Here is a 57,671-nt window from a genome sequence, read left to right as displayed (position 1 = left end):
GGCGGCGTAATCACTCCGCAGCCTGCGTTTATGCAGATGGTGCGTAACGAGTTGCAGAGCAAACTTGGCGATAAGGTGAAGGATCTCTCCGGGGTGAAAATTTTCACCACGTTAGATTCGGTATCGCAGGATGCCGCTGAGAAATCAGTAGAAGAGGGGATCCCGGCGCTGCGTAAACAGCGTGGGGTCAACGATCTGGAAACGGCGATGGTGGTGGTAGACCGCTTCAGCGGTGAAGTTCGCGCGATGGTCGGCGGTGCCGATCCCCAGTTCGCGGGCTATAACCGTGCCTTGCAGGCGCGTCGTTCGATTGGTTCACTGGCAAAACCGGCAACCTATCTGACCGCGCTGAGCCAGCCGGATACTTACCGTCTGAATACCTGGCTCGCGGATAATCCGATTGCGCTGAAACAGCCTAACGGCCAGGTGTGGAAACCGCAGAACGATGACCGTCGTTACAGCGGGCAGGTGATGCTGGTGGATGCGTTGACCAACTCCATGAACGTTCCAACGGTGAACCTGGGGATGACGCTGGGCCTGCCGCAGGTGGTGGATACCTGGACCAAACTGGGTGTACCGAAAGAGCAGCTGAATCCTGTTCCGTCGATGCTGCTGGGGGCGCTGAACCTGACGCCGATCGAAGTGGCGCAGGCCTTCCAGACCATTGCCAGCGGCGGTAGCCGCGCGCCGCTTTCCGCCGTGCGTTCCGTGATTGCTGAAGATGGCAGCGTGCTGTATCAGAGTTTCCCGCAGGCAGAACGTGCCGTTCCGGCGCAGGGTGCTTACCTGACGCTCTACAGCATGCAGCAGGTGGTGGATCATGGTACGGCGCGTGCGCTTGGGGCTAAGTATCCGAAAGCGACGCTGGCAGGCAAAACCGGTACCACTAACAATCAGGTGGATACCTGGTTTGCCGGGATCGATGGCAAAGAAGTCGCCATCACCTGGGTGGGGCGTGATAATAACCAGCCGACGAAACTGTACGGTTCCAGCGGGGCGATGCAGCTGTATCGTCGTTATCTGGAAATACAGGCACCGATGCCGTTAATGCTCACGCCACCGGAAGATATTGCACCGATGAACGTGGACTCTGCCGGTAACTTTGTCTGCGGCAGTGCCAGCAGCAGCTGGCGTAGCCTGCCAGTCTGGACCACGGATGCGAATGCACTGTGCCAGCAGCAACAGCAGCAGGTTCAGCAGCAGCAACAGATGTTGCAGCAGCAAAATCAGCCACAAGGGCAGCAACAGGGTCAGCAGCCGCAAAATCAGCAGAAGGATGGTGATGGCGTGGCAGGTTGGATTAAAGATATGTTTGGTCAGTAACTGACAGCATTTTCTGAATAAAAAAAGCCGGGAAACCGGCTTTTTTTTCGCCTTTTTTTCACGCATTTGATAACAGATCCCTCTTACTTTTATGCGTTAGCGTTTTTGATTTTACATGCCAGGTTTCCACCAAATTCCAGATAACGCTATAAATTTAGACCCAGATCCCATTTTTACCGGGTGGTCTCAGCAAGGATAGTTGCGCTGGTTAATTTAAAAGGATCTTAAAAGATGAAACATCACTTTTTGTACTCCGGCCTGCTGCTGAGCGGAGCATTGTTTGCCCACACCCAGGCTCAGGCCAACACAACGGACGGTATCGCGCCGTTTCACACCGCTGCTGACGTGGTCAACAGCCAGTTCTACCTGCCACCGCCACCCAAAGACGACAGTCCTGCATTTACCCTCGACAAAGCAGCCTATCTGGCAGGCTACGCGATGAAAGGTTCGCCACGCTGGCAACAGGCAACACAGGATGCCAGGCTGGATACCGCCAGTATGGCAAAAACCTTTTCACCCGCGCTGGGCGTGACGCTGAGTGAGACACAAACGCCAGCCACCTGGAAAATGATCAACGATTTGAAGTTGCCTGGATCGGACTATGCGCCTGGTGGTGCGAAAAAATACTATATGCGTACCCGCCCCTTTGTCGTTTTTAATCATCACACCTGCCTGCCTGAGGATGAAGCTGAGTTGCGCAAAGACGGCTCTTATCCTTCCGGGCATACCAGTTACGGCACGTTGCTGGGGTTGGTGCTGGCAGAAGCAAAACCCGACCGTGCGCAGGAACTGGCGAAACGCGCTTATGAGTTTGGTCAGAGCCGGGTCATTTGTGGTGCGCACTGGCAAAGCGATGTGGATGCCGGGCGCTATGTCGGTGCCGCTGAGTTTGCGCACCTGCACACCATCCCGGCCTTTATGACGGCTTTAAAACAGGTAAAACAGGAGCTTAACCATTAACTCACTGTGACGTGTTCATCCTGCCTCACTATATCACCGGGGAAACCTTTCCCCGGTCGTCAAAAAAACACCCGCTTTTAACATCTAAGCCAATGCCCATGCCGCTTGTGTGGCAGATCATATGGACCATTTTCCCTTGCAGAACTTACTTTGTTTCGCATATTATCCGGGCGTTATAATAATAATTATCGTTTCGTTTCACATTCAACATTCCTTGTTCAGAGAAAAGCCAAATGGCCAACGCGCGCGATTTATTCACCAAGTTTCCCCTTCTGAAGACAGCAAAGTGTCAACTGGCGGTCCTGATTGCCGTCTCCCTGACCAGCGGATCGGCCTTTGCTGCCGCAGAGCAGACAATTAATGTCACGGCAACGGCCGGCAGTGAACCACAGGAAAGTGCCTGGGGTCCGGCACCGACCATTGCGGCCAAACACAGCGCCACAGGGACGAAAACCGATACCCCAATCGAAAAGAACCCACAGTCTGTTTCGATTGTGACGCGCCAGGAAATGGAGATGCGCCAGCCGCAATCGGTGAAAGAAGCATTTGGCTACACCGCTGGTGTGATGGTGGGTAACCGTGGTTCGTCTAATGTGATTGATGCCTTGGCCATTCGTGGTTTCAGTGAAACGAATACCAATCAGTACTTCAACGGTATGAAGTTGCAGGGCGATAATTATTCCGAATTTAATATCGATCCTTACTTCCTGGAACGTGCCGAATTGTTACGTGGGCCGGCATCGGTCCTGTATGGAAAAAGCAATCCTGGTGGTGTCGTTGCCCTTGTCAGCAAGCGCCCGACGACTGAGACCCTGCGTGAAGTACAGTTCCAGATGGGCACGGACAATTTATACTCCACCGGTTTTGACTTTGGTGGTGCGCTGGATGATAACGGCGAGTTTTCCTACCGCCTGACCGGTCTGGCGCGTAGCGCAGATGCACAGCAGGATATGAACAAAGAGAAGCGCTATACCATTGCGCCTTCTTTCAGCTGGCAGCCTGATGCAAACACCCATTTCACCTTCCTGAGCTATTTCCAGAATGAACCGGAAACCGGTTATTACGGCTGGCTGCCGCGCCAGGGGACAGTGGTGCCGATTACGGGCGCTGACGGCACTCAACATAAACTGCCAACTAACTTCGATGAAGGTGAAGACAGTAACAAGATCTCTCGTAAACAGCAGATGGTCGGCTACAGCTTTGACCATGCGTTTAACGATACCTGGTCTGTGCGGCAGAATCTGCGTTACGCAAAAGTGACCACGGATTATCGTAGTATTTATGGTAATGGTTTCGATACCACGACTAACGCTATTACTCGTGGTGTCGCACTGTCCCAGGAAGAACTTGATACTTTCACCGTGGATACTCAGGCGCAGGCTAAGTTTGCAACTGGCGCAGTGGATCACACTCTGCTCATGGGCGTGGACTATCTGCGTATGCGTAACGATATCAATGCGGACTTCGGTACGGCTAATTCGATTAGCGCGCTTAACCCTCAGCATGGCGATGACAGTTATGTCCTTAACTTCCCCTACAAGTATCTGAATAAGCAGGAACAGACGGGCCTGTACACTCAGGATCAGATGGAATGGAACCGTTGGGTGCTGACGCTGGGTGGACGCTATGATTTCGCGAAAACCTCGGCGTTTAGCCGTAGCGACGCGACGAAGGCTGAGAAGAACGACCAGCAGTTTACCTGGCGTGGTGGCCTGAACTACGTATTCGATAATGGTATTGCACCTTACTTCAGTTATAGCGAATCGTTCCTGCCAACATCCGGCACCAGCGCGGCTGGTCAGCCATTTGACCCGTCCCGTGCGAAACAGTACGAAGCCGGTGTTAAGTATGTGCCGAAGGATCGCCCTATTGTCGTGACGGCTGCGGTTTACCAGCTGACCAAAAACAAGAACCTGACTGCCGATCCGGAACATAACTTCTTCAGTGTTCAGAGTGGCGAAATCCGCTCACGCGGCATTGAACTGGAAGCGAAAGCGGCGGTGAATGCCAATATCAACGTGCTGGCGTCTTATACCTTTACCGATGCTGAATACACGAAAGATACTGAATTGCAGGGCCAGCGTCCGGTGCTGGTGCCAAGAAATATGGCGTCCTTGTGGGCGGATTACACCTTCAATGAAACCGCACTGAGCGGCCTGACCCTCGGCAGCGGCGTGCGTTATGTGGGTAACACGGTGGGTCAGTACACTACCGAAACGCAGAATAACAAGAACTTCAGCGTAGCCAGCTACAGTGTGATTGATGCCGCCATCAAATATGATCTGGGCCGTTTTGGCTTACCCGGATCTTCTGTTGGGGTAAACATCAACAACCTGTTCGATCGTGAATACGTCGCCAGTTGCTACCGCGACTACGCCTGCTACTGGGGCGCAGAGCGTCAGGTTGTTGGTACTGCCACCTTCCGTTTCTAAATGTCTCACCGGGTGCGGTTCGCCGCACCCGCCAATCAGAAGATCACCATGCAACAACAGCACACGTCAGAAACGACCTTTACCCTGGACCGTGTCAGTTTTAGCGTTCCAGGCCGTACCCTGCTACAGCCGCTGTCGCTGGCCTTTCCTGCGGGAAAAGTCTGTGGGTTGATCGGCCATAATGGCTCTGGAAAATCCACGCTGCTGAAAATGCTGGGCCGCCATCATGCGGCGTCAGCAGGGCAGGTGCTGCTGAATCAGCAACCGGTGTCCCGCTGGCAGAGTAAAGCCTTTGCCCGTGAAGTCGCCTATCTGCCTCAGCAACTTCCTGCGGCAGAGGGAATGACGGTACGTGAACTGGTCGCCATTGGCCGCTATCCGTGGCACGGTGCGCTGGGGCGTTATGGTGTGGAAGACCGCGAGCGTGTTGATGAAGCCATCAATCTTGTCGGGTTAAAACCTTTTGCCCATCGCCTGGTGGACAGCCTGTCCGGCGGTGAGCGTCAGCGTGCATGGATTGCCATGCTGGTGGCGCAGAACAGCCGCTGCCTGCTGCTGGATGAGCCGACGTCCGCGTTGGATATCGCCCACCAGGTGGATGTACTGGCGCTGATCCAGCGGCTCAGCCGCGAACGTGGCCTGACGGTGATTGCCGTACTGCACGATATTAATATGGCTGCGCGCTATTGTGACCATCTGGTCGCGCTGCGCGGTGGCGAAATGATTGCTCAGGGCGATCCCGCTGAGATAATGAACGGGGACGTGCTGGAACAGATTTATGGCATTCCGATGGGGATTTTACCGCACCCACAAGGTGGCGCGCCGGTGAGTTTTGTTTTCTAAGTGATTGTTTTCTAAGAATGGGATGTCGTGATGCCGGATATTTTGCGTCGCCGTTTACTGACGGCACTGGCTTTTTCCCCGCTGCTGGCCCAGTTTCCCTTCCCGGCGCATGCTGCGACAGAACCGCGCATTATCGCACTGGAGTGGTATCCACTTGAGCTGCTGATTGCCCTGGGCGTGATGCCGATCGGTGCCGCCGAACTTTACGGTTATGGTCAGTGGGTCGGTGAACCGAAGCTGCCTGCCTCCGTGGTCGATGTCGGGCTGCGTACCGAACCCAATCTTGAACTGATTACGCAGATGAAGCCTTCTCTGATCCTGTTTTCACAGGGTTATGGTCCCGATCCGGCTCGCTTTATGCGCATTGCGCCGGGCATGGGATTTGCCTTTAACGAAGGCGGGAAGGGGAAACCGCTGACCAGTGCGCGTCACGCGCTGATGGCGCTGGCAACGCGAATCGATCGTGTCCCGCAGGCCGTGGCGAATCTGGCCGAGCTGGATAGCCAGACTGAGCGCCTGAAAACCAAACTGGCAAACCGGCCGAAGCGCCCGCTATTACTGCTGTCGATTGTTGACCCGCGCCATGTGATTGTTTTCACTGAAAACGGCCTGTTCCAGGAAGTGCTGGACAACCTTGGGCTGGAAAACGCCTGGAAAGCAGAAAGTACCTTCTGGGGGAGCGTGATCATCGGTATTGAACGCCTGGCGGATCTGGGTGATGTCGATGCTATTGGCTTCGAACATGACAATCAGGCGATTGTTGATCAGGTAACCGGAACCGCGCTCTGGCAGTCTCTGCCGTTTGTGCGTGCCGGGCGCTTCAGACAGATGCCGCGCGTGTGGTTCTATGGCGCCACATTGTCGGCGATGCAGCTGATACACAGCCTTGACCATGCGCTGGAGGTGAAATGATGCGCCACTATCGTTTAGCCATCCTGCTGTTGACGGCGTTGTTTATGGGCGCATTGGCCCTGACGCTGATCAACCTGCAACAGCGCCTGCCGAGTGCGCTGTGGCTGACGGCGTTGCTGACCCCGGATACCAACCGTATTGAGCAGATGGTGTTTCATTACAGCCTGATGCCGCGTCTGTCGCTGTCATTGCTGGCGGGCGCAGGTTTGGGGCTGGTCGGTCTGCTGTTTCAGCAGGTGCTGCGTAATCCCCTGGCCGAACCGGCGACGCTGGGCGTTGCCAGCGGTGCGCAACTGGGGCTGACCGTTGTCACGTTGTGGAGCGTGCCGGGCGGTATGGTCACGCAGCAGCTGGCCGCGATGATGGGCGCGGTGCTGGTGGGGCTGATTGTGTTTGGCGTCGCCTGGGGCAAACGCATGTCGCCGGTGACGCTGATCCTCGCCGGGCTGGTGGTGTCACTTTACTGCGGCGCGGTGAACCAGATTTTTGCCATCTTCAATCACGACCAGTTGCAGAATATGTTTCTGTGGAGCACCGGTTCACTGAATCAGATGGACTGGAGCAACGTGGAGTTCCTCTGGCCGCGCCTGCTTGGCGGGCTGTTGCTCACGCTGCTGATGCTGCGCCCGATGACCCTGATGGGGCTTGATGATGGTGTAGCAAAGAACCTGGGTCTGGCTATTTCGCTGGCCCGTTTTGGCCTGCTGGCACTGGCGATTCTCATCAGCGCCTCGCTGGTCAATGCCGTGGGTATTATCGGTTTTATTGGGCTGTTCTCTCCGCTGCTGGCGCGGATGCTGGGCTTCCGGCGCTTGATAAGCCGTCTGCTGGTGGCACCGGTTATTGGGGCGCTGCTGCTGTGGCTGGCGGATCAGACGGTACTCTGGCTGACCAGTCGTCTGGGGGAGATTTCCACGGGCACGATCACGGCGGTGATCGGTGCGCCGCTGCTGCTGTGGCTGCTGCCGCGCCTGCGTACGGGTTCTGTGCCTCCGGCGATGAACCAGGGCGATAATGTGCCGACAGAGCGCCATCGCGTGCTGTGGTGGGCGCTGTTCGGTGGCGGTGCGCTGTTGTTGCTGATGGCGGTGGCATTAAGCTTTGGCCGTGATGCTAACGGTTGGGTGTGGGCCAGCGGTGAGCTGTGGCAGCAATTGCTGCCGTGGCGCTGGCCGCGTCTGGTGGCGGCGATGGCAACCGGAATGATGCTGGGCGTGGCGGGCTGTGTGGTGCAGCGTCTGACCGGCAACCCGATGGCCAGCCCTGAAGTGCTGGGGATCAGCTCCGGTGCGGCATTTGGCGTGGTGGTGATGCTGTTTATCGTGCCGGGTGATGCGTTTGGCTGGCTGCTGCCTGCCGGGAGCATTGGCGCTGCCCTGACGCTGCTGGTGATCTCGATTGCTGCCGGGCGGGGTGGGTTCTCGCCGGAGCGGATGCTGCTGGCCGGGATGGCGCTGAGTACGGCCTTTACCACATTGATGATGCTGCTGCTGGCCAGCGGTGACCCGCGTATGGCGAATCTGCTGACGTGGATCTCCGGCTCGACCTATAACATTGATGTTTTGCAGGCGAAGCGCACGCTGATCATGATGGTGGTGCTGTTGGCGCTGGTGCCGCTGTGCCGCCGCTGGCTGACGATTCTGCCGCTGGGCGGCGCGACCGCCCGCGCGGTAGGCATGGCGCTGGCGCCATCACGTCTGACGCTGCTGCTGCTGGCTGCGGTGCTGACTGCCGCTGCAACGCTGACCATCGGGCCGTTAAGCTTTGTCGGGCTGATGGCGCCACATATTGCGCGGATGCTTGGTTTCCGTCGGGCATGGCCGCAGCAGGTGATGGCGGCACTGTTGGGCGGCGGGTTGATGGTGGCGGCGGACTGGTGCGGGAGAATGCTGTCGTTCCCGGATCAGATCCCGGCAGGGCTGCTGGCGACCTTTATCGGTGCGCCGTACTTTATCTATCTGCTGCGTAAGGTATAAAAAAGGGCTGACCGGACAAAATGGTCAGCCTCTACAGGTGATGCAGGGCGGTAAGATATTTTGATTAAATCTGGCTATTTTTTTGTTTCAGGTAGGCAGAGAGCCAGGAAAGGAAGTCGATCAAGCTGGGCGGATAATCAGCGCAGTCACCGTGTCGTTTCTCCGTGATGATATTCAATGCCGCTACGGCGAGATCATTTGTTGGGTATTCTGTTAAGAACTGATCAATTTCACTGATCAGAGCTTGATCCACGCCGCCAAAATATTCTATAGAGGAATTCACTACGTCTGGGTAGTTATTTCCATAAGCATCAGCATCATCGCCCAGAAAAACAGAAAAGTAAGTTTTTATGTTTTTGTAATCACTCATGTTATCTGATTCTCGGGTATGCGGTGATAATGTAATAAGGCTTCCCATTGTGCGATTTTTTTAGAAGTACGATGGTAAGTTTATTCGTTTCGGTAGCCATTTTGGTCGATGCCGGAATGACCATGCCTACTTTAGATGAATGCAAATAATTGAACTCAAAATATAAAGAGTTATGATCTGTTGGTGTGCTTTTTGCCCATCGTCTAATCTGCCATCGATTGGCTTTTATCGCGTGGCTAATCGCTTTTTCGGCAATATTTAGTGAGATAAACGAACTGGCGGAGCTACTCTGTTTCAGAGTGCCTGATTGCATCCCCCGACCGATCTTATCCATTAATTCTATTTCAGACTTCCCGACATGCTTTTTGATTGTATGACCACCTCCCTTTTGTCCCTTTATGGCCTCATGCCGCATCAGATTGACCTGCCCCATTCTGACCGACGCGACCCGAGCTGCGCCAGCAACAGAAAACGGGATAACCACATCAACAGCGATACCGATCTGGTCAGCAGTGGAGGTATCCGCGCCCAGTTCTGTTGCGATACCCGCCGTGGCACGTGCTGTCATTGAGGCGGTCGGTTTACCTGTATAGACCTGATATGCAGAAGAACTGATTCCGTCCAGGCTGTGCGCACCGACAATGATGCACCCTGCTTTCGTCACCCCGGTAGGCTCAGGGACCAGGCAAAGGGCGGTGGCACTGGCCAGCTCCAGCACGCTTCCGAGAAAACTGATGCTGCCCCAGATTCGCTCAGTGAGAACAGATTCATCCGACATCACAGCGGCCAGTTGGACCGGTGTCATAGCAATACTTAAACCGTTTTCCATAACGTTTCCTTGTTATTAAATTATCCAGAATTGATGGTAATGGAATATATGTGATCAGGTAAATATTAACCTGTCCGTTGCGGGGTATTTTCAGAGAACAACTGAATGTCGAAAAGTCTGGGGGCGGTATTTCAGTAAATTACAGGGATATCGTTTATGTATATTAACGATATCCCTGATTTAAGAGTAACAGCGGATCGGTCTCTGCGGATTACAGCTTCGCGAAACTACGGCGTGCGGCATCAATCGTGTGCTGAATATCATCCGGGCTGTGCGCCAGCGACATAAAGCCTGCCTCGAATGCTGACGGTGCCAGATAGACACCCTCTTCCAGCATCAGATGGAAGAAACGCTTAAAGCGCTCAACATCGCACCTGGTTACATCCGCATAGCAGGTCACGCTTGCGGCATCCGTGAAGAAAATCCCGAACATACCGCCGACATGGTTGATCACCAGCGGGATGTTTTCGGCTTTGGCTGCGGCCAGCAGGCCATCGGCCAGTTGCGTGGTCAGGCGGGTCAGCGTCTCATGCGTGCCCGGACGAGAGACCTCCGTCAGACAGGCAAAGCCGGCGGCCATCGCAATCGGGTTACCGGACAGCGTACCCGCCTGGTATACCGGGCCGGTCGGTGCCAGCGCATCCATGACTTCGCGACGGCCACCAAAGGCACCCACTGGCATGCCGCCACCGATGATTTTACCCAGGCAGGTCAGATCCGGTTTCACGCCGTAATGGGCCTGTGCACCCGCCAGGGCAACGCGGAAACCGGTCATCACTTCGTCGATGATCAGCAGCGCACCAAACTCGTCGCACAGTGCGCGCAGGCCGGGCAGGAAGTCCGGCTGCGGTGGAATGCAGTTCATGTTGCCCGCAACCGGTTCAACGATGATGCAGGCGATCTCTTCCGGGTACTGCTCAAAGGCAGCGCGTACGGTGGTGAGATCGTTGAAGGTGCAGGTCAGGGTATGTTTGGCAAAGTCAGCGGGCACGCCCGGTGAGTTCGGCTGCCCCAGCGTCAGCGCGCCGGAACCCGCTTTAACCAGCAGGCAGTCGGCGTGGCCGTGGTAGCAACCTTCAAACTTGATGATTTTGTCACGGTGGGTGAAGCCGCGTGCCAGACGAATGGCACTCATGGTGGCTTCCGTACCGGAGTTGACCATGCGAACGGTATCCATGGTTGGCACCAGTTGGGTGACCAGTTCGGCCATTTTGACTTCCATCTCGGTCGGTGCGCCGAAGCTCAGGCCGCGGCCGGCAGCTTCGATAACGGCATGACGGATGGCGGGATGGTTATGACCCAGCACCATTGGGCCCCAGGAGCCAACATAATCGATGTAGGCTTTGCCATCCACATCGTACAGCAGGGCACCGTCAGCACGTTCGATAAACAGCGGCACGCCGCCCACGCCGTTAAAGGCCCGCACCGGTGAATTTACGCCACCGGGAATTAACTGCTGCGCCTGGGCGTACAGGTTTTCAGACTTACTCATGGAACCACTCCTGATCATTCATTTAAAAACCCATCTATTCTAAGGGAACTTAACGGATGGTTAAAAGGCTACGCGCGTTTCAGACACGTTTTACCATCAATTATTTACGCCAATCTAAAAGTAACATGGCGTGCTATCGTATCCTGATGCATTGCTCCACTTAAGAGCAGGGCTTGATTGCTATACCAGGCTATAAGATAATAACAACAATTATGGTCGATTTGTGACCTGTCAGGCACCCGGCCTGTACGTATACTGGAGTTACCTATGAGCGACGATGTAGCAGTACTGCCCCTGCAATTTACTGAAGCAGCGGCCAGTAAAGTCAAAAACCTGATTTCCGATGAAAATAACCCGGATCTGAAACTGCGCGTCTACATCACCGGCGGCGGTTGCAGTGGTTTCCAGTACGGTTTTACCTTTGACGATAAGATTAACGATGGTGATATGACCATTGAGAAAGCGGGCGTGGCGCTGGTTGTAGACCCGATGAGCCTGCAATATCTGGTGGGTGGCGCGGTGGATTATACCGAAGGGCTGGAAGGATCTCGCTTTATCGTGACCAACCCGAATGCCAAGACTACCTGTGGCTGCGGATCGTCCTTCAGTATCTGATTTACCCTTCATACTTGACGCCGCAGCTGTGTTGGCTGCGTCCCCTCACCCCGGTCACTTACTGATGTAAGCTCCCGGGGATTCAAGCACTTGCCGCCTTGCTGCACTGCCAATTATTTTGGGTAAACAGATACTGTTTATTGTAGAACTTACCATTCGACGGTTACTAACCTTGTGTCCTGCTTTGTTTTCGCATCAACAGTGATCCTACTTTGCGTCACTTTTGGCTGCGCTTCAGGTCTTCCTCCACACACAACACCGGGTAAACGGACAGCAGACAAGCTGCTACCTTCTACACTGCACTGTGAGTAGATGGTTAATTTCACCCCAATGCTGCCGGTTATCGAAGCGGCAAAGGCGTGACCCGTCATCATCAGCCCGAGGGCCAGATAAACGGTTTTCATGTTGCAATTTCCTGGTCAAAATCAGGGAAAAAACCCCTGAATAAAAAACGAGCATAAAATCGCCCGTATCCTTAGTTAACGGCAATTTTTGTCAGAACTTTACTCACCTTTAGCGGTGATTATTGCGGTTCTGATTTGCCGACTGACTGTAATTCACTGCACATTTTTTGTGCGGCAAGAATCATACGCGGTCCGGCACGGCTTAGCCAGTCATCATTGATGGCAATCACCGGGAGGGTGAGCTGGGGTTGCCAGAACTGCGCGATCTGCTGCGCATAAGCACTATCGCCGGGTGCTACGATAGCGGCAGGATGGCGTAACAATACCTGCTCGCGGCTCACCTGTGGCCAGGGCACGTGGACATCGGCAAAGATGTTCTCTCCGCCACATAAGCGCAGAACCTCATCCTGCAAGGTGTTGCCTGATGCGGTAAACAGCGGTTTGAGGCCAAACTGGAGAAAGACGCGCTTTACGGGGGTGTGCTGGTAGCGCTGGCGCAGGTCAGTAAACTGCTGTTGTAGCGTGGCGGCTGCCTGCTCCGCCTGCTGCGGTTGCGGGCTCCAGGCCGCCAGTTGACGCAGACTGGCAATCAGCTGCTCAATGGAGTCCGGCGCCAGCCAAACCACCTTGATGCCCAAAGCCTGAAGTTGGTCGGCCTGACGTTGCGGCGTTCCCCCTTTCCAGGCGAGCACGACATCCGGCTTTAGCCTGAGTAGTTTTTCGCTGTTGATCCCCTGCCAGTTAGCAACCTGTTCGATCTGCTGTGCAGCGGCAGGGTAATCAGAGTAAGCACTGACGCCCACCGGAGTAATACCGGCAGCAAAGGCCAGTTCGGTAATATTGGGTGCTAGTGTGACCACGCGGGGTGCGGCCTGGGCTGTGGCGGCGCAGGCCAGCCACAGCAGCAGGTAAACAAGGCGTTTAGCCACGGGACAGATGAGTCAGCAGGGTTTCCACCATCAGTGATGACTGTTGCGCTGCCACCACCAGGAACTCATCAAAGCTGAGGTGTGATTCTTGATCCGCTACGTCGGAAATCGCACGGACGACCACAAACGGCGTGCTGAACTGATGGCAAACGTGGCCGATCGCGGTGGCTTCCATCTCAACTGCAATGGCCTGCGGGAAGGTGCTGCGAATGCGCGCCAGCGGAGCCGAACCATTGATAAAGGCGTCGCCGCTGACCACCAGACCACGTACCGCGTTCAGATTCAGCTCGCCAATGCACTGTTCGGCAGCGGCAATCAGCGTGTCATCCGCCTTGAAGGCCGCCGGGCAGCCTGCCATCTGGCCGGGTTCATAGCCAAAGGCCGTCACGTCGGCATCGTGATAACGCACTTCATCAGATACCACGATATCGCCCACTTTCAGCGTTGGAGCCAGTCCACCGGCGGAACCGGTGTTGATCACGACATCGGGTTTGCACAGTTGCAACAGCAGGGTGGTGCCCAGCGCCGCAGACACTTTACCGATGCCCGACTTCAGCAGAGCAACCTCTACGCCATTCAGTGTACCGGTGTAAATTTCACAGCCCGCCAGGGTCAGGGTCTGACGGTTTTCAATTTTGTCACGCAGCAGCGTCACTTCCTGTTCCATTGCGCCAATAATGCCTGCTTTCATAGGGATACTCTCTGAAGTTGTGGAATTTGTCATTCATTGCGGCGACTAGTCTATCATGACAAACTGCGAGAATGGTGCGCCACTTATCAGAGGGAATCAGGTATGACTGGGATCGATTTTCGCAAAAAAATTAACTGGCAGCGGCGTTATCGCCCCTATCAGGGACCGAAGGATGAGCATGAAATCCTGCGCATATTTGAAAGCGATCGTGGTCGTATTATTAATTCAGCAGCGATCCGCCGACTGCAGCAGAAAACCCAGGTTTTCCCGCTGGAGCGTAATGCCGCTGTTCGCACCCGGCTGACTCATTCACTGGAAGTGCAGCAGGTGGGGCGCTATATCGCCAAAGAGGTACTGACGCGCTTGCAGGAAGCCGACCGTTTAGTCCCTTTAGGGCTGGCGCAGTTGACCGGGCCGTTTGAGAGCATCGTCGAGATGGCCTGCCTGATGCACGATATTGGCAATCCGCCGTTCGGCCACTTTGGTGAGGCGGCGATTAATGACTGGTTCCGTCAGCAGTTTGATGCGGCCTGGCAGCCGGATATCGGCCGGGAAGATCGCTGTATCCCTGCGGTATTACGCCATCAGGACGATGGTCTGAATGAACTGCGGGCTAAAGTCCGTCAGGACCTGTCTCATTTTGAAGGCAATGCTCAGGCAATCCGCACGGTGCATACGCTGATGAAGATGAACCTGACCTGGGCACAGGTCGGCTGTATTTTAAAATACACGCGTCCTGCCTGGCATAGCGGAGCCATTCCTGCCAGCCATGACTATTTAATGAAAAAACCGGGATATTACCTGGCAGAAGAAGAATATATCGCGCGGTTGCGTGAGCAATTAGATCTTCAGCCGCATTGTCGTTTTCCGCTGACTTATATTATGGAGGCTGCTGACGATATCTCTTACTGTGTGGCCGATTTAGAAGATGCTGTAGAAAAAAACATTTTCACCGTTGAGCAGCTTTATCAGTATCTATTCCAACTCTGGCCTGAGCACCAGGCAGGGGATCTTTTTGCCACTGTGGTCACCACCGCGCTGGATAAATCACGTAGTCGCCGCACAAATCGCAGCAGTGAAGATCAATTCTTTATGTATTTACGTGTCAATACCGTGGCGGAACTGGTGCCCCATGCGGCCAGCCGTTTTATCGACCATCTGCCCGCGGTTTACCACGGCGAGTTTAATGAAGCGCTGCTGGAAGATGGCAGTCCGCACAGTCAGCTATTAGATATTTTCAAAAAAGTCGCTTTTCGTCATGTGTTTAACCACCCTGAAGTTGAACAGCTGGAGTTGCAAGGGTATCGGGTGATTAGCGGTTTACTGGATATCTACCGTCCATTATTACTGCTGACGCGTGAAGAGTTCAGCGAATTGACGGAAAAGGATTATTTAAAAGGTTATCCCATTGAAACGCGGCTGTTCCATAAACTTTCGACGCGTTTCCGTCTTGCCTACAGCGAAGCGGTAGAGTCTCTGGATAAAAATCCAGATGAAGAGAATATCTGGGAATACTATTATCGCGTTCGTTTGTTGCAGGACTACATTAGCGGGATGACCGATTTGTATGCCTGGGATGAGTATCGACGGCTAATGGCGGTGGAATAAGTTAGCCAGTCGTGAGGATTTGTAAAGAAGAACAATATTTTTTTACTTTTCCTTGATGGTTAAATATGAACTTAGGGATAAAAAGTTAATCTGATATTCACAACCACAGCAATGGTTATCCCATAGAATCACTTGAGAATCCGACGAATGAAAAAAACCACGTTAGTATTGAGCGCACTGGCCCTGAGCCTTGGACTGGCGTTAAACCCTTTAGCTGCCGTTGCCGCTGAAACCGCCTCTTCGTCTTCCAGCCAGCCATTACCCAGTCTGGCACCTATGCTGGAAACGGTGATGCCTTCTGTTGTCAGCATCAATGTTGAGGGCAGCACGACGGTACGTACGCCGCGTATGCCTCAGCAGTTCCAGCAGTTCTTTGGCGATAATTCGCCGTTCTGTCAGGACGGTTCGCCATTCCAGGGATCGCCGATGTGTCAGGAAGGCGGCGGCCCGGAAGGGAAGGACAATGGCGGCGCAGACAGCCAGCAGCAGAAATTCCGCGCACTGGGTTCCGGTGTGGTGATTGATGCCGCTAAAGGCTATGTGGTGACCAACAACCACGTGGTTGATAATGCTACGAAAATTCAGGTTCAGCTGAGTGATGGTCGTAAATACGATGCAAAAGTGATCGGTAAAGATCCGCGTTCTGATATTGCGCTGATCCAGTTGAAAGAGGCGAAAAACCTGACCGCGATTAAGCTTGCTGACTCCGATAATCTGCGCGTGGGTGACTACACGGTGGCGATTGGTAACCCGTATGGTCTGGGTGAAACGGTCACCTCTGGTATTGTCTCTGCTCTGGGACGTAGTGGGTTGAACGTGGAAAACTACGAAAACTTTATCCAGACCGATGCTGCGATTAACCGGGGTAACTCCGGTGGTGCGCTGGTGAACCTGAACGGTGAACTGATCGGTATTAACACGGCGATCCTCGCGCCAGACGGCGGCAATATCGGTATCGGCTTTGCCATCCCAAGTAACATGGTGAAAAACCTGACGTCACAGATGGTTGAATTCGGTCAGGTGAAGCGCGGTGAGCTGGGTATCATGGGCACCGAACTGAACTCTGAACTGGCTAAAGCGATGAACGTCGATGCCCAGCGTGGTGCGTTCGTCAGCCAGGTACTGCCGAAGTCTTCAGCGGCCGAGGCGGGCATTAAAGCAGGTGACGTGATTGTGTCGATCAATAACAAGCCGATCTCCAGTTTCGCTGCGTTGCGTGCAGAAGTGGGATCGTTGCCGGTAGGCACTAAAATGGAGCTGGGTCTGATCCGTGATGGTAAGCCAATGAAAGTGAATGTGGCGTTGCAGCAAAGCGCCGCCGCGAAAGTGGATTCGGGCACCATTTATAACGGTATCGAAGGGGCTGATCTGAGCAACTTTGATGCGAAAGGCGTTAAGGGTGTGAAAGTGGATAACGTGAAAGCGGGTTCTGCGGCAGCGCGTATTGGCCTGAAGAAAGAGGATGTGATTTTAGGCGTTAACCAACAGCCGATCGCGAATCTGGGCGAATTGCGCAAAATCCTTGATACCAAACCGTCAGTGTTGGCACTCAATATCCAGCGCGGTGACGCCAGTATTTATTTGCTGATGCAGTAAGTTATGCTGAAAAGTGCCGATTGAAAATAAGATCGGCACCAGAACAAAAAAGGGGTGACCAGTATTCTGGCCACCCCTTTTAATATCAGAGCAGGAATTAACGACCGCCGCGGGTCAGTTTGTCCAGGTCTGATTCAATTTCAGCGATCTTGTTAGAGACCACACTCTCCAGATGACGCAGGTCATCAAGAATTTTGCGTTTCAGATCAACTTCCACCTGGTCGCGCTGGCAAATCTGGTCAAGCTCATCAATCACATAGCGCAGGTTCGGGCTGATTTCCTGAACTTCTTTGTAACCCTGGCTGGCGTTGTCAGCGACCACGGTTTTGCGCTGGCGCGGATATTTAAATTTCACGCTTTTGGCAAAGAACTCGCCTTTATCTTTGCGGAAATAGATTTTCAGGATGTCGTTGTTGGCTTCCTGACGCAGGCTGTAACGGTCGATATCTTCCGGCGTAGCAATTCCAAGACCTTTCAAGTTGTCGTACATAGCATTTTCCTTTAAGGAGACTATCGATCCAGATGCGATCAGAGTAGTCGCTATCCAAGAAATGGAAAAGGATCGGTTAATTTAAATACAGGATTTTTCTGGCGCGGATTATGGCGCAGATTGTGCGCAATAGCACCACTTGTTTCGAGACGTGAAAGAGGTAGTTCAGGGTGGGAGTGTAAATTTGACGTTACAGTAAGGTGCGGACCACTGGCGTGGCCCGCGCGAGGATCAATCAATGGTGCGCAGCAGTTCGTTAATGCCGGTTTTGCTCAGCGTTTTCGCATCGACTTTTTTCACGATAACGGCGCAGTACAGGCTGTAAGTACCGTCTTTCGATGGCAGGTTTCCTGAAACCACCACGGAACCGGCAGGGACACGGCCGTAATGCACTTCACCGGTTTCGCGGTCGAAGATCTTGGTGCTCTGGCCGATATATACGCCCATTGAGATCACGGAACCTTCTTCTACGATCACGCCTTCAACGATTTCTGAACGTGCGCCGATGAAGCAGTTGTCTTCAATGATGGTTGGGTTAGCCTGCAACGGCTCCAGCACGCCACCAATGCCAACGCCGCCAGACAGGTGAACGTTTTTACCGATCTGTGCACAGGAACCCACGGTGACCCAGGTATCAACCATCGTGCCTTCATCAACGTAAGCGCCGATGTTAACGTAAGAAGGCATCAGGACGGTGTTACGCGCAATGAAAGCACCCTGGCGTACTGCTGCTGGTGGAACAACGCGGAAGCCTTCTTTTTTGAAGCGCGCTTCGTCGTAGTCAGCAAATTTCATTGGAACTTTGTCGTAGTAACGGCTTTCTGCGCCATCAATTACCTGATTGTCATTGATGCGGAAAGAGAGCAGAACCGCTTTCTTCAGCCACTGATGCGTAACCCATTCGCCGTCGATCTTCTCAGATACGCGCAGGGCACCGCTGTCCAGCTGGGCGATAACCTGGTTGACGGCTTCGCGGGTGGCGGCGTCAGCGTTTGCTGGGGTAATGTCCGCACGGCGCTCGAAAGCCGCTTCAATAACACTCTGTAAATCTTGCATAGAATAGTCTCTTCCTGGTTTTGCTCTGCGCCTTTAAAAAGAAAACGATTCCGTTGCAGCAGAATCAGGCGCTGGCACTGTTAAAAAGTAAATCTGGGTCACACTTTATCGTTTGGAACAAGGGCCTCTGTCAACCGTTGTTGCAGCCGTTCGCGCAAATCGGCGTCTAATGCCCGGCGATCGCTGTTGGCGAGAATAAACAAATCCTCTACGCGTTCACCGATGGTACTGATGCGCGCACCGTGCAGCGACACGTTCAGGTCAGCAAAAACCTCCCCCACGCGCGCCAGCAATCCCGGCTGATCCAGCGCCACCAATTCCAGATAAGTTCGCCTGTCCGTGTGTGTGGGTAAGAAGTTGACCGCAGTATCCACGTTAAAATGCTTCAGACGGGCCGACTGACGACGCGTGCGAGGAGGGTGCCAGCTGGTCTGGCAGATCGCCTGTTCCAGCGCCTGACGTGTCATCTCATGACGGTCCGCTGACAGCGGGCTTCCGTCCGGCTCCAGCACGATAAAGGTATCCATTGCCATGCCGTCACGGCTGGTGAAGATCTGTGCATCGTGGACGCTTAGATTACGGCGATCCAGCTCGCCCGCGACAGCGGCAAACAGATACGGACGATCCGGGCTCCAGATAAAGATCTCGGTACCGCCGCGTGTCGCTTGCGGGCTGACGAGGATCAGGGGCAGGTTGAGATCGTGGTTCATCAGATGACGCGCATGCCACGCCAGCTGGTTTGGCGTGTGGCGCAGGAAATAGTCAGCGCGGCAGCGGCCCCAAATGCTGTGCAGTGCTTCCTCGTCGATATTGTCCATACGCAGTAGCGCCAGCGCCTGGAGCCGATGATGGCGCACGCGTTCGCGCAGGTCCGGGCTGTTCTCCATTCCTCTGCGTAGCTGTTTCTCGGTAGCGAAGAACAGTTCGCGTAACAGACTCTGCTTCCAGCTGTTCCATAAGGTTTCATTGGTGGCGCAGATATCGGCAACGGTCAGGCACACCAGATAACGCAGGCGGTTCTCATTCTGCATCACTTCGGCAAATTGCTGGATCTCCGTCGGGTCTTGAATATCGCGGCGCTGGGCGGTGACAGACATCAGCAAGTGATGACGCACCAGCCAGGCAACCAGTTGCGTTTCGCGTGAGTTAAGGCCGTGCATCTCAGCAAACTCCAGCGCATCCTGGGCGCCGAGAATCGAGTGGTCGCCGCCTCGCCCTTTGGCGATATCGTGAAACAGCGCCGCCATGAGCAGTAATTCCAGCTGCGGCAGGCGTGGCCAGAGTTCAACACATAGCGGATGACGCTGACGCGTACGTTCGTCGGCAAAGCTTTCCAGCTTTTGCAATACGCGAATGGTGTGTTCATCAACCGTGTAGGCGTGGAACAGATCAAACTGCATCTGACCGACAATGTTGCTCCACTGTGGCATATAAGCCCACAGCACACTGTGGCGGTGCATCGGCACCAGCGCCCGGCTGACCGCCCCCGGATGGCGCAGAATAGACAGGAACAGCTCCCGGGCCTCAGGGATGGTACACAGTGGCTGCTTCAGATTACGGCGCGCGTGGCGCAGATGACGCAACGTATTGGAGTAGATACCGGTAATTTTTGGTGTGCGCGCCATGGTGTAGAACATGCGCATAATCGATTCTGGCTGGCGGGCAAACAGCGTGTCATCGCGCAGGTCAATCAGCGTGCCGCGCAGCTGGAATTCATCATCTAGCGGTCGGGGTTTTTCATCGGTTGGCAGCGCCAATATTGCTTCATCGAAGAGCTGCAACAGCATTTGGTTCAATTCGCCAACGCGGCGTGTAACGCGGAAGAAATCCTTCATCATGCGTTCAACCGGCTCATTGCCTTCGCCCTTATAATTCAGACGTTGGGCAACATTGAGCTGACGATCAAACAGCAGGCGGTTGTCGTAGCGCGTCAGTGTCAGGTGCAGTGCAAAACGAATGCGCCACAGGAAGCTCTGGCACTCGTTCAGCTCGTTACGCTCGGCTTCTGTCAGGAAGCCAAAACCGACCATTTCATCGAGTGAGGTCGCGCCAAAGTGGCGACGTGCTACCCACAAAATGGTGTGAATATCTCGCAGGCCACCGGGGCTGCTTTTGATGTCCGGTTCCAGATTGTAGCTTGTGCCGTGATAGCGCTGATGACGTACCTGCTGTTCGTCAATTTTGGCCGCGAAGAAACGGTCTGACGGCCAAAAACCATCGCTGAAGACGTTTTTCTGCATCTCCAGAAACAGCGTGAGATCGCCGGTCAACATGCGTGATTCGATCAGGTTGGTTGAGACGGTAAGGTCGGACAAACCTTCGAGCAGACACTCTTCCAGAGTCCTTACACTGTGACCGACTTCCAGCTTGAGGTCCCACATCAGGGTCAGTAGCTCGCTGGTACGGCGGGCATCTTCCTCAGACAGGGGTTTGCGGCTGAGGATCAATACATCAATATCCGACAGCGGATGCAGTTCGCCACGACCGTAGCCGCCAACGGCAACCAGCGCAATGCCATCTTTTTCCGGGAAGCCGAAGAAGCGCCACAGGCGGCGGAGCAGACGATCAATAAACAGTGTGCGGGCGTCGATCAGGCTTTCCGCATCTTGCCCGGCGTCAAAGGCGGCGGCGAGATGCTGCTGGAAAACATCCAGATGATGCCTGAGTGTATCGCGGTTCAGTTCGGCATCTTCCCAGCGGCGCGGGGCCTTGGTGAGTTTTTTCAGGATGCTGGCTTCAGGTATGTCTTTATTCATTTCACCGCTCCCAGGACATAAAAAAACCGGCTTACGCCGGCTGGGTATGTTGATCGCGGGCTGACCGAAAAAGAAGGTCAGCTCCTACAGCATCACTCCGGGTTGCTCCGAATGTAGAGGGCGACCTTCTTTTCCGGTCGCCCCTTGATGCCAGTGCAGAATCAACCTTCGTGCGTCAAAATCGCCGGAATGGTGTCATCTTTGCGCAGCGTCATAATTTCGCAGCCGTTTTCTGTCACCACAATAGTGTGTTCGTACTGAGCGGACAAGCTGCGATCTTTCGTTTTTACCGTCCAGCCATCTTTCATGACGCGAATGCGGTAATCACCGGCGTTGACCATCGGCTCGATGGTGAAAGCCATACCGGCCTGCAAGACCACGCCGCCGTCATCGGCATCGTAGTGCAATACCTGTGGCTCTTCGTGGAAGCCTTTACCGATGCCGTGACCACAATATTCGCGCACGACAGAGAAATCCTGTGCTTCTACAAATTTCTGGATTTCGCGGCCCAGGGTGCGCAGGCGAATGCCGGGTTTAACCATGCGCAGAGCCAGATACAGGCTTTCCTGAGTCACACGGCACAGACGCTCGCCCTGGATGGTCGGTTTGCCGACGATAAACATGGTGGAGGTATCACCGTGGTATTCATCTTTAATGACGGTGACATCGATATTGACGATATCGCCATCTTTAAGGATTTTATCCTCGCTCGGAATACCGTGGCACACCACTTCATTCACCGAGATGCATACAGATTTAGGGAAACCGTGGTACCCCAGGCTGGCAGAAACCGCATGCTGCTTGTTCACGATATGATCGTTACACAGGCGATCAAGCTCACCGGTGCTGACGCCAGGCTTAACGTGCGCTTCAATCATTTCAAGAACTTCGGCGGCCAGACGGCCTGCCACGCGCATTTTTTGGATTTCTTCTGGGGTTTTAATTGAAATAGCCATTCATCAGGTCCGCATTTGTCGTCATTTTCGACAATAATAAAGAAAGTGCTGCAATGGTAGCAGTCCCCCCGGACGCTGCCAATTGGTGTTTGTGGCGTAAACTGCGGCGCAGGCGTGAGTCAGTCAATTTCGGCGAGTAAGGCAACTACCAGTTGGCTTCAATACCTCATTTATGGTATAAAGCGCGCCGACGATTCTCTGTTCGGTGATTCTCACCGTGACGCGAGAAACGCATAAATCTCACTATGTGTAAATAACACACACGTATCGACACCTACGCCGGGGTGCCTTGCTGGTTCGAAAGAGCCGATGGGTCGGTTGTATGGGATACGTGGAGGCTTAACCCCAAACTATATCTATAGAGGTAATCATGGCAACTGTTTCCATGCGCGACATGCTCAAGGCCGGTGTACACTTCGGTCACCAGACCCGTTACTGGAACCCGAAAATGAAGCCATTCATCTTCGGCGCTCGTAACAAAGTTCACATCATCAACCTTGAGAAAACTGTACCAATGTTCAACGAAGCTCTGGCTGAGTTGAGCAAGATCTCTTCCCGTAAAGGTAAGATCCTGTTCGTTGGTACTAAGCGCGCTGCAAGCGAAGCGGTAAAAGAGCACGCTCTGAGCTGCGACCAGTTCTTCGTTAATCACCGCTGGTTGGGTGGTATGCTGACTAACTGGAAAACTGTTCGTCAGTCAATCAAACGTCTGAAAGATCTGGAAATTCAGTCTCAGGACGGCACTTTCGACAAACTGACCAAGAAAGAAGCGTTGATGCGCGATCGCGAACTGGCCAAGCTGGAAAACAGCCTGGGCGGTATCAAAGATATGGGCGGCCTGCCAGACGCACTGTTTGTTGTTGATGCAGATCACGAACACATCGCTATCAAAGAAGCAAACAACCTGGGTATCCCAGTATTTGCTATCGTTGATACCAACTCTGATCCAGACGGCGTTGACTTCATTATCCCTGGTAATGACGATGCAATCCGTGCTGTGAGCCTGTACCTGACTGCAGTGGCTACCACTGTACGTGAAGGTCGCTCTCAGGACCTGGCTCAGCAAGCTGAAGAAACCTTCGCTGAAGCTGAGTAATAAGGCTTGCTCTTTAGAGAGCCCTTGTACATCAGATGTGAATCTGTAAGGAAGGGGCCTTGATTGGCCCCTTTATTTTTTCGACTTCGCTTTGCCGAATGTCATATTTATCCGATAGATTTCACGTTGCAGTAAGGCGGCAACTGAGGGCAGTCCAGAAGCTTACATCGGTAAGTGACTGGAGGGACCGAAGGCAGCCAACGCAGCTGCGACTGGAAAGATGAAGGAAAATTCGGCGGGGCAGAATGTTTCTCCCGAGACCAGGCATCTCAAGCTAACGCCGTAAGGCGAGCTGGCAGATGCAAGCTAACCGAGGATTAGAGAATGGCTGATATTACCGCTGCTCTGGTAAAAGAACTGCGCGAGCGCACTGGCGCTGGCATGATGGATTGTAAAAAAGCACTGACCGAAGCCGACGGCGACATTGAGCTGGCGATCGAGAACATGCGTAAATCTGGCGCGATCAAAGCCGCTAAGAAAGCAGGCAACGTTGCTGCTGACGGCGTGATCAAAACTAAGATCGACGGCAACTACGCAGTGATTCTGGAAGTGAACTGCCAGACTGACTTCGTTGCTAAAGACTCTGGTTTCCAGGCTTTCGCTGACAAAGTGTTGGATGCTGCTGTTGCAGGCAAAATCACTGACGTTGAAGTGCTGAAAGCACAGTTCGAAGAAGAGCGCGTTGCACTGGTTGCTAAAATCGGTGAAAACATCAACATTCGTCGCGTATCTACTCTGGAAGGCGAAGTGCTGGGTAGCTACCTGCACGGTGCTCGCATCGGCGTTCTGATCGCGGCTAAAAGCGCTGACGAAGAGCTGGTTAAGCAGCTGGCAATGCATGTTGCAGCAAGCAAACCAGAATTCGTTAAGCCTGAAGATGTGTCTGCTGAAGTGGTAGATAAAGAGTACCAGGTTCAGCTGGACATCGCCATGCAGTCTGGCAAGCCAAAAGAAATTGCAGAGAAAATGGTTGAAGGCCGTATGAAGAAATTCACCGGCGAAGTTTCTCTGACTGGCCAGCCTTTCGTCATTGACCCAAGCAAAACTGTGGGTCAGCTGTTGAAAGAGAAAAACGCAGACGTGACCAACTTCATCCGCTTTGAAGTGGGCGAAGGCATTGAGAAAGCTGAGACAGATTTTGCAGCAGAAGTTGCTGCGATGTCCAAACAGTCTTAATGATCCGAAAAGAACCGCCAAATGGCGGTTCTTTTTTGCCTGCATTTGGCAGCGCATTTTCAGTCTCATCCCAATAGCATTTCTCTGATGCTTTTAGGATGATACCGCACACAGTTAACACCCCTTTTCGACGATATCTTCCAGGAAAAAAACCATGGCGACCAATGCAAAACCCGTATATCAACGTATCCTGCTAAAACTGAGTGGCGAAGCCCTGCAAGGTGCTGAAGGCTTCGGTATCGATGCCAGCGTGCTGGATCGTATGGCTCAGGAAGTAAAAGAACTGGTAGAGCTGGGCATTCAGGTAGGTGTGGTTATCGGTGGTGGTAATCTGTTCCGCGGTGCTGGCCTGGCGCAGGCTGGTATGAACCGTGTTGTTGGCGACCATATGGGGATGCTGGCAACCGTGATGAATGGCCTGGCAATGCGTGATGCGTTGCACCGTGCCTATGTTAACGCCCGCCTGATGTCGGCTATCCCGCTGAACGGCGTGTGTGACAACTACAGCTGGGCAGAAGCGATCAGCCTGCTGCGTAATAACCGCGTAGTGATTTTCTCCGCAGGTACCGGTAACCCGTTCTTTACCACAGATTCCGCAGCCTGCCTGCGTGGCATCGAAATCGAAGCCGATGTGGTGCTGAAGGCCACCAAAGTGGATGGCGTGTACTCCTCCGACCCGGTGAAGAACCCGGATGCTGTCCTGCACGATCAGTTGACCTATACTGAAGTGCTGGATAAAGAACTGAAAGTGATGGATCTGGCGGCCTTTACCCTGGCGCGTGACCATTCACTGCCAATCCGCGTGTTCAATATGAACAAGCCGGGCGCACTGCGTCGCGTCGTGATGGGTGAAAAAGAAGGCACACTGATTACGCATTAATATCAGTCTGCGGTTAAAAGGGTTAAAATAAGGTATATTCTGCATGTCAGGATTATCTTTAAATGTATTTGAACGGCTTCTGGCGATGCCAGAGGCTGGTGGATCAAACAGAATCCAAGGGTTCCCACGTGATTAACGACATCAAGAAAGATGCAGAAACGCGCATGGATAAATGCGTCGAGGCCTTCAAAGGCCATATCAGCAAAATCCGTACCGGCCGCGCATCGCCGAGTATTCTCGACGGTATCATGGTCGATTATTACGGTTCTTCAACCCCGCTGCGTCAGTTGGCCAGCGTGACGGTAGAAGATTCACGTACGCTGAAAGTCAACGTCTTCGACCGCTCTATCAGCGCTGCCGTTGAAAAAGCGATCATGTCTTCCGACCTGGGTCTGAACCCAATGTCAGCCGGCACCGACATTCGTGTTCCATTGCCAGCACTGACTGAAGAGCGTCGTAAAGACCTGATCAAGATCGTGCGCGGTGAAGCTGAGCAGGGTCGTGTGTCTGTGCGTAACGTACGCCGTGATGCAAATGACAAGGTTAAAGCACTGCTGAAAGACAAAGAGATCAGTGAAGACGATGATCGTCGTTCACAGGAAGACGTACAGAAAATGACTGACGTATTTATCAAGAAGATTGATACTGCGCTGGCCGAAAAAGAAGCGGAGCTGATGGACTTCTGAGTTCGTCATCACCCAATGAAACGCCGTACAGATTGCCGTTCACACGAAGGGTCGGTCTGGCGGCGTTTTGCGTTTGTTAACTTCCCCGGCAGGTCTCTCTTCCTTATCCTGATTGCTGCCTGCGCCGGGTCATTACACAGAGCAGCCTCATGAAACACTTGACGATCCTCGGTTCGACCGGTTCTATCGGTACCAGCACACTGGCCGTGGTACGTGCTAACCCGCACTTGTTTGCCGTGAAGGCACTGGTTGCCGGACGCAATGTGGAACTGATGGTCGAACAATGTCTGGAATTTCGCCCGGATTATGCCGCAATGTCAGACGTCAAAGCGGCTGAAGCACTGCGTCTTCGTCTGAAAGATCTCAATGTGGCCACTGAAGTATTAAGCGGGGAGCAGGCTGCCTGCGATCTGGCTGCGTTGGATGGCGTGGACCAGGTGATGGCCGCTATTGTCGGTGCAGCAGGATTATTACCTACCCTGGCTGCAATTCATGCTGGAAAACAGGTGCTGCTGGCGAATAAAGAGTCGCTCGTAACCTGCGGCCGCCTATTCCTGGAGGCGGTAAGCACCTCTAAAGCGCAGTTATTACCTATCGACAGCGAGCACAACGCCATTTTTCAGAGTTTGCCTGCTTCCCTCCAGCAGCAGTTAGGGTACGCTTCTTTAGACGATAATGGCATTGATAGCATTATCCTCACGGGGTCAGGTGGCCCGTTTCGTGAGACGCCGTTGGCAGAATTACGCCATATGACGCCGGACCAGGCGTGTGCGCATCCGAACTGGTCGATGGGGCGAAAAATCTCCGTCGACTCGGCCACTATGATGAACAAAGGCCTGGAATATATCGAAGCCCGCTGGCTGTTTAATGCGACTGACGCGCAGATGGAAGTGGTTCTGCATCCGCAATCTGTTATTCATTCAATGGTACGTTATCGGGATGGCAGTGTGATTGCCCAGCTTGGATCGCCGGATATGCGTACGCCAATTGCTCATGCGATGGCCTGGCCGCAGCGCGTGGCCTCAGGTGCCCAACCACTTGATTTCACTCGTATGTCTGCGTTGACCTTCTCTGAGCCTGATTATGCGCGCTATCCCTGCCTGAAACTGGCTATTGAAGCCAGTATTACGGGACAGGCGGCGACCACGACGTTGAATGCAGCGAATGAAATTGCGGTTGCGGCTTTTCTGGCATCTGAAATCCGCTTTACCGATATTGCGGCATTGAATGTTGCGGTGCTTGAGACATTGTCGAGCCAGGAACCTTCAAGCGTCGAAGCGGTGATTGCCATTGACCGGGAAGCCCGTGCGGTGGCGAGTGCTTTACTGCCACGCTTTTCTGCAGGAAGGGCCAGCGCGATTTAACGCGCCGCTATTTGTGAGCACTGGGCGGAGGTGGTATAGTCTTGCCCCACCGTTCCGGTGCCACGGCGTGATCAAGCGGATAAGTTCGTGCAATCACAGTCTTTTTACGCCGGGCGGGTGAGGTTTTTCAGAAGCCATTACATACCCAAATCACTGGCGCTGCAGCATGGCGGCGGCTTCAAATTATGAAGGGTATATTTCTGAATAAGGAAATAATTACGCATTATGTCGTCCGAAAATCAATTACAAACCGATGACCAGCAGGGGGCAGGCCCCCGTCATGTGGCCATCATTATGGATGGCAATGGTCGCTGGGCTAAAAACCAGGGCAAGCTGCGTATTTCTGGTCATAAAGCGGGAGTGAAATCCGTGCGCCGCGCCGTGAGTTTTGCGGTGAGCAACAAGCTTGATGCGCTCACGCTTTATGCCTTCAGTAGTGAAAACTGGAACCGTCCTCAGCAGGAAGTTCTGGCGCTGATGGAGTTGTTCGTTTGGGCACTCGACAGCGAAGTAAAAAGCCTGCACAAACATAATGTCCGGTTGAAAATTATTGGTGATATCAGCCGGTTTAACACGCGCTTGCAAGAGCGTATTCGCCGTGCTGAAGAACTTACTCAACAAAATAATGGACTGACACTCAACATTGCCGCGAATTATGGCGGACGTTGGGATATTATCCACGGGGTCAGAAAAATAGCAGAGCAGGTACAGGAAGGACTTCTTCGTCCGGATCAGATTGAAGAAGAGACCCTGCACCCGTATCTTTGCCTGAATGAACTGGCACCTGTGGATCTGGTAATAAGGACCGGGGGAGAGCATCGGATTAGTAACTTCCTGCTGTGGCAAGTCGCCTATGCAGAGTTTTGGTTTACCGATACTCTTTGGCCTGATTTTGATGAACAAGTTTTTGAAGGTGCACTGAATGCGTTTGCACAACGAGAGCGCCGGTTTGGCGGCACAGCACCCGGCGGCGCATAAGCGCACTGGGGGTAATCTTTGTTAAAGTCTCGCCTGATTACCGCGTTTATTTTAATCCCCATCGTCATTGCAGCGTTGTTCCTGCTGCCGCCGTTAGGGTTTGCCATCACAATTTTAGCGATCTGCATGCTTGCCGCGTGGGAATGGGGCCAGTTTGCGGGCTTTGCTGCCCGCTCACAGCGAATCTGGCTTGCGCTGCTGTGTGGCCTGTTGCTGGCCTTTATGCTGTTTACGCTGCCTGCTTACCAGCACTCCGTGCATCTGCCGCAAATTGGTGGCGCCTTGTGGGTGTCGCTTGGTTGGTGGATTGTGGCGCTACTTTTGGTCCTGTCCTATCCCGGCTCTGCCGCGTTCTGGCGCAATTCCCGCCCGTTACGTCTGGTGTTTGGCCTGCTCACCATTGTCCCGTTCTTTTGGGGCATGCTGGCGCTGCGTCAGTATCACTATGAAGCGGACCACTATGCGGGTGCATGGTGGCTACTTTATGTGATGTTCCTCGTGTGGGGCGCAGATTCCGGTGCCTATATGTTTGGCAAGCTGTTCGGCAAACATAAACTGGCACCGAAGGTCTCACCGGGCAAAACGTGGGAAGGCTTCTTCGGTGGGTTGGTGACCTCAGCCATACTCTCATGGCTGTTTAGCGTGTTTGCTCCGCTCCAGGTGCCATTGTCGACATTGCTGATTTGTTCGATTACAGCCGCGCTGGCGTCGGTTCTTGGTGATTTAACCGAGAGCATGTTTAAACGCGAAGCGGGCATTAAAGACAGCGGCAGTCTGATTCCAGGTCATGGCGGTATTCTTGACCGCATTGACAGCCTCACGGCAGCTGTACCGGTGTTTGCCTGCCTGTTGCTGCTGGTCTTTGGGACGCTGTAGGGAAACATTATGTTGAGCGTACTCTGGAGTTTTGCTGCTTTTATTCTTGCACTGGGGATTTTAATCACCGTGCATGAGTTTGGCCATTTTTGGGTAGCCCGCCGCTGCGGCGTGAAAGTTGAGCGCTTCTCCATTGGCTTTGGCAAAGCGTTGTGGCGACGTCGCGACAAGCAGGGTACTGAGTACGTTATCGCATTGATCCCGCTGGGTGGCTACGTCAAGATGCTTGATGAGCGTGTAGAAAGCGTGCCGCCTGAACTTCGCCATCAATCCTTTAATAACAAAACGATCCTCCAGCGTGCCGCCATCATCAGTGCCGGCCCTATCGCTAATTTCATCTTTGCTATCTTCGCCTACTGGTTGGTGTTTATCATCGGCGTTCCTGGTGTACGCCCTGTAATCGGTGAAATAGTGAGCGGTTCGCCAGCCGCTGAAGCGCAAATTACCCCAGGCACGGAACTTAAAGCCGTTGACGGTATCGAAACGCCTGATTGGGATGCTGTGCGTATGGCATTGGTGGCGAAGATTGGTGATGAAAGCACCACGTTAACCCTTGCTCCATTTGGCAGTGAAAAAACCAGTGATAAGACAGTGAATTTGCAAGACTGGCAGTTTGAGCCAGACAAGCAGGATCCAGTGACGTCATTGGGGATACGGCCGCGTGGACCACAGATCGAATCGGTGTTGGCACAGGTGCAAAATGACTCCGCTGCAAGTCGAGCGGGTTTGCAAGCTGGCGACAGGATCGTTAAAGTCGATGGTCAGCCTTTGGACCAGTGGCAAGATTTTGTTGCCACAGTACGCGACAATCCAGGTAAAGATATAGCCATTGGGGTAGAGCGTCAGGGCAGTACGGTCAGTTTGACACTGACGCCGGACGTTAATCCTCATAACAAGGCAGAAGGGTTCGCCGGAGTGATACCGCGCATTATTCCTCTGCCTGAAGAGTACAGAACGGTGCGCCAGTATGGCCCGTTTGCCGCAATCGGTGAGGCCAGCGCGAAAACCTGGCAACTGATGAAGCTTACGGTGAGCATGCTGGGAAAACTGATTGTTGGTGATGTGAAGTTGAACAATCTCAGCGGGCCGATTTCGATCGCGCAGGGTGCTGGGATGTCAGCGGATTACGGTTTGATTTACTACCTCATGTTCCTCGCTCTGATTAGCGTGAACCTTGGGATTATCAATCTGTTCCCATTGCCGGTGTTAGATGGTGGCCATTTGCTGTTCCTGCTGATCGAAAAGATCAAAGGAGGGCCGGTGTCCGAGCGAGTTCAGGACTTCAGTTATCGTATCGGCTCGATTGTGCTGGTGCTGTTAATGGGGCTTGCGCTATTCAATGACTTCTCAAGGCTATAGTTTACCAATCGGTAAATTGTCTGTGAGAACTAGTTAGGAAGATTGCAGAAAAACGATGGCGATGAAAAAGTTGCTCATAGCGTCGCTGCTGCTTAGCAGCGTTACCGTATACGGTGCAGACGGATTCGTGGTGAATGATATTCACTTTGAAGGCCTGCAGCGAGTCGCCGTCGGTGCGGCATTGCTCAGTATGCCAGTCCGCGTTGGAGATACCGTCTCCGATGAAGATCTCAGTAACACCATTCGTGCACTGTTTGCCACCGGGAATTTTGAAGATGTTCAGGTCCTGCGCGACGGCAATACGCTGATCGTCCAGGTGAAAGAGCGTCCGACCATTGCCAGTATCACTTTCTCCGGTAACAAAGCGGTGAAAGAGGACATGCTCAAGCAGAACCTTGAAGCATCTGGCGTGCGCGTGGGTGAAGCTCTGGATCGCACCACGATCTCCTCCATTGAGAAAGGCCTGGAAGACTTCTATTACAGCGTCGGTAAATACAGTGCCAGCGTGAAAGCGGTGGTTACGCCACTGCCACGCAACCGTGTTGACCTGAAGCTGGTGTTTACTGAAGGTGTGTCTGCTCAGATTCAGCAGATCAACATCGTGGGTAACAAAGCGTACAGCTCAGATGAACTGATCTCGCGCTTCCAGCTGCGTGATGATGTGCCATGGTGGAACGTCGTCGGCGATCGTAAATACCAGAAACAGAAACTGGCGGGTGACCTTGAAACCCTGCGCAGCTTCTATCTGGATCGCGGCTACGCACGATTCAATATCGACTCCACGCAGGTCAGCCTGACGCCGGACAAAAAAGGTATCTACATCACCGTCAACATTAATGAAGGCGAGCAGTACAAGCTTTCTGGTGTGGCAGTGACGGGTAACCTGGCGGGACACTCAGCAGAAATCGAAACCCTGAGCAAAGTCACCCCTGGCGAACTGTATAACGGTTCTAAAGTGACGCGCATTGAAGACGACATCAAGAAATTGCTGGGTCGTTATGGCTACGCTTATCCGCGTGTACAAACGCAGCCAGAAATTGATGATGTTAACAAAACGGTGAAACTGCGTATTAATGTGGATGCGGGTAACCGTTTCTATGTGCGTAAAGTCCGTTTCGAAGGTAATGACACCTCTAAAGATTCCGTTCTGCGCCGCGAAATGCGTCAGATGGAAGGTGCATGGCTGGGCAGCGACCTGGTCGAGCAGGGTAAAGAGCGTCTGAACCGCCTGGGCTACTTCGAAACCGTGGATACCGACACTCAGCGTGTGCCAGGTTCGCCTGACCAGGTTGACGTGGTGTACAAGGTGAAAGAACGTAACACCGGTACATTGAACTTCGGCGTGGGCTACGGCACCGAGAGTGGCGTTAGCTTCCAGGTTGGTGTCACCCAGGATAACTGGCTGGGTACAGGTAATACTGTTGGCATCAGCGGAACCAAGAACGATTACCAGACCTATGCTGAATTCTCACTGACTGACCCATATTTCACCGTTGATGGTGTCAGTCTGGGCGGCCGCGTCTTCTATAACGACTTTAAAGCAGACGATGCTGACCTGTCTGACTACACCAACAAAAGTTATGGTGTGGACGGAACGCTGGGCTTCCCGATCAACGAGAACAACAGCTTGCGTGTGGGTCTGGGCTATGTTCATAACAGCCTGTCTAACATGCAGCCGCAGGTTGCAATGTGGCGCTATCTGCGTTCCGTAGGGCAGAACCCAACGCTGGCAGGCGATGAAGACTACTCTGCAGATGACTTCACCTTCAACTACGGCTGGACGTACAACACCCTTGACCGCGGGTTCTTCCCAACGGCGGGTAACCGTACCAACCTGAACGGTAAAGTGACCATCCCTGGTTCAGATAACGCCTTCTACAAAGCCACACTGGATACTCAACAGTATCTGCCGCTGAACCAGGATCGTACCTGGGTGCTGTTAGGTCGCGGTCGTGTGGGTTATGGCGATGGCCTGAGCGGTAAAGAAATGCCGTTCTATGAGAACTTCTATGCCGGTGGATCTAGTACGGTTCGTGGCTTCCGTTCCAATAACATTGGTCCTAAAGCGGCTTACCTGAATAACGGTTCTTCTGACTGTTCAGGCACCGACGTGAACAAGGTGTGTAACTCCGATGATGCTATCGGCGGTAACGCAATGGCGGTTGCCAGTGCAGAGCTGATCACACCAACGCCGTTCCTGAGCGAGAAATACGCTAACTCTGTACGTACGTCCCTGTTTGTGGACGCTGGTACTGTGTGGGACACCAAGTGGGAAAACACTGCCGCTACCCGTGCAGCAGGTATTCCAGACTACAGCGATCCAAGCAACATCCGCATGTCAGCCGGTCTGGCACTGCAATGGATGTCGCCTCTGGGGCCGCTGGTGTTCTCTTACGCCCAGCCGTTCAAAAAGTATGATGGAGATAAGGCCGAACAGTTCCAATTTAACATTGGTAAAACCTGGTAATTCGGACTTGCACGGAAGCACGGAAAGAGAGTATCGCGCTTACCCTGTTTGAAAGAGAAGCGGGTAAGCGCAACACATGTGTCCGTGACACAAACGTTGATGGTGAGGAGTTTTATAGTGAAAAAGTTGTTGTGTGCCGCAGGTCTGGGTATTGCTCTGGCGGTGTCCGCCGGCGCTCAGGCTGCTGATAAAATTGCAGTGGTGAACGTTTCCAGCATTTTCCAACAGTTACCAGCGCGTGCGACCGTTGCGAAACAATTGGAGAACGAGTTCAAAGGCCGTGCAACTGAGTTGCAGGGTATGGAACGTGATCTGCAAACTAAAATGCAGCGTCTTCAGCGTGACGGCTCTACCATGAAGGCCGCCGATCGCAGCCGTATGGAAAAAGACGTGATGGCGCAGCGTGAAGCCTTCTCAACGAAAGCGCAGGCTTTCGAGCAGGATAACCGCCGTCGTCAGATGGAAGAGCGTAACAAGATCCTGAGCCGTATCCAGGATGCCGTTCAGAAAGTGGCTGATAGCGAAGGTTACGACGTCGTCATCGATCAGAATGCGGTTGCGTACGCTGCTAAATCTAAAGACATCACTGCTGATGTTCTGAAACAGGTTAAATAATTCATGTCTTCAATTCGACTGGCTGATTTAGCCCAGCAGTTGGATGCAGAATTGCACGGAGATGGCGATATCGCCATCTCCGGCATTGCTTCTATGCAATCCGCCCAAACCGGTCAGATCACGTTTCTTTCAAACAGCCGTTACCGCGAGCAGCTCGCAGCCTGTCAGGCTTCAGCCGTGGTGCTCACTGAAGCGGATCTGGAATTTTTCCCTGGCGCTGCGCTGGTGGTTAAAAACCCGTATCTGACCTACGCCCGTATGGCACAGTTGCTGGATACAACGCCGCAACCTGCCAAAAATATCGCCCCCAGCGCCGTCATTGATGCGAGCGCACAGCTTGGCAATAATGTCTCGATTGGCGCAAATGCGGTGATCGAATCTGACGTTATCCTTGGCGATAATGTTGTTATCGGCCCAGGTTGCTTTGTGGGCAAAAAGGCACGTATTGGTGCCGGTAGCCGCTTGTGGGCCAACGTTTCTGTCTACCATGAAGTCGAGATGGGTCGTGACTGTCTGGTTCAGTCCGGCACGGTAATCGGCTCGGATGGCTTTGGTTACGCTAACGATCGTGGCAATTGGGTGAAAATCCCCCAGCTTGGCACGGTGATCATTGGCGATCGTGTAGAAATTGGTGCTTGTACCACCATCGATCGCGGTGCTCTGGATAACACCCAAATAGGGAATGGTGTTATTATAGATAACCAGTGTCAGATTGCACACAACGTGGTGATTGGCGACAACACCGCAGTGGCAGGTGGCGTAATTATGGCTGGCAGCCTGAAAATTGGCCGCTATTGCATGATTGGCGGTGCCAGCGTAATTAATGGTCATATGGAAATTTGTGACAAAGTTACCGTCACGGGGATGGGAATGGTGATGAGGCCAATCACTGAACCTGGAGTATACTCCTCCGGGATTCCGCTACAGCCCAACAAATCCTGGCGCAAAACTGCAGCTCTGGTGATGAACATCGATGAAATAAGCAAACGCTTAAAAGCCATCGAACGCAAGGTCGGCAAAGACTAAGCGGGTTAACATCACGCTGCCCGGCTTTCATAAATAGAATATGCGAAAGCGTTAGCGTACAGATATAATTTGCGGCCTGCAGACGATGGGATGATCGTTGCGGGCCGTGTCATTGATGCCATCAGAATTTTTAGGACAGGAAGAGTATTTTGACTACTGAAACTCATACTCTGAAGATTGAAGAGATTATTGAACTTTTACCGCACCGTTACCCGTTTTTGCTGGTTGATCGCGTACTTGAGTTCGAAGAGCACAAGTTTTTGCGCGCGGTCAAAAACGTCTCGGTCAACGAACCGTTTTTCCAGGGCCATTTCCCTGGTAAACCGATTTTCCCCGGTGTGCTGATTCTGGAAGCAATGGCACAGGCTACGGGTATTCTGGCGTTTAAAAGCGTTGGTAAACTTGAGCCAGGCGAGTTGTACTATTTTGCCGGTATCGACAGTGCGCGTTTCAAGCGCCCAGTGGTACCTGGTGACCAAATGATCATGGAAGTCACCTTTGAAAAAACCCGCCGTGGGTTGACGCGCTTTAAAGGCGTAGCGACCGTTGACGGTAAAATTGTCTGCGAAGCAACGATGATGTGTGCCCGCAGCCGGGAGGCTTAATTCGTGATTGATAGCACCGCCGTAGTTCACCCAAGCTCGATCGTTGAAGACGGCGCCATTATTGGTGCTGGTGTCCAGATTGGCCCGTTTTGCATTGTTGGTGCGAACGTTTCGATCGGCGAAGGCACGGTTCTGAAGTCGCACGTAGTGGTCAATGGTCATACCGTTATTGGTAAAGACAACACCATCTACCAGTTTGCTTCGATTGGTGAAGCAAATCAGGATCTGAAATACGCCGGTGAACCTACACGGGTTGAGATTGGCGACCGTAACCGCATTCGTGAAAGCGTGACTATCCATCGTGGTACTGCGCAGTCCGATGGCCTGACCAAAGTCGGCGATGACAACCTGTTAATGGTTAATGCCCATGTGGCGCATGACTGTGTTATTGGGAGCCATTGTATTCTGGCGAATAACGCAACGCTGGCCGGCCATGTGATCGTGGATGATCATGCGATCATTGGTGGTATGACGGCGGTGCACCAGTTCTGCATTATCGGTGCTCATGTGATGGTTGGCGGTTGTTCTGGCGTTGCCCAGGATGTGCCACCTTACGTGATTGCGCAGGGTAACCATGCGACACCGTTTGGCATTAACCTGGTGGGTCTGAAGCGCCGTGGTTTCAGCAAAGATGCGCTGCATGCGATTACCGCAGCTTACAAGCTGTTGTACCGCAGCGGTAAAACACTGGACGAAGTGAAACCTGAAATTGAGGAGATTGCGAAAGCGCATCCTGAAGTTCAGCCGTTCTATGACTTCTTTGCCCGCTCTACAAGGGGTTTGATTCGTTAACTCATGCCAAAGCATCCCTTAACGATTGCCCTTGTCGCCGGAGAAACCTCCGGCGATATTCTTGGTGCCGGTCTTATCCGCGCGCTGAAAGAAAAGCATCCTGACGCCCGCTTTGTTGGGGTGGCTGGCCCGCTTATGCAGGCTGAAGGCTGTGAAGCCTGGTATGAAATGGAAGAGCTGGCGGTGATGGGCATTGTTGAGGTGCTTGGTCGCCTGCGTCGCCTGTTACATATTCGCCGCGATCTGACCCGCCGCTTTACTGCGCTAAAGCCTGACGTTTTTGTGGGCATTGATGCGCCAGATTTCAATATCACCCTGGAAGGGCGTCTGAAACAGCAGGGCATCCGAACTATTCACTACGTCAGTCCATCCGTTTGGGCATGGCGTCAGAAACGGGTGTTTAAGATTGGCCGCTCCACTGACCTGGTGCTGGCATTCCTGCCGTTTGAAAAAGCCTTCTATGACCGTTTTAATGTGCCGTGTCGCTTTATTGGCCATACCATGGCCGATGCGATGCCAATCGAACCGGAAAAACACGCCGCACGTCGCGAGCTGGGCATTGCCCCGGACGCGCTTTGCCTGGCACTGCTTCCCGGCAGTCGCGGGGCCGAAGTCGAAATGCTGAGTGGCGATTTTCTGCGAACGGCGATGCTGCTTAGAGCAAAATACCCGGCGCTGGAAATTGTGGTGCCGCTGGTTAATCCGCGCCGCCGCGAGCAGTTTGAGAAAATTAAAGCCGAGGTTGCACCTGACCTGACCATGCATTTGCTGGATGGCAAAGGGCGTCAGGCGATGGTTGCCAGTGATGCTGCACTGCTGGCTTCCGGTACTGCTGCGCTGGAGTGTATGCTGGCGAAATGTCCGATGGTGGTTGGCTACCGTATGAAACCTTTCACCTTCTGGCTGGCAAAACGCCTGGTAAAAACGGATTACGTCTCACTGCCTAACCTGCTGGCGGGTCGTGAGCTGGTGAAAGAGTTGCTTCAGGATGAATGCCAACCCGATCGGCTGGCCGCAGCATTAGAACCGCTGCTGGCTCAGGGTGAAACCCGCGATAAGCTGTTGGCGACCTTTGCTGAACTCCATCATCAGATCCGCTGGAATGCCGATGAGCAGGCTGCGGCCGCCGTACTGGAACTGTGCCCATGAGTGAATTTATCTATCCCAATGCCGCACTGATTGCGGGCGTTGATGAAGTTGGCCGTGGCCCGTTGGTCGGTGCCGTGGTGACGGCCGCCGTGATCCTTGATCCTGCACGCCCTATTGTCGGGCTTGCCGACTCGAAAAAACTGTCGGAAAAACGCCGTCTGGCGTTGTACGATGAGATCACAGAGAAGGCGCTCAGCTGGAGTCTGGGCCGGGCAGAACCGGAAGAGATTGACCAGCTGAATATTCTGCATGCCACCATGCTGGCGATGCAGCGTGCGGTAGCCGGTTTGCACCTGACGCCAGATTTTGTCCTGATTGATGGTAACCGTTGCCCGGTGCTGGCCATGCCCAGTCAGGCCGTGGTTAAAGGTGATAGCCTGGTGAAAGAGATCAGCGCCGCCTCAATTATTGCGAAGGTGACACGCGATCGCGAAATGGCTGAGCTGGATCTGCTCTATCCTGAATATGGGTTTGCCCAGCACAAAGGTTACCCAACTGCACTGCATATGGAAAAACTGCTCCAGTTTGGTGCCACATCGCAGCATCGGCGCAGTTTCGCTCCGGTACGTAATGTCTTGATGGATGCCGATGTTGCCGCTACGGTTGCGCGTACGCGTTAGCCGACATAACGAAAACGGCAGCAGCGCGGCCGTTTCACGTTTGCAGGATAGTTAATCTTCTTCCTCCGTTTTAACAGGATCACCGATGGCCGAACCTCGTTTTATTCATTTACGCGTCCACAGCGACTACTCCATGATCGATGGGCTAGCCAAAACTGGCCCGTTGGTGAAAAACGCGGCCAAAATGGGCATGCCGGCTATCGCGATCACTGATTTCACCAACCTGTGTGGACTGGTGAAGTTTTACGGGACGGCACACGGCCAGGGCATGAAGCCCATTATTGGCGCAGATTTCAACGTCAGTAGCGAAGCAATGGGTGATGAGCTGTCGCAAATCACCGTACTGGCTGCAGATAACGACGGTTATCAAAACCTCACCCTGTTGATTTCCCGAGCCTATCAACGTGGCTACGGTCCTGCTGGCCCGACGATCGATCGAGACTGGCTGGTTGAGTATCAGCAGGGGATTATTTTGTTGTCCGGTGGACGCCGTGGCGATGTCGGTAAAATGCTGTTGCGTGGCAATACTGCGCAGGTCGCAGAGTGTCTGGCCTTTTATCAGCACCATTTTCCCGATCGCTACTACCTTGAACTGATCCGTACTGGCCGCCCGGATGAAGAAACTTACCTGCATGCCGCCGTTGAGCTGGCGATGGCGAACGCGATCCCTGTGGTTGCCACCAACGAAGTCTGCTTCCTGACGGAATCAGAATTCGATGCGCATGAAATCCGCGTCGCCATCCACGATGGCTTTACCCTCGATGATCCAAAACGTCCGCGCAACTACAGCCCGCAGCAGTATATGCGCAGCAGCGAGGAGATGTGCGAGCTGTTCTCGGACATCCCGGAAGCGCTGGAGAACAGCGTCGAAATTGCCCGTCGTTGTAACGTGACTATCCGTCTGGGTGAGTACTTCCTGCCGCAGTTCCCGACCGGTGATATGACGACCGAAGATTTCCTGGTCGTGAAATCGAAAGAGGGACTGGAAGATCGCCTGGCGTTTCTGTTCCCTGATGAGCAGGTGCGCGCCGAACGCCGTCCCGCCTATGATGAACGCCTGGATATTGAACTCACCGTTATTAACCAGATGGGATTCCCTGGCTACTTCCTGATCGTGATGGAGTTTATCCAGTGGTCGAAAGATAACGATGTGCCGGTAGGGCCGGGACGTGGTTCGGGTGCCGGTTCACTGGTGGCTTATGCGCTGAAAATCACCGACCTCGACCCGCTGGAGTTTGATCTGCTGTTCGAACGTTTTCTTAACCCGGAACGTGTGTCGATGCCTGACTTCGACGTCGATTTCTGCATGGAAAAACGCGATCTGGTGATTGAGCACGTCGCTGAAATGTACGGGCGCCAGGCGGTTTCGCAGATCATCACTTTTGGTACGATGGCGGCAAAAGCGGTCATCCGCGATGTGGGCCGCGTACTGGGGCATCCTTACGGTTTCGTGGATCGCATCTCCAAGCTGGTGCCGCCAGATCCCGGTATGACGCTGGAAAAAGCCTTTGCCGCAGAGCCGCAGCTGCCAGAAATCTATGAGGCAGATGAAGAGGTTAAAGCGCTGATTGACATGGCGCGCATTCTGGAAGGGGTCACGCGTAACGCCGGTAAGCATGCCGGGGGCGTGGTGATTGCGCCGACCAAAATTACCGATTTTGCACCGATCTACTGCGACGAAAATGGTAACCACCCAGTTACCCAGTTTGATAAGAACGATGTGGAGTATGCCGGGCTGGTGAAATTTGACTTCCTGGGGTTGCGCACGCTGACGATCATCGACTGGGCGCTGGCGATGATTAACGCTCGCCGGGCGAAAGAAGGCAAAGATCCGATCGATATTGCGGCGATCCCGCTTGAAGATCAGAAAAGTTTCGATATGCTGCAACGCTCGGAAACCACAGCGGTGTTCCAGCTCGAATCACGCGGCATGAAAGACCTGATCAAACGTCTGAAGCCTGACTGCTTTGAGGATATGATCGCTCTGGTTGCCCTGTTCCGTCCCGGTCCGTTGCAGTCCGGCATGGTTGATAACTTTATTGACCGTAAGCATGGGCGTGAGGCGATCTCCTACCCGGATATTCAGTGGCAGCATGAGTCGCTGAAGCCGGTGCTGGAACCGACCTACGGCATTATCCTTTACCAGGAACAGGTGATGCAGATTGCCCAGGTGCTGGCAGGATACAGCCTGGGCGGCGCGGATATGCTGCGTCGTGCGATGGGTAAAAAGAACCCGGTCGAGATGGCCAAGCAGCGCGGCGGCTTTGAAGATGGTGCGAAATCGCGCGGCATTGACGGTGAGCTGGCGATTAAAATCTTTGACCTGGTGGAAAAATTCGCCGGGTACGGATTTAACAAATCTCACTCCGCCGCTTATGCACTGGTCTCTTATCAGACGCTGTGGCTGAAAGCACACTATCCGGCCGAATTTATGGCGGCGGTGATGACCGCCGATATGGACAACACCGAGAAGGTGGTTGGCCTGGTGGATGAGTGCTGGCGTATGGGGCTGAAGCTCTTGCCGCCGGATATTAACTCCGGACAGTACCAGTTCCACGTCAACGATAAAGGCGAGATTGTTTACGGTATTGGCGCGATAAAAGGGGTGGGTGAAGGCCCGATCGAAGCCATTATTGATGCACGTAATGAGGGCGGATATTTCCGTGAGCTGTTTGACCTGTGCGCTCGCACCGATACCAAAAAGCTGAATAAGCGGGTACTGGAAAAACTGATTATGTCCGGTGCGTTTGACCGTTTAGGTCCGCACCGCGCTGCGTTGATGAGCGCCTTACCGGATGCATTGAAAGCGGCTGACCAGCATGCCAAAGCCGAAGCTATCGGCCAGGCAGATATGTTTGGTGTGCTGGCCGAAGCCCCGGAGCAGGTAGAGAAGTCCTATTCGGACGTCACGCCGTGGCCGGAACAGATTCAACTGGATGGCGAAAGAGAGACGTTAGGGCTTTACTTAACGGGTCACCCAATCAACCAGTATTTGAAAGAGATTGAGCGCTATGTCGGTGGACTGCGCCTGAAAGACATGCACCCGACCGAGCGTGGTAAGATGATCACCGCAGCCGGTCTGGTGGTGGCGGCCCGCGTCATGGTAACAAAACGCGGTAACCGTATTGGCATCTGCACCCTGGATGACCGTTCTGGTCGTCTGGAAGTGATGTTATTTACAGATGCGTTAGATAAGTTCCAGCATATGCTGGAGAAAGACCGTATCCTGATCGTCAGTGGGCAGGTCAGCTTTGATGACTTCAACGGCGGGCTTAAAATGATGGCCCGCGATATGATGGACATTGATGAAGCACGTGAAAAATATGCACGTGGGCTTGCTATCTCGCTGACGGACAGGCAAATTGATGACCAGCTTTTGAACCGTCTCCGTCAATCCCTGGAACCCCATCGTTCGGGGACAATTCCGGTACATCTCTACTATCAGAGAGAGGATGCGCGGGCGAAGTTGCGCTTCGGTGCAACCTGGCGCGTGTCGCCGAGCGATCGTTTGCTGAACGATCTGCGATCGTTGATAGGATCGGAGCAGGTGGAACTGGAGTTTGACTAAAACAGGATTATTATGAGTCTTAATTACCTGGATTTCGAACAGCCAATCGCTGAGCTTGAAGCGAAAATTGATTCGCTCAAGTCGGTTGGCCGTCAGGATGAAAAACTGGATATTAATCTGGATGAAGAGATTCAGCGTCTGCGCGATAAAAGCGTTGAGCTGACCCGTAAAATCTTCTCAGATTTAGGTGCCTGGCAGATCGCGCAGCTTGCGCGTCATCCGCTGCGCCCGTATACGCTGGACTATGTTCGCAATGTGTTCACTGACTTTGACGAGTTGGCGGGTGACCGCGCCTATGCCGATGATAAAGCTATCGTTGGTGGTACTGCGCGTCTCGACGGCCGTCCGGTGATGATCATTGGTCATCAGAAAGGGCGTGAAACCAAAGAGAAAATTCGTCGTAACTTCGGTATGCCAGCACCGGAAGGTTACCGCAAAGCGCTGCGTCTGATGGAGATGGCCGAGCGTTTTAATATGCCGATCATCACCTTTATCGACACCCCGGGTGCATACCCGGGTGTGGGCGCAGAAGAGCGCGGTCAGTCTGAAGCCATCGCACGCAACCTGCGTGAGATGTCAGGGCTGACTGTGCCGGTTATCTGTACGGTTATTGGCGAGGGCGGTTCTGGTGGCGCACTGGCCATTGGCGTCGGCGACAAAGTGAACATGTTGCAGTACAGCACCTACTCGGTGATTTCGCCGGAAGGCTGTGCGTCTATTCTGTGGAAAAGCGCCGATAAAGCGCCACTGGCTGCAGAAGCGATGGGCATCATTGCACCGCGTCTGAAAGAGCTGAAGCTGATTGATAGTGTGATCCCGGAACCACTGGGTGGCGCACACCGCAATCCGCTGGCGATTGGTGTTTCACTGAAGGCTCAGCTGCTGGCCGATCTGGCCGATCTCGATACCTTCACGAAAGAAGAGTTGTTGGATCGTCGCTATCAACGTCTGATGAGCTACGGCTACGCCTGATAGTTCAGCATTTGTTACCCAAAGGGCCAGACATCGTCTGGCCCTTTTTGTTTTGCGTCCACTATGCTTACACACCGGAGCAAACAGACCAGGAGGCCACATTGAATATTATCGCGATCATGGGACCGCATCACGCATTCTATAAAGATGAACCCATCCGTGAGCTCGATACAACGTTAAAAAGCCAGGTTTTTCAGACTATCTATCCGCATGATGCCAGCGACCTGCTGAAGCTGATTGAACATAACCCGCGCATCTGTGGCGTGGTGTTTGACTGGGACGAGTACAGCCTCGAACTCTGTCGTGATATCAACCAGTTAAATGAATACCTGCCGCTGTATGCCTTTATCAACACCCACTCGACGATGGATGTCAGCATTAACGAAATGCGCATGACTATCTGGTTCTTCGAATATGCCCTGAATGCTGCCGATGACATTGCCCAACGTATACGGCACTACACGGATGAGTACATCGACACTATCACGCCACCTTTGACCAAAGCGCTGTTTACCTATGTGAAAGAGGGTAAGTACACTTTCTGCACGCCAGGGCATATGGCGGGAACGGCGTTCCAGAAAAGCCCTGTAGGTTGCCTGTTTTATGATTTCTTTGGTGCCAATACGCTGAAAGCGGATATCTCGATTTCCGTCACCGAGTTGGGATCGCTGCTCGACCATACTGGCCCACACCTTGAAGCCGAAGAGTATGTCGCGCGCACCTTCGGTGCCGAGCAGAGCTATATGGTCACCAATGGCACATCGACCTCGAATAAGATTGTCGGTATGTACGCCGCGCCAGCGGGCAGCACCATGCTGGTGGATCGTAACTGCCATAAGTCACTCACTCATCTGTTGATGATGAGCGATATTATTCCCATCTGGCTGAAACCAACGCGAAACGCGTTGGGTATTCTTGGCGGTATCCCGAAACGCGAATTCACCAAAGAGAGTATCGCCCTGAAAGTGGCACAGACACCGCGTGCCAGCTGGCCGGTCCATGCGGTGATCACCAACTCGACGTATGACGGATTGCTGTATAACACGCAGTACATCAAAGAGACGCTGGATGTGCCGTCAATCCACTTTGATTCTGCCTGGGTTCCTTACACCAACTTCCATCCGATCTATGAGGGACTGAGTGGGATGAGCGGGGAGCGCACGCCGGGCAAGGTGATCTATGAAACCCAGTCGACGCACAAACTGCTGGCGGCCTTTTCACAGGCTTCGCTGATCCACATTAAAGGCGACTACGACGAGCAGACTTTTAACGAAGCCTACATGATGCACACCACCACTTCACCCAACTATGCGATTGTGGCGTCTATTGAGACGGCGGCAGCGATGCTGCGTGGCAATCCGGGTAAGCGGTTGATCAATCGTTCGGTGGAGCGGGCGCTGCATTTTCGCCGCGAAGTTCAGCGTCTGCGTGAAGAGTCTGAAGGCTGGTTCTTTGATATCTGGCAGCCTGAAGGGGTCGATGAACCGGCATGCTGGGCGATTCAGCCCGGTGAAGAGGAGTGGCACGGTTTCCGCGATGCGGATGCCGATCATATGTATCTCGACCCGATCAAAGTCACGATCCTGACGCCGGGGATGAGCGAGCTGGGTGATATGGCGGAAGAGGGGATCCCCGCCGCGCTGGTGGCGAAGTTCCTCGATGAGCGTGGTGTGGTGGTGGAAAAAACCGGGCCATACAATCTGCTGTTCCTGTTCAGCATCGGTATTGATAAGACCAAAGCGATGAGCGTCCTGCGCGGATTGACCGAGTTTAAACGCTCGTACGATCTCAATCTGCGGGTGAAAAACATGCTGCCGGATCTGTATGCAGAAGATCCCGATTTTTATCGCAATATGCGTATTCAGGATCTGGCGCAGGGGATCCATACGCTGATCCGCCAGCACGATCTGCCGCGTCTGATGCTACAGGCTTTTGCCACGCTGCCCGAGATGAAACTCACCCCGCACCACATGTTCCAGCAGCAGGTGAAGGGCAATATCGAAACGGTGGAGATCAGTGAGCTGGTGGGGCGCATCTCGGCCAATATGATCCTGCCTTATCCTCCCGGCGTACCCGTGGTGATGCCTGGCGAGATGATCACTGAACAGAGTCGGGCCGTTCTCGATTTCCTGCTGATGCTGTGCGCCATCGGCAAACACTATCCGGGTTTTGAAACCGATATCCACGGCGCGAAGCTGACCGATGAAGGGCAGTATCTGGTGCGCGTGCTGAAACACGACGTGGAGATATAATCCAGAATGGTGCCATTGCGGTGGTAATGCCTGACGGGTAAGGTCGTCAGGTATGCATTAAACAGGAGTGACCATGTCAGGTTTACAGTTAAAAAAAGTCCATCACGTGGCGATCATTGCCGGGAACTATGCAATGAGTAAGGCATTTTACTGCGATATCCTGGGGTTCGGCCTGATGAGTGAAGTGTATCGCGAGGAGCGCGACTCCTGGAAAGGGGATCTGACGCTGAACGGTGAGTATATTATTGAGCTGTTCTCATTCCCGCATCCCCCTGCACGACCGACTCAGCCAGAAGCCTGCGGTCTGCGCCATCTGGCATTCAGTGTGGATGATGTTGATGCGGCGAAACAGCAGCTGGAAACACAAGGCGTGTCTTGTGAGGCGATACGCATTGATCCGCTGACCGGCAAGCGCTTTACCTTCTTTAATGACCCGGATGGATTGCCGTTAGAGTTGTATCAGGCTTAAAATACCCCTCTGCTAAACCCGGCTTTTTGTCGGGTTCTTCTTTCAGGAAAGCCATGTCATCCCTTGCCCATCTTGAAGCCCAACTGGCAAATGAGAACAGCCTGCTGCTGGCCTACAGTGGTGGACTTGACTCCAGCGTATTGCTGCATCAACTGGTGTTGCTCAGAGGGCTGCGTCCGGCGTTACAGCTGCGGGCGGTGCATATTCATCATGGACTTAGCCCGCTGGCGGATAGCTGGGTGGCGCATTGCCAGCAGCAGTGTGCGCGCTGGCAGGTGCCGCTGGAGGTGGTGTACGTCGCGGTGGATGCACGTCAGGGGGGGATTGAAGCCGCGGCACGTAGCGCACGCTATCAGGCCTTCAGTCAGCGGCTGCTGGCGGGGGAAACGCTGTTAACCGCCCAGCATCAGGACGATCAAAGTGAAACCCTGTTACTGGCGCTGAAACGCGGCAGCGGTCCGGCAGGGCTGGCGGCCATGCCACAACAGCACGGCCTGGGCGAACACCGGCATCTGCGGCCCTTGCTAACGCACAGCCGCCAGCAGCTTGAAGAGTGGGCCGATCAGCACCAGTTGACGTGGATTGAGGATGACAGCAACAGCGATGCGCGCTATGACCGGAATTTTCTGCGCCTTGAGGTGATGCCGATACTGAGTGCCCGCTGGCCGCACTTCTCACGTGCCGTGGCCCGCAGCGCAGCCCTGTGTGGCGAGCAGGAGCAACTGCTGGATGAGTTGCTGGCCGAGTCGCTGGCCTCGCTGGTGGATGCGTCCGGTACGCTGGCAATTACGCCGATGCGTGAGATGAGTGAGGCCCGGCGCTTTGCTCTGCTGCGGCGTTGGATTGCGCATCAGCAGGGCAGCATGCCGTCGCGCGATGCGCTGCGGCGTCTGTGGCAGGAGGTGGCCTGTAGCCGCGAAGATGCCGAGCCACGTCTCCGGCTCGGGCAGCACGAAGTGCGCCGTTTTCGCGACCGCCTGTACTGGCTGCCCTTGATGACATCGCCGGGAGCATGCGTGTTAGCATGGACAGAAACGGCGCTGCCATTATCACTGCCGGAGGAGCTTGGGCTGCTACGACAGCATGTAAGCGGCATTGCTCTACGTCGTCCAGCGCCTGATGAGCAGGTGAACATTCGGTTTAAAGCGCAGGGATCGTTTTATATTGTCGGCCGCGCCGGGCGTCGGCCGTTAAAGAAACTCTGGCAGGAGCTGAACATCCCGCCGTGGCAGCGCGAACGGACCCCACTGATTTTTTATGGCGACCGTTTGATTGCTGCAGTAGGCGTTTTTGTCACCCATGACGGTGCCCCCGAAAGCGCGGAAACGACCTGGTACATTGACTGGTGTCGAGAGAACAACAAGATGGAGAGTGGCGAATGAATGTCAGACTGGTCGCGGCGCTGCTGCTGAGTTGCAGCCTGCCCGCACTGGCGGCAGGGAACATCAGCGCCGGGCAGGAAAAGTCAGCGCGTTGTATGGCCTGCCACGGAGCGGAAGGCAAGGCGGCTGCGCCCATCTATCCCAACCTTGCCGGGCAGCCTGCGCCTTATCTGGCGCAGGCATTGCAGGCGTATAAAAGCGGAGCGCGCAGCGGCGGTCAGGCGGAAGTGATGAAAGCGTTTGTTGCCGGGCTGAGTGATGACGATATTGATGATTTAGCAGCGTACTATGCTGGGTTGAAACCCTGAGAAAAGAGAGGCGGATCGACGATCCGCCTGACTGGGGACTAATCGGACTCGCTCACCACCACGGTACCGATATCGGGGTGGCTGAAGCTGGCAATATGGTCGAGGCGCAGATCGCGGTCTTCTCCGGCAATGTCAATACTCAGATATTCCACGTTCTTTCGCGACACCATATCTTTGGCCTTGGCCTTGAGCTGCTCACCGTCTTTTAACGCCAGTGTCAGCATCCAGTTGTTCTGGCAGGCGAGTTCCAGATTGTCATAGTCATCGCAGTTGATCGGTTTGTAGGCTTCATCTTTCGTCAACATAGTCGCTCACCAATAAGTTTGCGGCAGCAAACGCTGCCTTTTCCCTGATGGAAGACGGTAGCACAGGATCGGCCGCTACTTCATCAAGCGCTTTCAACACGCACGCTAATGCGTCAGGCACATATCCCAGATCGCCACTGCCAATTTCGGCATATTTTCGGCGAACTAATTCACAATACTTTTGCACATGCACCCCCTTCAGCGTTTTCTCTGGCGATTATCCGACTATAGCACAGGCATTTACGGGAAATCAGCCTGCGAGCGGGTGATTTGCTTCGTCATCAGGTTACAATAGCGGGTAACTGAGATAAGGATCTTTATGGCACTGAAAGCAACGATTTATAAAGCCACGGTTAATGTCGCAGACATGGACCGCAATGTATTTATCGATAATACCCTGACACTGGCCCGTCATCCTTCTGAGACCGAAGAGCGCCTGATGCTGCGCCTGCTGGCATGGCTGGTTCACGCCAATGAGCGTCTGACCTTTACACGTGGGCTGAGCGCAGAAGATGAGCCGGAGATCTGGCAGCTGAACGATCACGGCGGGATTGATGTCTGGGTCGATCTCGGTCTGCCGGATGAGCGCAGAATTAAAAAAGCCTGTAGCCGTTCTCAACATGTCTGGCTCTACACCTATAACTGGCGTGCAGCCCAGCCCTGGTGGCAGCAGCATCAAAACAAACTGACCCAGCACGACAACCTGACAATACGCTACCTCAATGACGAGCAACTGAGTGCTCTGACGCAGCTGGCTTCACGCTCAATGACGTTACAGGCCACCATTCAGGACGGCACTATCTGGCTCTCCGATGATACTCATCATCTGGAAATTCAGTTTGAGCAGTGGCTGGAGGCTGGAAAAAGGGTATGATTGTATTATCACGTAGCGTCACTATTCCTGATGCCGAAATCGAAATCACCGCGATCAGAGCGCAGGGAAACGGTGGTCAGAACGTGAATAAAAGCTCGACGGCTATCCACCTGCGTTTTGATATTCGCCGCTCCAGCCTGCCAGTGTTTTATCAGGAAAAGATGATGGCCGTCAGCCACCATCTGATCACCCCGGAAGGGGTGGTGATTATTAAGGCGCAGGAGTACCGCAGCCAGGAGATGAACCGTGAGGCGGCGTTAAAGCGGCTGGAGAATTTGATCCTGGAGCTTACCGTGGTGGAGAAAACCCGCCGCGCAACGCGTCCGACGCTGGCATCAAAAAAGCGTCGGCTGGAAGGTAAAGCGCATAAAGCCTCAACCAAATCGCTGCGGGGTAAAGTCCGCGGCGACTGACTTGTTTTTTTGCAGGAGCGATTATGAAAGCTGTTGTTCTCATGCTGTTTGCCACGCTGGCACTGGGCGCGCTATTTGGCTGTAATAACCGACAGAACGCACAACACCCCTCGCCGCTGGAGCCGATGCAGCAGAGTTATACCGGGTTGCTGCCCTGCGGACCGGCCTGTCAGGACAGTGAGTCTTCGTTGTTCCTGGCGACTGATGGCAGCTATGTGCTCGAACAGCGAGCGGGCGGAGAGAGTACGCTTCGTAGCGCGCAGTATGGTAAATGGGCGCGCACGGCTGATACGCTGACGCTGGTGGCGATGAACGGTGAGAAACAACGTTTTCGTCCCACGGAAGAGGGCCTTGAGGTGATTTCCTGGCGCTCTGTGGCAATAAACAGCCAGCATCCTTATCACCTGACAGCGAATAACCGCAAGGTATTATAAAAGCGGCTTCAATCCTCCCGTATTCATCCACGTGATTAATTACCGGGATTAAGTTGAATTAACTCAAATTAATATGGCCGTTGCAGAACAGAATGATTCTCTGCAACGGTAATAGCACGCTACACCGGGTAAATAATCCTAAAAAGCGGCTAACCTCTTGTTCCTCCAGTTGAATTGTCGTTTTATATCCTCGTTGTGACCTTTATTACCTAATATAGCTGACGCGCTCCAGAGAAGGATCTCATGCCATTTCCCATTATGTCGGGAGATCACTCTTTCGGTATTGCCTGATATAAGCAGCTTTGTCTTCTAACACACAGTTTGCGAGTTTATAATTTTGAATCAATTAACGGCATTGAAAAAAGGCTATGCAAAAGTCTTCCTCTGGCTTTTAGTCACACTTTTCCTGATCCCCACGATTACGCTGGTTTTTGCTGAATACGGCACACGCCAGCTCGATCAGGAATACAGTGAAATCTTTATAGATGATGCCCGGGGGCAAAATCAGGACGTCAATAAACTGACCGCCTTCCTGCAACAGAATCCCCCCTCCAGCGTCTGCGGCGCGGTGCCGGACGATCTGCTCGACTATCAGGCTGCGGTTTGTGCAGAGAAGTCAGAGCTGTGGCAGTTCTGGATGATGGATAAAGTCGCCTTCTGGACGATGGTGGGCGGTGTCGTCATGTTGCTGATGATTGTCCTGTTCAGCGCGCTGGCGTTTAAAAACCGCCAGGGACAGCTACAAAGCCTGACGCTGGCACGCCCCTTCCTGATGCTGGCCAGTGCGCTGGAAGTGCTGGTGCAGGGCGGCATGCTGGTCTGGCTCTCCTTCTGGGGAACGGCATTCTTTACCCAAACCTATTATCCGAAGCTGGTCATGGCGATGGGCCTGCTGGTGCTGGTCGCGATGTTCTATATGATCAGAGGCATCTTCAAAAAACTGCCAGGTGAAGAGGGTGTTGAGGGAGAAGTGGTCACGCGCGAAGCGGCACCGGAACTCTGGGCACGTATCGATGCCCTGGCATCGCAGGTGGGAACGACGCCGCCGGATCATATTATTGCGGGTATCGATACTAACTTTTATGTGACTGAATCGTCTCTGAGTGTGAATGAGCAGGTACTGCATGGCCGCAAGCTGTATGTCAGCATTCCCTTGCTGCGTCAGTTAACCACGGCACAGGCCGATGGCGTGATGGTGCATGAGTTAACACACCTGCATGAAGGTGATACCGCATCGGGTGCTCTGCTGGGGCCAAAGCTGCATCGCTTCGATCAGTATATTCACCTGATGAGCAAAGATGTCTCTACGCTGGTGGTGTTTTATCCGCTCTGCCTGTATCGCATGCTGTTTGAACTGGCGTGGCAGCGTAACAGCCGTGAGCGCGAATTTGTCGCTGATCGCAGTGCGGCGAACTTGATTACCCCGGCGGCGATTGTTGAGTCGCTGATTAAAATCTCTGCCTATGCCAGCTATCGCAGTGAAGTAGAGCAAATGCTGTTTGATAATAAAACCCTGCATGGGAATGAGCTGGGGATCAGTCAAGCGATTGCACTGGGCCTGCCTCAGCACGTCAATTCCCCTGACTTTATCGGTATGATGCGTGAACAGAACGTGCCGCACCCGTTCGATTCGCATCCGCCGCTGGCCGATCGCATGCGCAATGTTGGCTACACGGTGGAAGAAACGGGTTATGCCGCGATCGCGGCGGAACAGCCGGCGGAGAGCTGGGTCGATCTGATGCCGGTAGCGGCAGACATTGAACAGCAACTGTGGCAGAAATATGAGCAGGATTTCTCCTCTGCTCATGAACAGAGCCTCGCGTGGCGTTATCAGCCGGAAGGCGAAGAAGAGACGGCGCTGGTACTGAAGCATTTCCCACCGGCGGCCTGGACGTTAAAAGATGGCAGCCAGATTGAGATCATCTATCAGGGGATTGTGCAGCCAGGCACCGCTGAGCTGTTGCCGTGGGATAATATTAAAAACATCAATGTCATCCGCCGCTTCGGTACTGACGTGCTGTATCTGCAACATGTTCAGCCTAATGCCGCGGGTAAAAAACGCAGTGAGATCCGTTTGCCAGGCCTGAAGAATGATATTGAAGTGTTTAAATACACCCTGAGTCATTACTGGCAGCGCCATCAGACAATGCGGGCGTTACAGGAACAAGACCAGGCGTTGGCCGCGCAAAGCTAAAACGAAAAAGCCACCTTGCGGTGGCTTTTTTATGTTTGATCGTTTTGGTCTGCAGTGACGGATCTTAAACCGCCAGTTCGCCCACCAGGAAATCAACGATTTCGTTGGTTTTGATCATACGCTTCTCACCGGCACGACGCGCTTTATACTCAACTTCTTCACTGTCGAGGTTACGGTCGCCAATCACGATGGTATGCGGTACGCCAATCAGTTCCATATCGGCAAACATCACGCCCGGGCGCTCTTTACGGTCATCGAGGATCACATCAATCCCTTTGGCACGCAGAGTGGCATACAGCTCTTCCGCCAGCTCTTTCACGCGGAATGACTTCTGCATGTTCATTGGCAGGATGGCCACCTGGAAAGGTGCCAGCGCAGGAGACCAGATAATGCCGCGTTCATCGTGGTTCTGTTCAATGGCCGCCGCAACGATGCGCGTAATACCAATCCCGTAGCAACCCATGGTCATAATCTGGTTACGACCGTCTTCGCCCTGTACCGATGCTTTCATCGCTTCAGAGTATTTGGTGCCAAGCTGGAAGATATGACCAACTTCAATACCGCGTTTGATCAGCAGCGTGCCTTTCCCATCCGGGCTGGCGTCACCTTCGACCACATTACGGATATCGGCAACGCGTGGCAGCGGCAGATCGCGCTCCCAGTTGATGCCTTTCAGGTGCTGCCCGTCAGTGTTGGCACCTGCGCTGAAATCGCTCATCGCTGCAACGGTGCGGTCTGCAATGATCGGCATGTTCAGGCCTACCGGACCGAGTGAACCCGGGCCTGCGTTAACCAGTGCGCGGATCTCTTCTTCCGTTGCGAAGGTCAGTGGGGCAGCAACGATATCAATATGTTCTGCTTTCACTTCATTCAGCTCATGATCGCCACGGACCAGCAGCGCAACCAGCGTATGGCCGCTCTCTTTGGTCGCTTGTACCATCAGCGTCTTAACGGTTTTCTCAATCGGCAGAGCAAACTGCTCGACCAGCTCAGCGATGGTTTTCGCGTCTGGTGTCGCGAACTGCGTCATTGGCTGCGTGGCGGCAGCACGGCCACCGGCAGGGGCGACAGCTTCCGCTTTTTCCATATTGGCGGCGTAGTCTGATTCAGTGGAGAACACCACATCGTCTTCACCACTCTGCGCCAGCACCTGGAATTCATGAGAGGCGCTGCCACCGATAGAACCGGTGTCGGCATCCACAGCGCGGAAGTTCAGACCCATACGGTTGAAGCTCTGGCTGTAGGCGCGGTACATCGCATCGTACGTTTCTTGCAGGGATTCCTGCGAGGTATGGAATGAGTATGCATCTTTCATGATGAATTCACGTGAGCGCATCACACCAAAACGTGGGCGCACTTCATCACGGAATTTGGTCTGGATCTGGAACAGGTTCAGCGGCAACTGCTTATAAGAGCTGAGTTCGTTACGGATCAGATCGGTAATCACTTCTTCATGCGTAGGGCCGAGAACAAACGGACGTTCGCCACGGTCAACGAAGCGCAGCAGCTCCGGGCCGTACTGCTCCCAACGACCACTCTCCTGCCACAGATCTGCAGGCTGAACGACCGGCATAGAGATCTCAATCGCGCCGGCGTTGTTCATCTCTTCGCGAACGATGTTTTCAACTTTTTTCAGCACGCGTAAACCGGTCGGCAACCAGGTGTACAGACCGGATGCCAGTTTACGAATCATCCCGGCGCGCAGCATCAACTGATGGCTGATCACTTCGGCGTCGGCAGGTGTCTCCTTAAGAGTGGAGAGCAGGTATTGAGTAGTACGCATGAATTACGATTCCATATGAACGCATAAAGCCAAAAAACGTGGATGCTAGTGTACCAGCGTGGCAGGTGAGTCAAAAGATGCTGGGAGAAATTAACGCGGGTCGATAGCGATAACTTCTGTGCCGGACTGGGTTACACGCCAGCGCACATTAAATTCCAGTAGCCAGGCGGCATATTCGCGGTCCGGCTCTTCGCCTTTACGATACGCGGGCCGGGGATCCTGAGCCAGCACCTGACCGATAAAGCGTTCAAGGTGAGGGTAGTGCCGCTGATGCTGTAACAACTGCTGTTGTGCCTGGAGGCTGAAGCTGACCGGCATATCGGCGGGTGGGGCCTGCTGGGCAAACCCGGCGCGGGCGTCAGGAAGTGCTTCGGCAAACGGCAGATAAGGTTTGATATCCACGACAGGCGTGCCGTCAACCAGGTCGAGGCTGCCTAATTCGAGGATCACCTGCTGCTGTTCACAGCGGATGCCTTTTAACTCAACCAGCGACATGCCGACAGGATTAGGCCGGAAGGTTGAGCGGGTGGCAAACACCCCCATGCGTGCATTGCCGCCTAACCGTGGTGGCCGTACGGTCGGTCGCCAGCCGCCTTCCATCGTCTGATGAAAAACAAACAACAGCCAGAGATGACTGAATTCCTCCAGTCCACGTACGGCTTCCGGCTGGTTATAAGGCGCGTGCAGATGCAGCTCGCCCCCGCCATCCTGGATTAAACCGGGCTGACGGGGAACGGCAAATTTCTCCTTCCACGGTGAATGGATCACGCCAATCTGATCGAAGGAGAAACGACTCATTGATTGCTGACTTTGAGGGCAGATCCCTGGCAAACCGCCTGACGCAGGCAGCCCTGAGCGCCACTCACGATTTCACATTTATGCACCAGCACCGCGTTGGCTTTCATACCGGATGCACGGATCTGCATGCGTTTACGGGCGGTGGCGAGATTCGGTGGTGAGTCCTGTGCGTTGCTTTGGCAATCTTCGCCATAGACTTCGCCCAGATCAGCAAAGGGTTTGCTCACGAGGTCAGCAGGGTCGGTATACAGTTTTACCGGGGCAGGGCGTGCGGCGGATTTCGACTGAGATGCGCCAGTCTGCGTAGACTGTGGAAAAGGTTTCACTGGCTCATAGGGCCGTGGTACCAACGAGCACCCTGTTAGCGTTAACGCTAACAAACAGAGCGGTAAAACACGCATGGGAAAATCCTCACGATCGGTAAAAGTGGCGTTATTGAAGCAAGCCGGGACGGAAATAACAAGCGGAGAGCGCGCATTCAGGCACGTATGGACGATGAGAATGTGATAGCGGGCGGCAGGCGCCACCCGCATCGGGCAAATTACCAGCCTTTCACTGCGCCGCCGTTGAACACTTTGTTCGCGGCGTCGTTAACTTCATCTGACTGATAAGCCTGTACGAATTTCTTCACGTTTTCCGCGTCTTTGTTATCTTCGCGTGCAACGATCAGGTTAACGTACGGCGAGTTTTTATCTTCAACGAAGATGCCATCTTTAGCGGGGGTCAGGTTAATCTGGCTGGCGTAAGTCGTGTTGATCACTGCCAGAGCGATTTGCTGATCGTCCAGGGAACGTGGCAGCTGTGGTGCTTCCAGCTCAACCAGCTTCAGGTTTTTCGGGTTCTCCACCACATCCAGTGAGGTTGGCAGCAGGCCAGTGCCATCTTTCAGTTTGATCAGGCCCACTTTCTGCAGCAGCAGCAGTGAACGACCGAGGTTAGTTGGATCGTTAGGGATAGCCACCTGTGCACCGTTCTGCAGCTCATCCAGCGTTTTAATCTTCTTCGAGTAACCCGCAATCGGATAAACGAAGGTGCTGCCGACAGAAACCAGCTTGTAGCCGCGATCTTTAATCTGCTGGTCCAGATACGGTTTGTGCTGGAAGGCGTTAACGTCGATATCGCCTTTACTCAACGCTTCGTTAGGAAGCACGTAATCGTTGAAGGTCACCAGTTCAACATTCAGGCCGTATTTATCTTTTGCCACTTTAGCGGCGACTTCAGCAACCTGCTGCTCGCTACCGACGATCACGCCCACTTTAATGTGGTTTGGATCTTTCTCTTTCTGATCGCAGCCAGCCAGTGCCAGAGTACCGATAAGTGCGCCGACAGCGGCAAGCGTTTTAACGTTAAAAGACATATCCCTTCCTTAAATAGAGAGAAATTACTGTTGTGTTTACTTGTGGGTAACCGCACGAACAATGCGATCGCCACAGAACTGAATCAAATACACCAAAACGACCAGCAGAACCAATACCGTGTTCATTACTGTTGCGTTGTAACCGATGTAGCCATACTGATAGCCAATCTGACCCAGACCACCTGCGCCGACAGCGCCACCCATTGCTGAGTAGCCGACCAGGGTAATCAGAGTAATAGTAGCGGCATTCACCAGGCCTGGCAGTGCTTCAGGCAGCAGAACCTTACGGATAATCTGCAAAGGTGTGGCACCCATTGCACGTGATGCTTCAATCAGGCCGGTTGGCAGTTCAAGCAGGGCGTTCTCAACCATACGCGCAATAAAGGGTGCTGCGCCTACGGTGAGTGGAACAATCGCGGCCTGCAGACCAATTGATGTCCCGACGATAATCCGGGTGAAGGGGATCATCCAGACCAGCAAGATAATGAAAGGAATCGAGCGGAAGATATTCACCGCTGCTGACAGCACGCGATAAAGTTTCGCGTTCGCTACAATCTGCCCCGGACGGGTAACATAAAGAAGTACCCCGACCGGCAGCCCGAGCACAAAACCGAAAAAGCCGGAGACAAAGGTCATCATCAGGGTTTCCCAGATGCCGCGGCCCATTAACCACATCATCGCCTCAGACATAACCTAATACCTCTATCTTCACATGGTGCTCTTGCAGGAACGCGATGGCAGCCTGAGTATCGGCTGGCTCACCGTGGATTTCGGTCAGCATAATGCCGAACTTCACGCCACCGGCGTAATCCATCTGCGCGCTGATAATATTGTTGTTCACATTGAAACGGCGTGCTGACTCAGACAGCAGTGGAGCATCCACTGACTGACCGGTGAACTCCAGGCGTAATAAAGGAACCGTTGTGGCGCTGGCTTCTGGCGTAAGACGTTTCAGGTAGTCTTCCGGGATATCCAGATGCAGTGTTGACTGAATAAACTGTTGTGCCAGCGGCGTCTTTGGATGAGAGAACACTTCGCTCACCGTATCCTGCTCAATCAGTTCGCCGTTACTGATGACCGCAACGCAATCGCAGATACGCTTCACCACGTCCATTTCATGAGTGATCAGCAGAATGGTGATGCCCAGACGGCGATTGATGTCTTTCAGCAATTCAAGAATGGAACGGGTGGTTGCCGGGTCCAGCGCGCTGGTGGCTTCATCACACAGCAGCACTTTGGGGTTGCTGGCCAGCGCACGGGCAATCGCCACACGCTGTTTCTGCCCGCCGGAGAGATTGGCAGGCCAGGCGTCGTGTTTATCCGCCAGGCCGACAAGATCCAGTAATTCACTGACGCGGGCTTTAATCTCAGCCCTTGACAGATTGCCCAGCTCCAGCGGCAGTGCAACGTTACCGGCGACGGTACGTGAGTTCAGCAGGTTGAAGTGCTGGAAGATCATGCCAATCTGGCGACGGGCGATCGTTAACTGGCTTTCTGACAGTGTTGTGAGATCCTGGTTATCAACCAGTACGCTGCCGGAGGTAGGACGCTCCAGCAAATTGACGCAGCGAATTAAGGTGCTTTTACCCGCACCGGAAGCGCCGATCACGCCATAAATTTGTCCGGCGGGCACATGCAGGCTGACATCAGACAGCGCTGTAATCGTGCGTGAACCCTGCTGGAACACTTTGGTGATATTTGAAAGTTTAATCATTGATTTATTTATTATCGTGATGGGAGTTATCCGTGGCATTCATTATAACGGCATCCCGCATTAAAGGGACTGAATGGATGGTAGGGCATCCAGACGTCTAAATCAATCGAAGTCATCCAAACTGCCATTCTCTCTTTTATGACAGTGATGCGATACACTACGGCAAATTTTGTAGCAGGAGTTACTACGTGGCTGAGAAAGTCCCCGCAATTTTCCTCGATCGGGATGGCACCATTAATGTCGATCACGGTTATGTGTTTGAAAGCGACAACTTCGAGTTTATCGATGGTGTGATTGACGCCATGCGTGAACTGAAAGAAATGGGCTTTGCGCTGGTGCTGGTGACAAACCAGTCCGGTATCGCGCGCGGCTTGTTTACCGAAGATCAGTTTATGCATCTGACCGAATGGATGGACTGGTCGCTGGCCGATCGCGATGTCGATCTGGATGGTATCTATTTCTGTCCGCATCATCCGGAAGCAATAGTAGAAGAGTTACGTCAGTCGTGTGATTGCCGTAAGCCGCAGCCGGGAATGTTCCTGACCGCGCAGCAGGAGCTGAACATCGATATGGCCGCTTCTTATATGGTTGGCGATAAGATTGAGGACATGCAGGCCGCTTTAGCTGCCGGAGTCGGTAAAAAAGTACTGGTTCGTAGCGGGAAGCCTGTCACGGCTGAAGGAGAGAGTGCAGCAGATTGGGTGCTTAATAGCCTGAAAGAGCTGCCTGGACGTATCAAACAGGGCTAAAAAGCAGCGTTTCGCTGGAACTTTCAGCAGGCAGTGAAAAAGTTGAGATTACTGCTTGCGTTCCCGGAGCGCCTGTCTATAATGCGCAACCACTGAGACGGCAAACGGCGTAACGCCAGCGGCTCAGGAGGTTCAGGAAACATCTGAACCGCCGGAAAAACTTCTCAAAAAG

Annotated in this window: 53 protein-coding genes (1 of these 53 running past the window's edge); 35 read left to right on the top strand and 18 right to left on the bottom strand. The window is 53.6% G+C overall.

Annotated features, from left to right (window positions below; translation table 11 throughout):
- The 6 genes from mrcB to fhuB form a co-directional block, all read left to right on the top strand.
- Positions 1–1,323, top strand: the 3' portion of a protein-coding gene (gene mrcB / locus ACFL9S_RS12995; RefSeq protein ID WP_405262327.1) for a bifunctional glycosyl transferase/transpeptidase. The gene continues 1,215 nt to the left of window position 1, outside the view; only the last 1,323 of its 2,538 coding nucleotides appear in the window; its start codon lies beyond the left edge, outside the window; its stop codon occupies positions 1,321–1,323.
- Positions 1,324–1,554: 231 nt separating this feature from the next.
- Complete coding sequence (locus ACFL9S_RS12990; protein WP_405262326.1) at positions 1,555–2,283, top strand: acid phosphatase; 729 nt, start codon at positions 1,555–1,557, stop codon at positions 2,281–2,283.
- Between the two features lie 233 nt (positions 2,284–2,516).
- A complete protein-coding gene (gene fhuA / locus ACFL9S_RS12985) occupies positions 2,517–4,715 on the top strand; it encodes a ferrichrome porin FhuA (RefSeq protein ID WP_405262325.1) in 2,199 nt (732 codons plus the stop codon).
- Positions 4,716–4,763: 48 nt separating this feature from the next.
- The gene (gene fhuC / locus ACFL9S_RS12980) at positions 4,764–5,558 is read left to right on the top strand and encodes a Fe3+-hydroxamate ABC transporter ATP-binding protein FhuC (protein WP_405262324.1); all 795 of its coding nucleotides are present in this window, start codon (positions 4,764–4,766) and stop codon (positions 5,556–5,558) included.
- A gap of 30 nt (positions 5,559–5,588) precedes the next feature.
- Positions 5,589–6,470: a Fe(3+)-hydroxamate ABC transporter substrate-binding protein FhuD gene (gene fhuD / locus ACFL9S_RS12975; protein WP_405262323.1), complete on the top strand. Its 882-nt coding sequence runs from the start codon at positions 5,589–5,591 to the stop codon at positions 6,468–6,470.
- Positions 6,470–8,446, top strand: coding sequence for a Fe(3+)-hydroxamate ABC transporter permease FhuB (gene fhuB, locus ACFL9S_RS12970; protein ID WP_405262361.1), 1,977 nt, complete (start codon positions 6,470–6,472; stop codon positions 8,444–8,446). Before fhuD ends, fhuB begins: the two co-directional genes overlap by 1 nt.
- Before the next feature lie 64 nt (positions 8,447–8,510).
- Here the strand turns inward: fhuB and ACFL9S_RS12965 are convergent, their stop codons facing one another.
- From ACFL9S_RS12965 to hemL, 3 genes are all read right to left on the bottom strand, one after another.
- A complete protein-coding gene (locus tag ACFL9S_RS12965) occupies positions 8,511–8,816 on the bottom strand; it encodes a hypothetical protein (RefSeq protein WP_405262322.1) in 306 nt (101 codons plus the stop codon).
- Between the two features lies 1 nt (position 8,817).
- Complete coding sequence (locus ACFL9S_RS12960; RefSeq protein ID WP_405262321.1) at positions 8,818–9,645, bottom strand: RNase A-like domain-containing protein; 828 nt, start codon at positions 9,643–9,645, stop codon at positions 8,818–8,820.
- 211 nt (positions 9,646–9,856) lie between these two features.
- A complete protein-coding gene (gene hemL / locus ACFL9S_RS12955) occupies positions 9,857–11,137 on the bottom strand; it encodes a glutamate-1-semialdehyde 2,1-aminomutase (protein ID WP_405262320.1) in 1,281 nt (426 codons plus the stop codon).
- Positions 11,138–11,404: 267 nt separating this feature from the next.
- Here hemL and erpA point away from each other — a divergent pair, with 267 nt between their 5' ends.
- Positions 11,405–11,752 (top strand): iron-sulfur cluster insertion protein ErpA, encoded by a 348-nt coding sequence (gene erpA, locus ACFL9S_RS12950; protein ID WP_405262319.1) that lies wholly within the window; start codon positions 11,405–11,407, stop codon positions 11,750–11,752.
- 149 nt (positions 11,753–11,901) lie between these two features.
- Here erpA and ACFL9S_RS12945 read toward each other — a convergent pair whose 3' ends face one another.
- The 3 genes from ACFL9S_RS12945 to mtnN all read right to left on the bottom strand — a co-directional run bounded on the left by ACFL9S_RS12945 (position 11,902) and on the right by mtnN (position 13,776).
- The gene (locus ACFL9S_RS12945) at positions 11,902–12,156 is read right to left on the bottom strand and encodes a hypothetical protein (RefSeq protein ID WP_405262318.1); all 255 of its coding nucleotides are present in this window, start codon (positions 12,154–12,156) and stop codon (positions 11,902–11,904) included.
- 119 nt (positions 12,157–12,275) lie between these two features.
- On the bottom strand, positions 12,276–13,085 hold the full coding sequence (gene btuF / locus ACFL9S_RS12940) for a vitamin B12 ABC transporter substrate-binding protein BtuF (protein WP_405262317.1): 810 nt from the start codon (positions 13,083–13,085) through the stop codon (positions 12,276–12,278).
- Entirely contained in the window at positions 13,078–13,776 is a 699-nt protein-coding gene (gene mtnN, locus ACFL9S_RS12935) for a 5'-methylthioadenosine/S-adenosylhomocysteine nucleosidase (protein WP_405262316.1), read from the bottom strand. The genes btuF and mtnN overlap by 8 nt, the downstream gene beginning before the upstream one ends.
- 102 nt (positions 13,777–13,878) lie before the next feature.
- Here mtnN and dgt point away from each other — a divergent pair, with 102 nt between their 5' ends.
- Positions 13,879–15,384, top strand: coding sequence for a dGTPase (dgt, locus tag ACFL9S_RS12930; RefSeq protein ID WP_405262315.1), 1,506 nt, complete (start codon positions 13,879–13,881; stop codon positions 15,382–15,384).
- Between the two features lie 147 nt (positions 15,385–15,531).
- Positions 15,532–16,980, top strand: a complete 1,449-nt coding sequence (gene degP / locus ACFL9S_RS12925) for a serine endoprotease DegP (protein ID WP_405262314.1) — start codon at positions 15,532–15,534, stop codon at positions 16,978–16,980.
- Positions 16,981–17,077: 97 nt separating this feature from the next.
- Here the strand turns inward: degP and ACFL9S_RS12920 are convergent, their stop codons facing one another.
- The 4 genes from ACFL9S_RS12920 to map form a co-directional block, all read right to left on the bottom strand.
- Positions 17,078–17,470 (bottom strand): DUF3461 family protein, encoded by a 393-nt coding sequence (locus ACFL9S_RS12920; RefSeq protein ID WP_133842202.1) that lies wholly within the window; start codon positions 17,468–17,470, stop codon positions 17,078–17,080.
- Positions 17,471–17,701: 231 nt separating this feature from the next.
- Positions 17,702–18,526: a 2,3,4,5-tetrahydropyridine-2,6-dicarboxylate N-succinyltransferase gene (gene dapD, locus ACFL9S_RS12915; RefSeq protein WP_405262313.1), complete on the bottom strand. Its 825-nt coding sequence runs from the start codon at positions 18,524–18,526 to the stop codon at positions 17,702–17,704.
- Between the two features lie 98 nt (positions 18,527–18,624).
- Positions 18,625–21,282 carry a bifunctional uridylyltransferase/uridylyl-removing protein GlnD gene (gene glnD, locus ACFL9S_RS12910; RefSeq protein ID WP_405262312.1) on the bottom strand — a complete coding sequence of 886 codons (2,658 nt, stop codon included), beginning with the start codon at positions 21,280–21,282 and terminating at the stop codon, positions 18,625–18,627.
- 161 nt (positions 21,283–21,443) lie between these two features.
- Entirely contained in the window at positions 21,444–22,238 is a 795-nt protein-coding gene (gene map / locus ACFL9S_RS12905) for a type I methionyl aminopeptidase (RefSeq protein ID WP_405262311.1), read from the bottom strand.
- A gap of 370 nt (positions 22,239–22,608) precedes the next feature.
- Here map and rpsB point away from each other — a divergent pair, with 370 nt between their 5' ends.
- The 21 genes from rpsB to ACFL9S_RS12800 all read left to right on the top strand — a co-directional run bounded on the left by rpsB (position 22,609) and on the right by ACFL9S_RS12800 (position 46,878).
- On the top strand, positions 22,609–23,334 hold the full coding sequence (gene rpsB / locus ACFL9S_RS12900; RefSeq protein WP_133842198.1) for a 30S ribosomal protein S2: 726 nt from the start codon (positions 22,609–22,611) through the stop codon (positions 23,332–23,334).
- Between the two features lie 324 nt (positions 23,335–23,658).
- The gene (gene tsf, locus ACFL9S_RS12895; RefSeq protein WP_405262310.1) at positions 23,659–24,510 is read left to right on the top strand and encodes a translation elongation factor Ts; all 852 of its coding nucleotides are present in this window, start codon (positions 23,659–23,661) and stop codon (positions 24,508–24,510) included.
- Between the two features lie 154 nt (positions 24,511–24,664).
- Positions 24,665–25,390, top strand: a complete 726-nt coding sequence (gene pyrH / locus ACFL9S_RS12890) for a UMP kinase (RefSeq protein ID WP_062747112.1) — start codon at positions 24,665–24,667, stop codon at positions 25,388–25,390.
- A 128-nt stretch (positions 25,391–25,518) separates the two neighbouring features.
- On the top strand, positions 25,519–26,076 hold the full coding sequence (frr, locus tag ACFL9S_RS12885; RefSeq protein WP_405262309.1) for a ribosome recycling factor: 558 nt from the start codon (positions 25,519–25,521) through the stop codon (positions 26,074–26,076).
- A 149-nt stretch (positions 26,077–26,225) separates the two neighbouring features.
- A complete protein-coding gene (gene ispC / locus ACFL9S_RS12880; protein ID WP_405262308.1) occupies positions 26,226–27,440 on the top strand; it encodes a 1-deoxy-D-xylulose-5-phosphate reductoisomerase in 1,215 nt (404 codons plus the stop codon).
- Between the two features lie 225 nt (positions 27,441–27,665).
- Positions 27,666–28,418: a (2E,6E)-farnesyl-diphosphate-specific ditrans,polycis-undecaprenyl-diphosphate synthase gene (gene ispU / locus ACFL9S_RS12875; RefSeq protein WP_405262307.1), complete on the top strand. Its 753-nt coding sequence runs from the start codon at positions 27,666–27,668 to the stop codon at positions 28,416–28,418.
- Positions 28,419–28,436: 18 nt separating this feature from the next.
- On the top strand, positions 28,437–29,294 hold the full coding sequence (cdsA, locus tag ACFL9S_RS12870) for a phosphatidate cytidylyltransferase (protein ID WP_405262306.1): 858 nt from the start codon (positions 28,437–28,439) through the stop codon (positions 29,292–29,294).
- Positions 29,295–29,303: 9 nt separating this feature from the next.
- Positions 29,304–30,653, top strand: coding sequence for a sigma E protease regulator RseP (rseP, locus tag ACFL9S_RS12865; protein ID WP_405262305.1), 1,350 nt, complete (start codon positions 29,304–29,306; stop codon positions 30,651–30,653).
- A gap of 55 nt (positions 30,654–30,708) precedes the next feature.
- A complete protein-coding gene (gene bamA / locus ACFL9S_RS12860) occupies positions 30,709–33,120 on the top strand; it encodes an outer membrane protein assembly factor BamA (RefSeq protein ID WP_405262304.1) in 2,412 nt (803 codons plus the stop codon).
- A gap of 117 nt (positions 33,121–33,237) precedes the next feature.
- The gene (gene skp / locus ACFL9S_RS12855) at positions 33,238–33,735 is read left to right on the top strand and encodes a molecular chaperone Skp (RefSeq protein WP_405262303.1); all 498 of its coding nucleotides are present in this window, start codon (positions 33,238–33,240) and stop codon (positions 33,733–33,735) included.
- A 3-nt stretch (positions 33,736–33,738) separates the two neighbouring features.
- Positions 33,739–34,761, top strand: coding sequence for a UDP-3-O-(3-hydroxymyristoyl)glucosamine N-acyltransferase (gene lpxD, locus ACFL9S_RS12850; protein ID WP_405262302.1), 1,023 nt, complete (start codon positions 33,739–33,741; stop codon positions 34,759–34,761).
- Positions 34,762–34,910: 149 nt separating this feature from the next.
- Complete coding sequence (gene fabZ / locus ACFL9S_RS12845) at positions 34,911–35,366, top strand: 3-hydroxyacyl-ACP dehydratase FabZ (RefSeq protein WP_405262301.1); 456 nt, start codon at positions 34,911–34,913, stop codon at positions 35,364–35,366.
- A gap of 3 nt (positions 35,367–35,369) precedes the next feature.
- Positions 35,370–36,158, top strand: coding sequence for an acyl-ACP--UDP-N-acetylglucosamine O-acyltransferase (lpxA, locus tag ACFL9S_RS12840; protein ID WP_405262300.1), 789 nt, complete (start codon positions 35,370–35,372; stop codon positions 36,156–36,158).
- A gap of 3 nt (positions 36,159–36,161) precedes the next feature.
- A complete protein-coding gene (gene lpxB, locus ACFL9S_RS12835) occupies positions 36,162–37,307 on the top strand; it encodes a lipid-A-disaccharide synthase (RefSeq protein ID WP_405262299.1) in 1,146 nt (381 codons plus the stop codon).
- Positions 37,304–37,927: a ribonuclease HII gene (rnhB, locus tag ACFL9S_RS12830; protein WP_405262298.1), complete on the top strand. Its 624-nt coding sequence runs from the start codon at positions 37,304–37,306 to the stop codon at positions 37,925–37,927. The genes lpxB and rnhB overlap by 4 nt, the downstream gene beginning before the upstream one ends.
- Positions 37,928–38,012: 85 nt before the next feature.
- Positions 38,013–41,495, top strand: coding sequence for a DNA polymerase III subunit alpha (dnaE, locus tag ACFL9S_RS12825; protein WP_405262297.1), 3,483 nt, complete (start codon positions 38,013–38,015; stop codon positions 41,493–41,495).
- Positions 41,496–41,507: 12 nt separating this feature from the next.
- Positions 41,508–42,467 (top strand): acetyl-CoA carboxylase carboxyl transferase subunit alpha, encoded by a 960-nt coding sequence (gene accA / locus ACFL9S_RS12820; protein WP_405262296.1) that lies wholly within the window; start codon positions 41,508–41,510, stop codon positions 42,465–42,467.
- Positions 42,468–42,568: 101 nt separating this feature from the next.
- Positions 42,569–44,719 (top strand): lysine decarboxylase LdcC, encoded by a 2,151-nt coding sequence (locus ACFL9S_RS12815; protein ID WP_405262295.1) that lies wholly within the window; start codon positions 42,569–42,571, stop codon positions 44,717–44,719.
- A gap of 73 nt (positions 44,720–44,792) precedes the next feature.
- The gene (locus ACFL9S_RS12810; protein WP_405262294.1) at positions 44,793–45,188 is read left to right on the top strand and encodes a VOC family protein; all 396 of its coding nucleotides are present in this window, start codon (positions 44,793–44,795) and stop codon (positions 45,186–45,188) included.
- 53 nt (positions 45,189–45,241) lie between these two features.
- Entirely contained in the window at positions 45,242–46,570 is a 1,329-nt protein-coding gene (tilS, locus tag ACFL9S_RS12805) for a tRNA lysidine(34) synthetase TilS (protein ID WP_405262293.1), read from the top strand.
- Complete coding sequence (locus ACFL9S_RS12800) at positions 46,567–46,878, top strand: c-type cytochrome (RefSeq protein ID WP_405262292.1); 312 nt, start codon at positions 46,567–46,569, stop codon at positions 46,876–46,878. Before tilS ends, ACFL9S_RS12800 begins: the two co-directional genes overlap by 4 nt.
- Before the next feature lie 38 nt (positions 46,879–46,916).
- On the opposite strand, the gene rof is transcribed toward ACFL9S_RS12800, so the two are convergent.
- Positions 46,917–47,183, bottom strand: a complete 267-nt coding sequence (gene rof / locus ACFL9S_RS12795) for a Rho-binding antiterminator (RefSeq protein ID WP_405262291.1) — start codon at positions 47,181–47,183, stop codon at positions 46,917–46,919.
- Positions 47,167–47,370, bottom strand: a complete 204-nt coding sequence (locus tag ACFL9S_RS12790) for a YaeP family protein (RefSeq protein WP_405262290.1) — start codon at positions 47,368–47,370, stop codon at positions 47,167–47,169. The genes rof and ACFL9S_RS12790 overlap by 17 nt, the downstream gene beginning before the upstream one ends.
- Positions 47,371–47,502: 132 nt before the next feature.
- On the opposite strand from ACFL9S_RS12790, the gene ACFL9S_RS12785 reads away from it, so the two are divergent.
- The 4 genes from ACFL9S_RS12785 (at position 47,503) to ACFL9S_RS12770 (ending at position 51,098) form a co-directional block, all read left to right on the top strand.
- Complete coding sequence (locus ACFL9S_RS12785) at positions 47,503–48,057, top strand: YaeQ family protein (RefSeq protein ID WP_405262289.1); 555 nt, start codon at positions 47,503–47,505, stop codon at positions 48,055–48,057.
- A complete protein-coding gene (arfB, locus tag ACFL9S_RS12780; protein ID WP_405262288.1) occupies positions 48,054–48,470 on the top strand; it encodes an alternative ribosome rescue aminoacyl-tRNA hydrolase ArfB in 417 nt (138 codons plus the stop codon). The genes ACFL9S_RS12785 and arfB overlap by 4 nt, the downstream gene beginning before the upstream one ends.
- A 23-nt stretch (positions 48,471–48,493) precedes the next feature.
- Complete coding sequence (locus ACFL9S_RS12775; protein ID WP_405262287.1) at positions 48,494–48,904, top strand: copper resistance protein NlpE N-terminal domain-containing protein; 411 nt, start codon at positions 48,494–48,496, stop codon at positions 48,902–48,904.
- 337 nt (positions 48,905–49,241) lie between these two features.
- Positions 49,242–51,098, top strand: coding sequence for a M48 family metallopeptidase (locus tag ACFL9S_RS12770; RefSeq protein ID WP_405262286.1), 1,857 nt, complete (start codon positions 49,242–49,244; stop codon positions 51,096–51,098).
- Between the two features lie 64 nt (positions 51,099–51,162).
- On the opposite strand, the gene proS is transcribed toward ACFL9S_RS12770, so the two are convergent.
- The 6 genes from proS to metN form a co-directional block, all read right to left on the bottom strand.
- Positions 51,163–52,881, bottom strand: coding sequence for a proline--tRNA ligase (gene proS / locus ACFL9S_RS12765; RefSeq protein WP_405262285.1), 1,719 nt, complete (start codon positions 52,879–52,881; stop codon positions 51,163–51,165).
- Positions 52,882–52,971: 90 nt separating this feature from the next.
- Positions 52,972–53,679 carry a tRNA (N6-threonylcarbamoyladenosine(37)-N6)-methyltransferase TrmO gene (gene tsaA, locus ACFL9S_RS12760; protein ID WP_405262284.1) on the bottom strand — a complete coding sequence of 236 codons (708 nt, stop codon included), beginning with the start codon at positions 53,677–53,679 and terminating at the stop codon, positions 52,972–52,974.
- Entirely contained in the window at positions 53,676–54,080 is a 405-nt protein-coding gene (gene rcsF, locus ACFL9S_RS12755; protein ID WP_405262283.1) for an Rcs stress response system protein RcsF, read from the bottom strand. Before rcsF ends, tsaA begins: the two co-directional genes overlap by 4 nt.
- 140 nt (positions 54,081–54,220) lie before the next feature.
- The gene (locus ACFL9S_RS12750; protein ID WP_405262282.1) at positions 54,221–55,036 is read right to left on the bottom strand and encodes a MetQ/NlpA family lipoprotein; all 816 of its coding nucleotides are present in this window, start codon (positions 55,034–55,036) and stop codon (positions 54,221–54,223) included.
- Between the two features lie 36 nt (positions 55,037–55,072).
- Positions 55,073–55,726 (bottom strand): methionine ABC transporter permease MetI, encoded by a 654-nt coding sequence (locus ACFL9S_RS12745; protein WP_154752570.1) that lies wholly within the window; start codon positions 55,724–55,726, stop codon positions 55,073–55,075.
- Positions 55,719–56,750, bottom strand: coding sequence for a methionine ABC transporter ATP-binding protein MetN (gene metN, locus ACFL9S_RS12740; protein ID WP_405262281.1), 1,032 nt, complete (start codon positions 56,748–56,750; stop codon positions 55,719–55,721). The genes ACFL9S_RS12745 and metN overlap by 8 nt, the downstream gene beginning before the upstream one ends.
- Before the next feature lie 188 nt (positions 56,751–56,938).
- Between metN and gmhB the strand changes: the two genes are divergently transcribed.
- Positions 56,939–57,499, top strand: a complete 561-nt coding sequence (gene gmhB, locus ACFL9S_RS12735; RefSeq protein ID WP_133842165.1) for a D-glycero-beta-D-manno-heptose 1,7-bisphosphate 7-phosphatase — start codon at positions 56,939–56,941, stop codon at positions 57,497–57,499.
- Positions 57,500–57,671: the final 172 nt, after the last annotated feature.

It is taken from the genome of Erwinia sp. AnSW2-5 (genome assembly GCF_045107195.1).
Classification (GTDB): Bacteria; Pseudomonadota; Gammaproteobacteria; order Enterobacterales; family Enterobacteriaceae; genus Erwinia.
This window is presented reverse-complemented; position numbering and strand designations above follow the sequence as displayed.

Excerpts from the sequence above, each read along its gene's own strand:
- ACFL9S_RS12990 (WP_405262326.1), top strand. The coding sequence starts at position 1,555 with ATGAAACATCACTTTTTGTACTCCGGCCTGCTGCTGAGCGGAGCATTG.
- fhuA (WP_405262325.1), top strand. The coding sequence starts at position 2,517 with ATGGCCAACGCGCGCGATTTATTCACCAAGTTTCCCCTTCTGAAGACA.
- fhuC (WP_405262324.1), top strand. The coding sequence starts at position 4,764 with ATGCAACAACAGCACACGTCAGAAACGACCTTTACCCTGGACCGTGTC.
- fhuD (WP_405262323.1), top strand. The coding sequence starts at position 5,589 with ATGCCGGATATTTTGCGTCGCCGTTTACTGACGGCACTGGCTTTTTCC.
- fhuB (WP_405262361.1), top strand. The coding sequence starts at position 6,470 with ATGCGCCACTATCGTTTAGCCATCCTGCTGTTGACGGCGTTGTTTATG.
- ACFL9S_RS12965 (WP_405262322.1), bottom strand. The coding sequence starts at position 8,816 with ATGAGTGATTACAAAAACATAAAAACTTACTTTTCTGTTTTTCTGGGC.
- ACFL9S_RS12960 (WP_405262321.1), bottom strand. The coding sequence starts at position 9,645 with ATGGAAAACGGTTTAAGTATTGCTATGACACCGGTCCAACTGGCCGCT.
- hemL (WP_405262320.1), bottom strand. The coding sequence starts at position 11,137 with ATGAGTAAGTCTGAAAACCTGTACGCCCAGGCGCAGCAGTTAATTCCC.
- erpA (WP_405262319.1), top strand. The coding sequence starts at position 11,405 with ATGAGCGACGATGTAGCAGTACTGCCCCTGCAATTTACTGAAGCAGCG.
- ACFL9S_RS12945 (WP_405262318.1), bottom strand. The coding sequence starts at position 12,156 with ATGAAAACCGTTTATCTGGCCCTCGGGCTGATGATGACGGGTCACGCC.
- mtnN (WP_405262316.1), bottom strand. The coding sequence starts at position 13,776 with ATGAAAGCAGGCATTATTGGCGCAATGGAACAGGAAGTGACGCTGCTG.
- dgt (WP_405262315.1), top strand. The coding sequence starts at position 13,879 with ATGACTGGGATCGATTTTCGCAAAAAAATTAACTGGCAGCGGCGTTAT.
- degP (WP_405262314.1), top strand. The coding sequence starts at position 15,532 with ATGAAAAAAACCACGTTAGTATTGAGCGCACTGGCCCTGAGCCTTGGA.
- ACFL9S_RS12920 (WP_133842202.1), bottom strand. The coding sequence starts at position 17,470 with ATGTACGACAACTTGAAAGGTCTTGGAATTGCTACGCCGGAAGATATC.
- dapD (WP_405262313.1), bottom strand. The coding sequence starts at position 18,526 with ATGCAAGATTTACAGAGTGTTATTGAAGCGGCTTTCGAGCGCCGTGCG.
- glnD (WP_405262312.1), bottom strand. The coding sequence starts at position 21,282 with ATGAATAAAGACATACCTGAAGCCAGCATCCTGAAAAAACTCACCAAG.
- map (WP_405262311.1), bottom strand. The coding sequence starts at position 22,238 with ATGGCTATTTCAATTAAAACCCCAGAAGAAATCCAAAAAATGCGCGTG.
- rpsB (WP_133842198.1), top strand. The coding sequence starts at position 22,609 with ATGGCAACTGTTTCCATGCGCGACATGCTCAAGGCCGGTGTACACTTC.
- tsf (WP_405262310.1), top strand. The coding sequence starts at position 23,659 with ATGGCTGATATTACCGCTGCTCTGGTAAAAGAACTGCGCGAGCGCACT.
- pyrH (WP_062747112.1), top strand. The coding sequence starts at position 24,665 with ATGGCGACCAATGCAAAACCCGTATATCAACGTATCCTGCTAAAACTG.
- ispC (WP_405262308.1), top strand. The coding sequence starts at position 26,226 with ATGAAACACTTGACGATCCTCGGTTCGACCGGTTCTATCGGTACCAGC.
- ispU (WP_405262307.1), top strand. The coding sequence starts at position 27,666 with ATGTCGTCCGAAAATCAATTACAAACCGATGACCAGCAGGGGGCAGGC.
- rseP (WP_405262305.1), top strand. The coding sequence starts at position 29,304 with ATGTTGAGCGTACTCTGGAGTTTTGCTGCTTTTATTCTTGCACTGGGG.
- bamA (WP_405262304.1), top strand. The coding sequence starts at position 30,709 with ATGGCGATGAAAAAGTTGCTCATAGCGTCGCTGCTGCTTAGCAGCGTT.
- lpxD (WP_405262302.1), top strand. The coding sequence starts at position 33,739 with ATGTCTTCAATTCGACTGGCTGATTTAGCCCAGCAGTTGGATGCAGAA.
- lpxB (WP_405262299.1), top strand. The coding sequence starts at position 36,162 with ATGCCAAAGCATCCCTTAACGATTGCCCTTGTCGCCGGAGAAACCTCC.
- rnhB (WP_405262298.1), top strand. The coding sequence starts at position 37,304 with ATGAGTGAATTTATCTATCCCAATGCCGCACTGATTGCGGGCGTTGAT.
- dnaE (WP_405262297.1), top strand. The coding sequence starts at position 38,013 with ATGGCCGAACCTCGTTTTATTCATTTACGCGTCCACAGCGACTACTCC.
- accA (WP_405262296.1), top strand. The coding sequence starts at position 41,508 with ATGAGTCTTAATTACCTGGATTTCGAACAGCCAATCGCTGAGCTTGAA.
- ACFL9S_RS12810 (WP_405262294.1), top strand. The coding sequence starts at position 44,793 with ATGTCAGGTTTACAGTTAAAAAAAGTCCATCACGTGGCGATCATTGCC.
- tilS (WP_405262293.1), top strand. The coding sequence starts at position 45,242 with ATGTCATCCCTTGCCCATCTTGAAGCCCAACTGGCAAATGAGAACAGC.
- ACFL9S_RS12800 (WP_405262292.1), top strand. The coding sequence starts at position 46,567 with ATGAATGTCAGACTGGTCGCGGCGCTGCTGCTGAGTTGCAGCCTGCCC.
- rof (WP_405262291.1), bottom strand. The coding sequence starts at position 47,183 with ATGTTGACGAAAGATGAAGCCTACAAACCGATCAACTGCGATGACTAT.
- ACFL9S_RS12785 (WP_405262289.1), top strand. The coding sequence starts at position 47,503 with ATGGCACTGAAAGCAACGATTTATAAAGCCACGGTTAATGTCGCAGAC.
- arfB (WP_405262288.1), top strand. The coding sequence starts at position 48,054 with ATGATTGTATTATCACGTAGCGTCACTATTCCTGATGCCGAAATCGAA.
- ACFL9S_RS12775 (WP_405262287.1), top strand. The coding sequence starts at position 48,494 with ATGAAAGCTGTTGTTCTCATGCTGTTTGCCACGCTGGCACTGGGCGCG.
- proS (WP_405262285.1), bottom strand. The coding sequence starts at position 52,881 with ATGCGTACTACTCAATACCTGCTCTCCACTCTTAAGGAGACACCTGCC.
- tsaA (WP_405262284.1), bottom strand. The coding sequence starts at position 53,679 with ATGAGTCGTTTCTCCTTCGATCAGATTGGCGTGATCCATTCACCGTGG.
- rcsF (WP_405262283.1), bottom strand. The coding sequence starts at position 54,080 with ATGCGTGTTTTACCGCTCTGTTTGTTAGCGTTAACGCTAACAGGGTGC.
- ACFL9S_RS12750 (WP_405262282.1), bottom strand. The coding sequence starts at position 55,036 with ATGTCTTTTAACGTTAAAACGCTTGCCGCTGTCGGCGCACTTATCGGT.
- ACFL9S_RS12745 (WP_154752570.1), bottom strand. The coding sequence starts at position 55,726 with ATGTCTGAGGCGATGATGTGGTTAATGGGCCGCGGCATCTGGGAAACC.
- metN (WP_405262281.1), bottom strand. The coding sequence starts at position 56,750 with ATGATTAAACTTTCAAATATCACCAAAGTGTTCCAGCAGGGTTCACGC.